Origin of the sequence: Streptomyces rimosus subsp. rimosus, from assembly GCF_000720725.1 — a bacterium.
In the GTDB taxonomy this organism is placed as follows: domain Bacteria; phylum Actinomycetota; class Actinomycetes; order Streptomycetales; family Streptomycetaceae; genus Streptomyces; species Streptomyces rimosus_A.
In genome coordinates, this window is record NZ_JOCQ01000058.1 from 1 (window position 1) to 53,063 (window position 53,063).

General features: G+C 72.6%; 52 protein-coding genes and 8 tRNA genes. 43 read left to right on the forward strand and 17 right to left on the reverse strand.

Annotation, left to right across the window (positions count from 1 at the left end):
* Positions 1 to 192: 192 nt before the first annotated feature.
* A complete protein-coding gene (locus tag IH45_RS0126590; RefSeq protein ID WP_030673538.1) occupies positions 193 to 798 on the forward strand; it encodes an HD domain-containing protein in 606 nt (201 codons plus the stop codon).
* A gap of 182 nt (positions 799 to 980) precedes the next feature.
* Here IH45_RS0126590 and IH45_RS0126595 read toward each other — a convergent pair whose 3' ends face one another.
* A complete protein-coding gene (locus tag IH45_RS0126595) occupies positions 981 to 1,484 on the reverse strand; it encodes a hypothetical protein (RefSeq protein ID WP_030673541.1) in 504 nt (167 codons plus the stop codon).
* 304 nt (positions 1,485 to 1,788) lie between these two features.
* Here IH45_RS0126595 and argC point away from each other — a divergent pair, with 304 nt between their 5' ends.
* The 6 genes from argC to IH45_RS0126625 all read left to right on the forward strand — a co-directional run bounded on the left by argC (position 1,789) and on the right by IH45_RS0126625 (position 7,982).
* On the forward strand, positions 1,789 to 2,817 hold the full coding sequence (gene argC, locus IH45_RS0126600; protein ID WP_030673543.1) for an N-acetyl-gamma-glutamyl-phosphate reductase: 1,029 nt from the start codon (positions 1,789 to 1,791) through the stop codon (positions 2,815 to 2,817).
* Positions 2,814 to 3,968 (forward strand): bifunctional glutamate N-acetyltransferase/amino-acid acetyltransferase ArgJ, encoded by a 1,155-nt coding sequence (gene argJ / locus IH45_RS0126605; RefSeq protein ID WP_030673545.1) that lies wholly within the window; start codon positions 2,814 to 2,816, stop codon positions 3,966 to 3,968. Before argC ends, argJ begins: the two co-directional genes overlap by 4 nt.
* Positions 3,965 to 4,918 (forward strand): acetylglutamate kinase, encoded by a 954-nt coding sequence (gene argB, locus IH45_RS0126610; protein ID WP_032918460.1) that lies wholly within the window; start codon positions 3,965 to 3,967, stop codon positions 4,916 to 4,918. The genes argJ and argB overlap by 4 nt, the downstream gene beginning before the upstream one ends.
* Positions 4,915 to 6,174: an acetylornithine transaminase gene (locus tag IH45_RS0126615; protein ID WP_030673549.1), complete on the forward strand. Its 1,260-nt coding sequence runs from the start codon at positions 4,915 to 4,917 to the stop codon at positions 6,172 to 6,174. The genes argB and IH45_RS0126615 overlap by 4 nt, the downstream gene beginning before the upstream one ends.
* 8 nt (positions 6,175 to 6,182) lie before the next feature.
* Entirely contained in the window at positions 6,183 to 6,725 is a 543-nt protein-coding gene (locus IH45_RS0126620; RefSeq protein WP_003982563.1) for an arginine repressor, read from the forward strand.
* A gap of 87 nt (positions 6,726 to 6,812) precedes the next feature.
* The gene (locus tag IH45_RS0126625; protein ID WP_030673552.1) at positions 6,813 to 7,982 is read left to right on the forward strand and encodes a metal-dependent hydrolase family protein; all 1,170 of its coding nucleotides are present in this window, start codon (positions 6,813 to 6,815) and stop codon (positions 7,980 to 7,982) included.
* Between the two features lie 51 nt (positions 7,983 to 8,033).
* Here the strand turns inward: IH45_RS0126625 and IH45_RS1000000150870 are convergent, their stop codons facing one another.
* A complete protein-coding gene (locus IH45_RS1000000150870; RefSeq protein ID WP_030673555.1) occupies positions 8,034 to 8,615 on the reverse strand; it encodes an ATP-binding protein in 582 nt (193 codons plus the stop codon).
* A 133-nt stretch (positions 8,616 to 8,748) separates the two neighbouring features.
* Here IH45_RS1000000150870 and IH45_RS0126635 point away from each other — a divergent pair, with 133 nt between their 5' ends.
* Positions 8,749 to 9,984 carry a helix-turn-helix domain-containing protein gene (locus IH45_RS0126635; protein WP_030673558.1) on the forward strand — a complete coding sequence of 412 codons (1,236 nt, stop codon included), beginning with the start codon at positions 8,749 to 8,751 and terminating at the stop codon, positions 9,982 to 9,984.
* A 42-nt stretch (positions 9,985 to 10,026) separates the two neighbouring features.
* The gene (locus IH45_RS1000000146885; protein WP_324607960.1) at positions 10,027 to 10,467 is read left to right on the forward strand and encodes a hypothetical protein; all 441 of its coding nucleotides are present in this window, start codon (positions 10,027 to 10,029) and stop codon (positions 10,465 to 10,467) included.
* Here the strand turns inward: IH45_RS1000000146885 and IH45_RS0126640 are convergent.
* A tRNA-Pro gene (locus IH45_RS0126640) sits at positions 10,433 to 10,506 on the reverse strand. The genes IH45_RS1000000146885 and IH45_RS0126640 overlap by 35 nt on opposite strands.
* A gap of 183 nt (positions 10,507 to 10,689) precedes the next feature.
* Between IH45_RS0126640 and IH45_RS0126645 the strand changes: the two genes are divergently transcribed.
* From IH45_RS0126645 to IH45_RS0126670, 6 genes are all read left to right on the forward strand, one after another.
* Positions 10,690 to 11,058: a DUF488 domain-containing protein gene (locus IH45_RS0126645; protein ID WP_030673561.1), complete on the forward strand. Its 369-nt coding sequence runs from the start codon at positions 10,690 to 10,692 to the stop codon at positions 11,056 to 11,058.
* Positions 11,059 to 11,160: 102 nt separating this feature from the next.
* Positions 11,161 to 12,354 carry an argininosuccinate synthase gene (locus IH45_RS0126650; RefSeq protein WP_030673563.1) on the forward strand — a complete coding sequence of 398 codons (1,194 nt, stop codon included), beginning with the start codon at positions 11,161 to 11,163 and terminating at the stop codon, positions 12,352 to 12,354.
* A gap of 118 nt (positions 12,355 to 12,472) precedes the next feature.
* The gene (argH, locus tag IH45_RS0126655) at positions 12,473 to 13,900 is read left to right on the forward strand and encodes an argininosuccinate lyase (protein ID WP_030673566.1); all 1,428 of its coding nucleotides are present in this window, start codon (positions 12,473 to 12,475) and stop codon (positions 13,898 to 13,900) included.
* Between the two features lie 202 nt (positions 13,901 to 14,102).
* On the forward strand, positions 14,103 to 14,654 hold the full coding sequence (locus IH45_RS0126660) for a TetR/AcrR family transcriptional regulator (protein ID WP_030673569.1): 552 nt from the start codon (positions 14,103 to 14,105) through the stop codon (positions 14,652 to 14,654).
* Positions 14,651 to 16,237, forward strand: a complete 1,587-nt coding sequence (locus IH45_RS0126665; protein ID WP_030673572.1) for an MFS transporter — start codon at positions 14,651 to 14,653, stop codon at positions 16,235 to 16,237. The genes IH45_RS0126660 and IH45_RS0126665 overlap by 4 nt, the downstream gene beginning before the upstream one ends.
* Before the next feature lie 175 nt (positions 16,238 to 16,412).
* Positions 16,413 to 18,344, forward strand: a complete 1,932-nt coding sequence (locus IH45_RS0126670; protein WP_234440686.1) for a bifunctional metallophosphatase/5'-nucleotidase — start codon at positions 16,413 to 16,415, stop codon at positions 18,342 to 18,344.
* A gap of 75 nt (positions 18,345 to 18,419) precedes the next feature.
* On the opposite strand, the gene IH45_RS0126675 is transcribed toward IH45_RS0126670, so the two are convergent.
* The gene (locus IH45_RS0126675; RefSeq protein WP_030673578.1) at positions 18,420 to 19,088 is read right to left on the reverse strand and encodes a lysophospholipid acyltransferase family protein; all 669 of its coding nucleotides are present in this window, start codon (positions 19,086 to 19,088) and stop codon (positions 18,420 to 18,422) included.
* 251 nt (positions 19,089 to 19,339) lie between these two features.
* Between IH45_RS0126675 and IH45_RS0126680 the strand changes: the two genes are divergently transcribed.
* Positions 19,340 to 20,488, forward strand: a complete 1,149-nt coding sequence (locus IH45_RS0126680; RefSeq protein WP_030673581.1) for a glycerophosphodiester phosphodiesterase — start codon at positions 19,340 to 19,342, stop codon at positions 20,486 to 20,488.
* Positions 20,489 to 20,813: 325 nt separating this feature from the next.
* The gene (locus IH45_RS0126685) at positions 20,814 to 21,338 is read left to right on the forward strand and encodes a GNAT family N-acetyltransferase (RefSeq protein WP_030673584.1); all 525 of its coding nucleotides are present in this window, start codon (positions 20,814 to 20,816) and stop codon (positions 21,336 to 21,338) included.
* A gap of 40 nt (positions 21,339 to 21,378) precedes the next feature.
* On the opposite strand, the gene IH45_RS0126690 is transcribed toward IH45_RS0126685, so the two are convergent.
* Both IH45_RS0126690 and IH45_RS0126695 read right to left on the reverse strand, forming a co-directional pair.
* Positions 21,379 to 21,822, reverse strand: a complete 444-nt coding sequence (locus IH45_RS0126690) for a hypothetical protein (protein ID WP_030673586.1) — start codon at positions 21,820 to 21,822, stop codon at positions 21,379 to 21,381.
* A complete protein-coding gene (locus tag IH45_RS0126695; protein WP_030673590.1) occupies positions 21,815 to 22,183 on the reverse strand; it encodes a hypothetical protein in 369 nt (122 codons plus the stop codon). Before IH45_RS0126695 ends, IH45_RS0126690 begins: the two co-directional genes overlap by 8 nt.
* Positions 22,184 to 22,354: 171 nt before the next feature.
* On the opposite strand from IH45_RS0126695, the gene IH45_RS0126700 reads away from it, so the two are divergent.
* The 9 genes from IH45_RS0126700 to IH45_RS0126740 all read left to right on the forward strand — a co-directional run bounded on the left by IH45_RS0126700 (position 22,355) and on the right by IH45_RS0126740 (position 34,903).
* Positions 22,355 to 23,002 carry an HAD family hydrolase gene (locus IH45_RS0126700; RefSeq protein ID WP_030673593.1) on the forward strand — a complete coding sequence of 216 codons (648 nt, stop codon included), beginning with the start codon at positions 22,355 to 22,357 and terminating at the stop codon, positions 23,000 to 23,002.
* Positions 23,003 to 23,388: 386 nt separating this feature from the next.
* Positions 23,389 to 24,450 (forward strand): methionine ABC transporter ATP-binding protein, encoded by a 1,062-nt coding sequence (locus IH45_RS0126705; protein ID WP_030673594.1) that lies wholly within the window; start codon positions 23,389 to 23,391, stop codon positions 24,448 to 24,450.
* Positions 24,447 to 25,223 carry a methionine ABC transporter permease gene (locus IH45_RS0126710; protein WP_030673596.1) on the forward strand — a complete coding sequence of 259 codons (777 nt, stop codon included), beginning with the start codon at positions 24,447 to 24,449 and terminating at the stop codon, positions 25,221 to 25,223. The genes IH45_RS0126705 and IH45_RS0126710 overlap by 4 nt, the downstream gene beginning before the upstream one ends.
* 106 nt (positions 25,224 to 25,329) lie before the next feature.
* The gene (locus IH45_RS0126715) at positions 25,330 to 26,193 is read left to right on the forward strand and encodes a MetQ/NlpA family ABC transporter substrate-binding protein (protein ID WP_030673599.1); all 864 of its coding nucleotides are present in this window, start codon (positions 25,330 to 25,332) and stop codon (positions 26,191 to 26,193) included.
* Between the two features lie 192 nt (positions 26,194 to 26,385).
* The gene (locus IH45_RS0126720) at positions 26,386 to 27,021 is read left to right on the forward strand and encodes a GNAT family N-acetyltransferase (protein ID WP_030673601.1); all 636 of its coding nucleotides are present in this window, start codon (positions 26,386 to 26,388) and stop codon (positions 27,019 to 27,021) included.
* Between the two features lie 240 nt (positions 27,022 to 27,261).
* The gene (gene cbiE, locus IH45_RS0126725) at positions 27,262 to 28,476 is read left to right on the forward strand and encodes a precorrin-6y C5,15-methyltransferase (decarboxylating) subunit CbiE (protein WP_030673603.1); all 1,215 of its coding nucleotides are present in this window, start codon (positions 27,262 to 27,264) and stop codon (positions 28,474 to 28,476) included.
* A 237-nt stretch (positions 28,477 to 28,713) separates the two neighbouring features.
* On the forward strand, positions 28,714 to 32,607 hold the full coding sequence (cobT, locus tag IH45_RS0126730) for a nicotinate-nucleotide--dimethylbenzimidazole phosphoribosyltransferase (RefSeq protein ID WP_030673606.1): 3,894 nt from the start codon (positions 28,714 to 28,716) through the stop codon (positions 32,605 to 32,607).
* A 222-nt stretch (positions 32,608 to 32,829) separates the two neighbouring features.
* Positions 32,830 to 34,053: a uroporphyrinogen-III C-methyltransferase gene (cobA, locus tag IH45_RS0126735; RefSeq protein ID WP_030673617.1), complete on the forward strand. Its 1,224-nt coding sequence runs from the start codon at positions 32,830 to 32,832 to the stop codon at positions 34,051 to 34,053.
* Positions 34,054 to 34,081: 28 nt separating this feature from the next.
* Positions 34,082 to 34,903, forward strand: a complete 822-nt coding sequence (locus tag IH45_RS0126740) for a TrmH family RNA methyltransferase (RefSeq protein ID WP_030673620.1) — start codon at positions 34,082 to 34,084, stop codon at positions 34,901 to 34,903.
* Here the strand turns inward: IH45_RS0126740 and IH45_RS0126745 are convergent.
* Together IH45_RS0126745 and IH45_RS0126750 are read right to left on the reverse strand one after the other, a co-directional pair.
* A complete protein-coding gene (locus tag IH45_RS0126745; RefSeq protein ID WP_030673622.1) occupies positions 34,881 to 35,294 on the reverse strand; it encodes a Cif family virulence factor in 414 nt (137 codons plus the stop codon). The genes IH45_RS0126740 and IH45_RS0126745 overlap by 23 nt on opposite strands.
* 104 nt (positions 35,295 to 35,398) lie before the next feature.
* The gene (locus IH45_RS0126750; RefSeq protein WP_063763058.1) at positions 35,399 to 36,919 is read right to left on the reverse strand and encodes a serine/threonine protein kinase; all 1,521 of its coding nucleotides are present in this window, start codon (positions 36,917 to 36,919) and stop codon (positions 35,399 to 35,401) included.
* A 203-nt stretch (positions 36,920 to 37,122) separates the two neighbouring features.
* Between IH45_RS0126750 and IH45_RS0126755 the strand changes: the two genes are divergently transcribed.
* The 4 genes from IH45_RS0126755 (at position 37,123) to IH45_RS0126770 (ending at position 39,369) form a co-directional block, all read left to right on the forward strand.
* A complete protein-coding gene (locus IH45_RS0126755) occupies positions 37,123 to 37,392 on the forward strand; it encodes a hypothetical protein (protein WP_030673627.1) in 270 nt (89 codons plus the stop codon).
* Positions 37,393 to 37,581: 189 nt separating this feature from the next.
* On the forward strand, positions 37,582 to 37,791 hold the full coding sequence (locus IH45_RS0126760) for a hypothetical protein (protein WP_030673630.1): 210 nt from the start codon (positions 37,582 to 37,584) through the stop codon (positions 37,789 to 37,791).
* Between the two features lie 189 nt (positions 37,792 to 37,980).
* Positions 37,981 to 39,015: a phosphotransferase family protein gene (locus IH45_RS0126765; protein WP_063763057.1), complete on the forward strand. Its 1,035-nt coding sequence runs from the start codon at positions 37,981 to 37,983 to the stop codon at positions 39,013 to 39,015.
* A gap of 63 nt (positions 39,016 to 39,078) precedes the next feature.
* On the forward strand, positions 39,079 to 39,369 hold the full coding sequence (locus IH45_RS0126770) for a TFIIB-type zinc ribbon-containing protein (RefSeq protein ID WP_030673636.1): 291 nt from the start codon (positions 39,079 to 39,081) through the stop codon (positions 39,367 to 39,369).
* A gap of 83 nt (positions 39,370 to 39,452) precedes the next feature.
* Here IH45_RS0126770 and IH45_RS0126775 read toward each other — a convergent pair.
* From IH45_RS0126775 to IH45_RS0126795, 5 genes are all read right to left on the reverse strand, one after another.
* A tRNA-Val gene (locus IH45_RS0126775) sits at positions 39,453 to 39,524 on the reverse strand.
* 36 nt (positions 39,525 to 39,560) lie between these two features.
* Positions 39,561 to 39,632, reverse strand: a tRNA-Val gene (locus tag IH45_RS0126780).
* A gap of 47 nt (positions 39,633 to 39,679) precedes the next feature.
* Positions 39,680 to 39,751, reverse strand: a tRNA-Val gene (locus IH45_RS0126785).
* Between the two features lies 1 nt (position 39,752).
* A tRNA-Cys gene (locus IH45_RS0126790) sits at positions 39,753 to 39,826 on the reverse strand.
* Positions 39,827 to 39,861: 35 nt separating this feature from the next.
* A tRNA-Gly gene (locus IH45_RS0126795) sits at positions 39,862 to 39,934 on the reverse strand.
* 178 nt (positions 39,935 to 40,112) lie between these two features.
* Here IH45_RS0126795 and IH45_RS0126800 point away from each other — a divergent pair.
* From IH45_RS0126800 to IH45_RS0126810, 3 genes are read left to right on the forward strand one after another with little or no spacing between them, the layout of a single operon-like run.
* Positions 40,113 to 41,183, forward strand: coding sequence for a chorismate-binding protein (locus IH45_RS0126800; RefSeq protein ID WP_030673638.1), 1,071 nt, complete (start codon positions 40,113 to 40,115; stop codon positions 41,181 to 41,183).
* The gene (locus IH45_RS0126805) at positions 41,180 to 42,004 is read left to right on the forward strand and encodes an aminotransferase class IV (protein WP_030673641.1); all 825 of its coding nucleotides are present in this window, start codon (positions 41,180 to 41,182) and stop codon (positions 42,002 to 42,004) included. The genes IH45_RS0126800 and IH45_RS0126805 overlap by 4 nt, the downstream gene beginning before the upstream one ends.
* Positions 42,005 to 42,039: 35 nt before the next feature.
* Positions 42,040 to 42,870 (forward strand): GNAT family N-acetyltransferase, encoded by an 831-nt coding sequence (locus tag IH45_RS0126810; protein WP_030673644.1) that lies wholly within the window; start codon positions 42,040 to 42,042, stop codon positions 42,868 to 42,870.
* Positions 42,871 to 42,903: 33 nt separating this feature from the next.
* Here IH45_RS0126810 and IH45_RS0126815 read toward each other — a convergent pair whose 3' ends face one another.
* Complete coding sequence (locus IH45_RS0126815; RefSeq protein WP_030673646.1) at positions 42,904 to 43,428, reverse strand: DsbA family protein; 525 nt, start codon at positions 43,426 to 43,428, stop codon at positions 42,904 to 42,906.
* Positions 43,429 to 43,621: 193 nt separating this feature from the next.
* Between IH45_RS0126815 and IH45_RS0126820 the strand changes: the two genes are divergently transcribed.
* Positions 43,622 to 44,083: a hypothetical protein gene (locus IH45_RS0126820; protein ID WP_030673649.1), complete on the forward strand. Its 462-nt coding sequence runs from the start codon at positions 43,622 to 43,624 to the stop codon at positions 44,081 to 44,083.
* A gap of 186 nt (positions 44,084 to 44,269) precedes the next feature.
* On the forward strand, positions 44,270 to 44,443 hold the full coding sequence (locus tag IH45_RS1000000149485; protein ID WP_199810729.1) for a hypothetical protein: 174 nt from the start codon (positions 44,270 to 44,272) through the stop codon (positions 44,441 to 44,443).
* Between the two features lie 39 nt (positions 44,444 to 44,482).
* On the opposite strand, the gene IH45_RS0126830 is transcribed toward IH45_RS1000000149485, so the two are convergent.
* Both IH45_RS0126830 and IH45_RS0126835 read right to left on the reverse strand, forming a co-directional pair.
* Positions 44,483 to 45,049, reverse strand: coding sequence for a CGNR zinc finger domain-containing protein (locus IH45_RS0126830; protein WP_030673651.1), 567 nt, complete (start codon positions 45,047 to 45,049; stop codon positions 44,483 to 44,485).
* 237 nt (positions 45,050 to 45,286) lie between these two features.
* Positions 45,287 to 45,700: an SsgA family sporulation/cell division regulator gene (locus tag IH45_RS0126835; RefSeq protein ID WP_003987206.1), complete on the reverse strand. Its 414-nt coding sequence runs from the start codon at positions 45,698 to 45,700 to the stop codon at positions 45,287 to 45,289.
* 190 nt (positions 45,701 to 45,890) lie between these two features.
* Between IH45_RS0126835 and IH45_RS0126840 the strand changes: the two genes are divergently transcribed.
* From IH45_RS0126840 to IH45_RS0126855, 4 genes are all read left to right on the forward strand, one after another.
* Positions 45,891 to 46,355, forward strand: coding sequence for a TIGR02611 family protein (locus IH45_RS0126840; protein WP_030673654.1), 465 nt, complete (start codon positions 45,891 to 45,893; stop codon positions 46,353 to 46,355).
* A gap of 74 nt (positions 46,356 to 46,429) precedes the next feature.
* Positions 46,430 to 46,501: transfer RNA gene (locus tag IH45_RS0126845), tRNA-Val, on the forward strand.
* Positions 46,502 to 46,601: 100 nt separating this feature from the next.
* Positions 46,602 to 47,063, forward strand: a complete 462-nt coding sequence (locus IH45_RS0126850) for an SRPBCC family protein (protein WP_030673657.1) — start codon at positions 46,602 to 46,604, stop codon at positions 47,061 to 47,063.
* 134 nt (positions 47,064 to 47,197) lie between these two features.
* Positions 47,198 to 47,269 (forward strand) — tRNA-Val (locus tag IH45_RS0126855).
* A 64-nt stretch (positions 47,270 to 47,333) separates the two neighbouring features.
* Here IH45_RS0126855 and IH45_RS0126860 read toward each other — a convergent pair.
* Positions 47,334 to 48,059: a 3'-5' exonuclease gene (locus IH45_RS0126860; RefSeq protein ID WP_030673674.1), complete on the reverse strand. Its 726-nt coding sequence runs from the start codon at positions 48,057 to 48,059 to the stop codon at positions 47,334 to 47,336.
* A gap of 185 nt (positions 48,060 to 48,244) precedes the next feature.
* Between IH45_RS0126860 and IH45_RS0126865 the strand changes: the two genes are divergently transcribed.
* From IH45_RS0126865 to IH45_RS0126880, 4 genes are all read left to right on the forward strand, one after another.
* Entirely contained in the window at positions 48,245 to 48,811 is a 567-nt protein-coding gene (locus tag IH45_RS0126865; protein WP_030673678.1) for a DUF4365 domain-containing protein, read from the forward strand.
* Complete coding sequence (locus IH45_RS0126870; RefSeq protein ID WP_030673681.1) at positions 48,811 to 50,001, forward strand: hypothetical protein; 1,191 nt, start codon at positions 48,811 to 48,813, stop codon at positions 49,999 to 50,001. The genes IH45_RS0126865 and IH45_RS0126870 overlap by 1 nt, the downstream gene beginning before the upstream one ends.
* 158 nt (positions 50,002 to 50,159) lie before the next feature.
* Positions 50,160 to 52,142 carry a threonine--tRNA ligase gene (thrS, locus tag IH45_RS0126875; RefSeq protein WP_030673683.1) on the forward strand — a complete coding sequence of 661 codons (1,983 nt, stop codon included), beginning with the start codon at positions 50,160 to 50,162 and terminating at the stop codon, positions 52,140 to 52,142.
* An 89-nt stretch (positions 52,143 to 52,231) separates the two neighbouring features.
* A complete protein-coding gene (locus IH45_RS0126880; RefSeq protein ID WP_030673686.1) occupies positions 52,232 to 52,789 on the forward strand; it encodes an HIT family protein in 558 nt (185 codons plus the stop codon).
* The last annotated feature ends 274 nt before the right edge of the window (positions 52,790 to 53,063 follow it).

The following is a 53,063-nucleotide window of genomic DNA, read 5'->3' on the forward strand; positions in this document are numbered from 1 at the left end:
GGGGTCGGGGGTCGGGGGTCGGGGGCCGGGGTCGGGGCCGGTCCCGGGTCGGGCTTCGCGTACGCAGGCGGAGTCGCGACGTGCTCGGCGACGGCGCGCTCGGCTGTGGCGGTGCCGCCCTCGTGGTGTCGTGCGCGCGTGATCGTAGGCTGGGGCGCCCAGAGTGCGATCTTCTCTTACGGGGGTACGACGATGCTGATCGATGTCGCAGGTGTGGAGGTCCGCTTGGGGCGGGCCATGGAGCTCGCGCAGTCGGTGTGCGAGGAGTACGCGGACGACGCGCTGTATCACCACTCGATGCGCTCGTACTTCTTCGGCGCGGCATGGGCGCAGGCGCGTGGCCTCGAATTCGACCAGGAGTTGTTGTTCGTCTCCGCGATGCTGCACGACTTGGCGCTCACCCCGCCCTTCGACAGCCACACCCTCCCCTTCGAGGAGGCCGGCGGCCATCTGGCGCGCGTCTTCACGGCCGGCCTCGGCTGGTCGCGCGAACGGCGTGACCGGGCAGCCGAACTCATCGTGCTGCACATGCGGGACGATGTGGCGCCGGAACGGGACCTGGAAAGCCGCCTGTTGCAGGTGGGAACGAGCGCGGATGTCTCCGGGGCGGGGCTCGACGCGTTCGACCCCTCCTTCGTCGAAGCACTCGTCGCGGCATACCACCGCCTGGGCTTCGCCGCGTCCTTCGTCGGTCTCTTCCGCGACCAGGCGGAGCGCAAGCCGGACTGTGCGGCAGCGAAGCTGGTGGCCGGCAAGTGGCCGGACAGCACCATGGCCAATCCGATGGAGCGTGTCTGACGGGGCGCGGGCCATGCTGCCTGTGCGGCGTCTCGCCCGCGCCGAGTAAGTCGAGCGCCCACGGCAGGCGTGCTCTCTCCGGCGGCTCGGGCTGCGCAGCCCGAGCCGCCGGCAAGGTGAACCGCGACCCCGACCTGGTGTGACTGAGCGCTTCAGGTGGCGGCTTTCGCCGACTCGCATGCTCACCATTGGCCGAGCCTGGTGCAGAGGAAACACCCCTCCCATCGCGGGAGGGCGCTAAGGACACGGTGCTGCGGGCATGAGGCCACCGCGCGTTCGTCCGGTCCGGGGAAGCCCCCGACGAGGTGAACGTCGTCGGATGGTACGAAGGACTCGACCATGGCTTTGAACCGGCGCAGGTAGTCCAGGGCGAAGGGCGGGTCGTAACTCAGCTCACTCCAGCGGTGACGGCTCGACGCGAGGGTGATGGCGCGCAGCACGAAGTCCTTGGCCCGGGCACGTTCCACTGCAATGCTGCCCCATGCAATGTCCTGCAGGTCGAATCCGACCGCACCGTGTCCCATCACGCTCTGGTCCTGCAGAGTCAAAAGAGCCGCGAAGCGGTAGTCCCACTCGTCGTCGGCAAGATCGGATACCGCCGGCATCAGCACGTCGATGAACGCCTCTGTGCCGCCGTTGGACAGGTACAGGCTCTCTTCTCCACCACCACCGAATGTGTTCCCCACAGGACCACGTTATGACGCTGCCGGTACTGCGGATCTGCGGCTTTGCGAGGGCAGATGCCCCTGGCCGGCTTCGCACCCACCAGTCCGCCGGCGGAGGCCGGCGCGCCCTGCCTGCGAGCGCCGGGTGCTACGCGTGGCCCGGCCTTGGCGCACGTCCCCGCCGAATCGGCTGCCTACGTCCGCCGAGTGAAGCGCTCACCCGCCACCTGAAGCGCTCAGTCACACCTGGGGCGGGCCCGCCCCCACCCTCCATTGCATAAACCTGCCTCTATCCGTATAGTCATGCCCCCAAGGAGGAGGGTCCATGTCAGTACGGGCAGCAGTGGCCGGAGCGAGTGGCTATGCCGGGGGAGAGGTCCTGCGGCTGCTTCTCGGGCATCCGGACGTCGAGATCGGTGCGGTGACCGCGCACGGCAACGCCGGGCAGCGGCTCGGTGCGGTGCAGCCGCATCTGCTGCCGCTGGCCGGGCGGGAGCTGGTGGCCACCACGGCCGAGGCGCTGGCCGGGCACGATGTGGTTTTCCTCGCGCTGCCGCACGGGCAGTCCGCCGCGGTGGCCGAGGCGCTGGGGCCCGAGGTGCTGGTGGTGGACTGCGGGGCGGACTTCCGGCTGGCGGATGCCGCGGACTGGGAGAAGTTCTACGGGTCGCCGCACGCCGGCACCTGGCCGTACGGGCTGCCCGAGCTGCCCGGCGCGCGGGAGGCGCTGCGCGGGGCGCGGCGTATCGCGGTGCCGGGGTGTTATCCGACGGCCGTCTCGCTGGCTCTCTTCCCGGCGTACGCGGCGGGGCTGGCCGAGCCGGAGGCCGTGGTGGTCGCCGCCTCGGGCACTTCCGGGGCGGGCAAGGCGCCCAAGCCGCACCTGCTGGGCAGCGAGGTGATGGGGTCGATGAGCCCGTACGGGGTGGGCGGGGTGCACCGGCATACGCCGGAGATGGCGCAGAACCTGAGCGCCGCGGCGGGCGAGCCGGTCACGGTGTCCTTCACGCCGACGCTCGCGCCCATGCCCCGGGGCATCCTCGCCACCTGCTCGGCCAAGGCCCGGCCCGGTGTGGATGCGGCCGATGTGCGGGCCGCGTACGAGAAGGCGCTGGGGGACGAGCCGTTCGTACGGCTGCTTCCGGAGGGGCAGTGGCCGTCGACCGCGGCCGTGTACGGGGCCAACACCGCGCTGGTGCAGGTCGCCCTCGATGCGGCGGCCGGCCGGATCGTGGTGGTCAGTGCCATCGACAACCTGACGAAGGGCACCGCCGGCGGCGCGGTGCAGAGCATGAACATCGCCCTGGGCCTCGACGAGGCCACCGGGCTTTCTACGATCGGAGTCGCACCGTGAGCGTCACGGCAGCCAAGGGTTTCTCGGCGGCGGGCATCGCCGCCGGGATCAAGGAGAACGGGAACCCGGACCTCGCCCTGGTGGTGAACAACGGGCCGCGACTGGCCGCCGCCGGCGTCTTCACCAGCAACCGCGTCAAGGCCGCTCCGGTCGTGTGGTCCGAGCAGGTCCTCAAGGGCGGCCAGGTTTCGGCCGTCGTGCTCAATTCCGGCGGAGCCAATGCCTGCACCGGTCCGGCCGGGTTCCAGGACACCCATGCCACCGCGGAGAAGGCCGCCGAGGTGCTCAAGGGGCACAGCGCGGGGGAGGTGGCCGTCGCCTCGACCGGGCTGATCGGGGTGCGGCTGCCGATGGACAAGCTGCTGCCGGGCCTGGAGAAGGCCGCGGTGGAGCTGAGCGTGCACGGCGGGGAGAAGGCCGCGATCGCGATCAAGACCACCGACAGTGTGCACAAGACCGCCGTGGTGAGTGGCGACGGGTGGACGGTCGGTGGCATGGCCAAGGGGGCGGGGATGCTCGCGCCGGGGCTGGCCACCATGCTCGTGGTGCTGACCACCGACGCCGATGTGGAGGCTCCGGTGCTGGACCGGGCGCTGCGCGATGCGACGCGGCAGACGTTCGACCGGGTCGACTCCGACGGCTGCATGTCCACGAACGACACGGTGCTGCTGCTGGCGTCCGGGGCGTCCGGGGAGGTGCCGGAGTACGACGCGTTCGCGGACGCGGTGCGCAGCGTCTGCGACGATTTGGCGCGGCAGCTCATCGGGGACGCGGAGGGCGCCACCAAGGACATCCGCATCGAGGTCGTGAACGCGGCGAGCGAGGACGACGCGGTCGAGGTGGGCCGGTCCATCGCCCGTAACAACCTGCTCAAGTGCGCCATTCATGGTGAGGACCCGAACTGGGGGCGGGTGCTGTCCGCCATCGGCACCACCTCCGCCGCCTTCGACCCGGACCGGCTCAACGTCGCCATCAACGACGTCTGGGTCTGCAAGAACGGTTCGGTCGGCGAGGACCGGGACCTGGTCGACATGCGCTACCGGGAGGTACGGATCACCGCCGACCTCAGCGCCGGCACCGAGTCCGCGGTCATCTGGGCGAACGACCTCACCGCCGACTACGTCCACGAGAACAGCGCGTATTCGTCATGAGCGCCCGCAAGCACACCGCGCTGCCCAAGGCCCGCACCCTCATCGAGGCGCTGCCCTGGCTGACCCGGCACCACGGCAAGACCGTGGTCATCAAGTTCGGCGGCAACGCCATGGTCGACGAGGAGCTGAAGGCCGCCTTCGCGCAGGACGTGGTCTTCCTGCGGCACGCCGGGCTGCGGCCGGTCGTCGTGCACGGCGGCGGCCCGCAGATCAGCGCCCAGCTGGACCGGCTGGGCCTGGCCTCGGAGTTCAAGGCGGGCCTGCGGGTCACCACGCCCGAGGCGATGGACGTCGTACGGATGGTGCTCGCCGGGCAGGTGCAGCGCGAACTGGTCGGCCTGCTCAACCAGCACGGCCCGCTCGCCGTCGGCATGACCGGCGAGGACGCCCACCTGATGACCGCCACCCGGCACTACGCCGAGGTGGACGGCGAGCGGGTGGACATCGGGCGGGTCGGCGAGGTCACCGCGATCGACACCGGCGCCGTACAGGCCCTGCTGGACGACGGCCGCATTCCGGTCATCTCCTCCGTCGCGCGCAGCGCCGACGAGGGTGACGGGACCGGCGTCTTCAACGTCAACGCGGACACCGCGGCGGCGGCCCTGGCCGCGGCCCTCGGCGCCGAGACGCTGATGGTCCTCACGGACGTGGAGGGCCTGTACGAGGACTGGCCGCACAGCGATGAGGTGATCTCCCGGCTCACCGCCACCGAGCTGGAGAAGCTGCTGCCCGACCTGGCCAGCGGCATGGTGCCGAAGATGCGGGGCTGCCTGCACGCCGTACGCAACGGGGTGCGCACCGCCCGGGTCATCGACGGCCGGGTCCAGCACTCGATCCTGCTGGAGATCTTCACGGACGAGGGGATCGGGACGATGGTCGTGCCGGACGCGGAGACGGACCGGGACGCGGGTACGGAAGCGAACGTGAGCGAGAAGGCGGGAGCGGCATGAGCGGCACGGCGAGCGGTACGGCCACGGCGCCCGGCACGGCGGCTGGCGCGGCGTCCAACACGGCGCTCACCGAGCGCTGGCAGGGCGCCATGATGGACAACTTCGGCACGCCCCGCGTCCCCCTCGTACGCGGCGAGGGCGCCCGGGTCTGGGACGCCGACGGCAACGCGTACCTCGACTTCCTCGGCGGCATCGCCGTCAACGCCCTCGGCCACGCGCACCCCGCCGTCGTCCGCGCGGTGTCCGAGCAGATCGCCACCCTCGGGCACGTCTCCAACTTCTTCGTCGCCGAGCCGACCGTCGCACTGGCCGAACGGCTGCTGCGGATCGCCGGCCGCCCCGGCCGCGTCTACTTCTCCAACTCCGGCGCGGAGGCCAACGAGGCCGCCTTCAAGATCGGCCGGCTGACCGGGCGCACCCACATGGTCTCCACGACCGGCGGCTTCCACGGCCGCACCATGGGCGCCCTCGCGCTCACCGGCCAGCCCGCCAAGCAGGACCCGTTCCGGCCGCTGCCCGGCGACGTCGACTTCGTACCGTACGGGGACACCGAAGCCCTGCGCGCCGCCGTCACCACCGAAACGGCCCTCGTCATCATCGAACCCGTGCAGGGCGAGAACGGCGTCGTCGTCCCGCCGCCCGGCTACCTCGCCGCGGCCCGCGAGATCACTGCCGCCACCGGCACCCTGCTGGTCCTGGACGAGATCCAGACCGGCATCGGCCGTACGGGCCACTGGCTCGCATCGCAGGCCCAGGGCGTCGAGGCGGACGTGATCACGCTGGCCAAGGGACTCGGCGGCGGCCTGCCCATCGGCGCCACCCTCGCCTTCGGCCCGGCCGCCGGCCTGCTCACCCCCGGCACGCACGGCTCGACCTTCAGCGGCAACCCGGTCGTGTGCGCGGGCGCCCTCGCCGTCCTGGACACCATCGAGGCCGGCGGACTGCTCGACCACGTCAAGCGGGTGGGCGAGCGGCTGCGTGGCGGGATCGAGGCGTCGGCGCACCCGCTCGTCGGCCAGGTCCGCGGCGCCGGCCTGCTCCTGGGTATCGTCTTGTGCGAGCCCGTCGCACCGCAGGTGCAGCGAGCGGCTCAGGACGCGGGCCTCCTGGTGAACGCGGTCGCGCCGGACGTCATCCGGCTCGCCCCGCCGCTGATCGTCTCGGACGACGAAGCGGATACGTTCCTCCAGAAGCTCCCCGCCGTCCTCGACGCGGCCCTCGCGGGGGCACACGGGGTACAACGATCCGGAGACTGACGACAACGATGACCGAGGCGCAGGACAACGAGACGCTGCACGGGGGACCTGCCGTACCGCAGACCCGCACCGCCCGCCACCGCCGGATCGTGGACATCCTCAACCGGCAGCCGGTCCGCTCCCAGAGCCAGCTCGCCAAGCTGCTCGCCGACGACGGCCTGTCCGTCACCCAGGCCACGCTCTCGCGCGACCTGGACGAACTGGGCGCGGTGAAGATCCGCAACACCGGCGGCGAGCTGATCTACGCGGTACCGAGCGAGGGCGGCGACCGCAAGCCGCGGGCGCCGTTGGGGGAGTCCGCCAAGGAGGAGCGGATGCGCCGGCTCTCCGGCGAACTGCTCATCTCCGCCGAGGCGTCCGCCAACCTCGTGGTCCTGCGCACCCCGCCGGGCGCCGCGCAGTTCCTGGCCTCCGCCATCGACCAGGCCGAACTGCACGACATCCTCGGCACCATCGCCGGCGACGACACGCTGATGCTCATCAGCCGCGACCCGGCGGGCGGACAGGCGCTCGCCGACCACCTGCTGAATCTGGCGCAGAAGGCGCGCTGACCCGGCCGGTCCCGCCCCGTCTCCCGCCCGGCCCCTGTGTACTGGGGACCCGCCCGGCCGCCGTGGCCGGGCGGCACGGGAGGCCCGATGCTGGCAGTACGCGCACGAGCGCTGTTCGACGGGGTGGGACCAGGGCTGATCGAGCGGCCCACCGTACTGATCGAAAATGGCCGGATCGCGGCGGTCAGCCCCGGCGGAGTACCAGTGGTGGGCGCCGAGGTCCTCGACCTGGGCACCGCGACCCTCCTCCCCGGCTTCATCGACACCCACACCCACCTGGCGTTCGACGCGAGCGACGACGTGATCGGCCGGCTCACCGCGGCCGACGACGCCACCCTCCTGGAACGCATCCGGGCCGCGGCGCGGGCCTCGCTGGCCGCCGGGGTGACGACCGTACGGGACCTCGGCGACCGCGGGTACCTGACCCTGCGCCTTCGCGCGGAAACCGCACGGGACCCGGCCGCGGGCCCGCACATCGTCGCCTCCGGCCCGCCGATCACCACCACCCGCGGCCACTGCTGGTTCCTCGGCGGGCAGGCGGAAGGCGTGGCGGGCGTCCGCGCGGCCGTACGGGAACGGGCCGAGCGCGGCACGGACGTCGTCAAGGTCATGGTGACCGGCGGCGACCTCACGCCCGGCTCGGACCCGTACAGCGTGCAGTACGGCCGCGACGAACTGCGCGCCGTCGTGGACGAGGCCCACCGCCGGGGCCTGCCCACCGCGGCCCACGCCCACGCCGTCACCGGCATCCGCGAAGCGGTCGCGGCCGGCTTCGACACCATCGAACACTGCTTCTTCCTCACGGAATCCGGCGTCGACTTCGACCGCCGGGTGATCGAGGAAATGGTCCGCCGAGGCACCACCGCCTCCCTCACCCTCGGCGCCCTCCCCGGCGGCCCACCGCCCCCTGCCCACATCGCCCGCCGCATCCCGTCCCTGATCGCGGGCCTGGGCACCCTGCGCGAGGCCGGCGTGACCATGGCCCTGGGCAGCGACTCGGGAATCTTCCCGGTCAAGGCCCACGGCAGCTACCCGTACGGCGTGACCGCCATGACCGACTTCGGCTTCACGCCCGTGCAGGCCTTGCGGGCGGCGACATCGACGGCGGCGGTGGTGTGCGGGGTGGGCGGACGGAAGGGACGGATCGCTGCCGGGTACGACGCGGACCTGATCGCGGTGGGCGGGGATCCGGTGGCGGATGCGGGGGTGGTGCGGGAGGTGGTGGCGGTGGTCCGGGGTGGGGTGCGGGTGGGGTGACGGACGTACGTGTGGGGCCCGCCCGGATCGCGCGTCTGCGGGATCGCGCGTCTACGCGCGGTCCCGTACGCACGCGCGTGGCGTCACCACGGTCAGGTGCTCGGGCCTTCGGGAGCTCCACTGCCCGGGCCCCGACTCCGGCCGGAGCACCCACTCGGCGCCGCCGAGTACGTCGGTGACGATGCCGTGCCGCCCGGTCTCCCCGTCCTGAACCAGATCGCCCACCCAAGGGTTCCGCTCGCCGCGCATCCCCTGCCCGCCCCCGTACAGCTCCGCCCACACCCGCTTCCCCCACGGCAACGGATCGGTGCCCCAGCCTTGGGCCACCCCGGCCACGAGCAGCAGACCGCGCCCGGTCTCGTCCGCCCCGCCCGGCTCCCGGAGCCACGGCACCTCCCTCGACTTGTCCACGACCCCGATGCGAACCCGGGCCGGCTCCAGGCGGGCGACCGTGACCCGGACGGAACGGCTGCGCGCGTGCTGGACGGCGTTGGAGACCAGTTCCGAAATGATCAGGGCGCCGTCCTCGGCCAGTTCCTCCAGACCCCAGGCGGAGAGCGCGTCGCGCACCAGACGTCTGGCCGCGGCTGCGCTCTCGGGTGTGCGGGACAGGGTTTCGGCAACTCGCACCATGCCGATTCGCCCTTTCAGGTCGGTCGCGTCCCCGGGGCGCCCGTACGGCTGCCAGGGGCTTACGGACCGATCATCGGGACGAGCGCCTACCGGCCCCATCCCACCTCCCTATGTACCGCCCTATATTCGCCGTATGACGGCACCCGACCTCGGCCTCTGGTCCCACCCGGAGCTGCTTTCGGCGCTCGTGACTGAGGACTGGGGTGCTGTTCTGCGCACCTACCGCAAGCTTTCGGGGCTCTCGCAGACCAAGGTCGGCGAACTCGTCGGTCTGGTGCAGCCGGACGTGTCGGACATCGAGCGCGGGCGCCGCCGGGTGACGTCACGTGAGGTACGGGAGCGCATCGTCGGCGGGCTGGGGGCGCCGTCCCACGTCGCGGGGCCGGAACGCCCGCCCGTCGCGGGGCTCGTGCTGCCCGGGCCGGGGCCGGACGACGATCTGCTCGCCCGTGTCACCGGCGCGGCCGACGCCACGCACAAGGTGGATGCCCCCACGCTGGACTGGCTGGACAGGCTGCTCGCCGAGCATCGTTCCGCGGAGGACCTGATCGGGTCCCGCCCGCTCGTGGGCTTGATGCGGCAGCAACTCCGCCTCGTTGTCGACCTGTTCACGGGCGCCCGTGGGCCGCTGGCGGGCCGGGTGATCCGGCTCGCCTCCGAGCACGCCCAGTTCCTCGCGTGGATGGCGCAGGACCAGGGACAGGCCGCCGCAGCTCTCACCTGGTACGACCGCAGTCACGACTGGGCGCTGGAGGCCGGCGACGCGGACATGGCCGCCACGACGCTGAGCATGAAGGCGCACCTGGCGTGGTCCGGTGGCCAGGGCGGCCGCGCCGTACGTCTCGCCGAGGCGGCGCGCTGGTCGGCCCCGGACGCGTCTCCCGGCGTACGGGGGATGGCGGCGCAGATGGCCGCGCGCGGTCACTCCCTCAACGGCGCGGGCGGCGAAGCCCACCGTCTGATCGACGAGGCTCAGGCGCTGATCGACCGGGCGTCCGGGCGCCCGGAGGACGAACCCGCGTGGATGTACTTCTACGGCGACACGTGGTTCACGCTCCAGCGCGGCATGATCGCCGTGCATCTGCGGGACTGGAGCGGTGCCGTCGGACACCTGCGAACCGGGCTGGCCGGGCTGGCGGACTCCTACCGGCGGGACCGTACCTGGTACGGATGCTGCCTGGCCCACGCGTACGCCGGTGCCGGAGAGGCCGCCGAGGCGCTGGCCGTATCCCTCCCGCTCGTCCCCGACGCCGCCACGATCGGCCGCCCGCACTCCTGGAACGAGCTGCACGCCACGGCCGCCGCCCTGATCCGCGCCGGAGCGAAGGAGGGGCGCCTGCTGGTGGAGGCGCTGCGGCAGTACGACTGATGACCGTAACCGTGCCAATCGCCCAGAAGGGATCCCGGCCCGATGACCCCTGCCCCGGAACTGCGCCACTTCTCCCACGCCGACCTGCCGGACATCCGGCAGACCTTGATCGACGTGCATGCCGATGTGCACGCCGCCCGCATGGCCGACGACAAGTTCCGGCGGAAATTTCCCTGGTTCGTGGATCACTGGGGCGGCAACCCCGGCTTCTCCTGCGTGGTCGCGTACGACGGCAGCCAGGCCGTGGGCTTCGCGTACGGCGCTCCCGGCGCGCCGGGGCGGGAGTGGTGGCGGGGCCAAGAAGATCGGCGAGGACCAGCCGTTCCCGGATTCTCCGGTGTACGCGGTCATGGTGGCCGAGCTGCCACCGGCGCAGCCGGAGCCGGAAACGATCGAGGGCCCCGTTCCACCGAAGTGGAACAAGGCCCTGACCTGCGACTCTTTCGAGTCGGGACGACAGGATTTGAACCTGCGACCCCTTGACCCCCAGTCAAGTGCGCTACCAAGCTGCGCCACGTCCCGGTGCTCGCTTCGGCCGGGTTTCCCCGGTCGCGGCGTGCAGAAGAAAAATACCCTGTCCGGGCCCCGGAATCCAAAAAGGGGTCGTTACGGCGGCTCTCGGGGGGTGGGGCGGGGGCCGCGCCGCGCCCCAGACCGGCCGGGAAGCGCCGGGCGGGGTGGGGTGGTGCGTGGTTGCATGGCGGTATGGGTGATCAGCGCGGAGAGATCCGGCAGCGCCGGGTGTACGAGGAGCCGGAGGCTGCGGACGGTACGCGGGTGCTCGTCGACCGGCTGTGGCCCCGGGGGGTGGCGAAGGATGCCGCTCACCTGGACGAGTGGTGCAAGGACGTGGCGCCCTCCGGTGAGCTGCGTACCTGGTACGGGCACCGGTCCGAGCGGTACGCCGAATTCGCCGAGCGGTACCGGCACGAGCTGGCCGGGTCGCCGGCCCGGGAGGCGCTGGGGCGGCTGCGGGAGTATGCGGCGGCCGGGCCGCTGACCCTGCTGACCGCGACCAAGAGCGTCGAGCAGAGCCATCTGACGGTGCTGGCGGAGGTGCTGGAGGGGGAGTAGGGGCGCCAGGCGCCCGGCATTCGGGTGAAGCGCATTGACGAATCATGCGGTCGAGTGCATAGTTATGCCTATCAGTGAATGCACCGCCGTAAGGAGAACCCCGTGACCGAGCGCGTCGTACTCGCCTATTCGGGCGGTCTGGACACCTCCGTCGCCATCGGCTGGATCGCCGAGGAGACGGGCGCCGAGGTCATCGCCGTGGCTGTGGATGTCGGCCAGGGCGGCGAGGACCTGGATGTCATCCGTAAGCGCGCGCTCGCCTGCGGTGCGGTCGAGGCCGAGGTCGCGGACGCCAAGGACGAGTTCGCCGAGGAGTACTGCCTGCCGGCGATCAAGGCGAACGCCCTGTACATGGACCGGTACCCGCTGGTCTCCGCGCTGTCGCGGCCCACGATCGTCAAGCACCTGGTCGCCGCCGCCGCGAAGCACGGCGCCACCACCGTCGCCCACGGCTGCACGGGCAAGGGGAACGACCAGGTGCGGTTCGAGGCGGGGATCTCCTCCCTGGCGCCCGGTCTGAAGTGCATCGCTCCTGTCCGGGACTATGCGATGACCCGGGACAAGGCGATCGCGTTCTGCGAGAGCAAGAACCTGCCGATCGCGACCTCCAAGAAGTCGCCGTATTCGATCGACCAGAACGTCTTCGGACGGGCCGTGGAGACCGGCTTCCTGGAGGACATCTGGAACGCGCCGATCGAGGACGTGTACGAGTACACGGCCGATCCGGCCGCGCCGCGTGCGGCCGATGAGGTGGTCATCACGTTCCAGGGGGGCGTGCCGGTCGCGATCGACGGTCAGTCCGTCTCCGTGCTCCAGGCCATCCAGCAGCTCAACGAGCGGGCCGGGGCGCAGGGCGTCGGGCGGATCGACATGGTCGAGGACCGGCTGGTCGGCATCAAGTCCCGGGAGGTCTACGAGGCCCCGGGCGCCATCGCGCTGATCACCGCCCACCAGGAGCTGGAGAACGTCACCGTCGAGCGCGAGCTGGCCCGCTACAAGCGGCAGGTCGAGCAGCGGTGGGGCGAGCTGGTCTACGACGGTCTGTGGTTCTCGCCGCTGAAGCGGGCGCTGGACGGGTTCATCCAGGAAGCGAACCAGGCCGTGTCCGGTGACATCCGGATGACGTTGCACGGGGGGCGCGCGGTGGTCACCGGGCGGCGGTCCGAGCAGTCGCTGTACGACTTCGACCTGGCGACCTACGACACGGGTGACACCTTCGACCAGTCGCTGTCGAAGGGCTTCATCGAGATCTTCGGGATGTCGTCGAAGATCGCCGCGAAGCGGGACCTGGCGTAAAGGGGCGGCTTCCGTCCCGCATCCCTCCCCGGGGGCCGGTCCGTCCGGCCGCCGGGGAGCGTGGGTGCATCCCACCATCAACGAGCCGTCCACCGGCCATTTCACGAGGAGCTAGCAAGTGAGCAGCAACAGCGGTGACGTCCGGCTCTGGGGCGGGCGGTTCGCCGACGGGCCCGCCGAGGCCCTGGCGAAGCTGTCCGCGTCGGTGCACTTCGACTGGCGGCTGGCGCCGTACGACATCGCCGGGTCCCGTGCGCACGCCCGCGTCCTGAAGAAGGCGGGGCTGCTCACCGAGGACGAGCTGACGCGGATGCTGGGCGGGCTGGACCGGCTGGAGGCCGATGTGGCCGACGGGAGTTTCGTCGGGACCGTCGCCGACGAGGACGTGCACACCGCGCTGGAGCGGGGCCTGCTGGAGCGGCTCGGCCCGGACCTCGGGGGCAAGCTGCGGGCCGGGCGGTCCCGCAACGACCAGGTCGCCACGCTCTTCCGGATGTATCTGCGCGACCACGCCAGGATCATCGGCGGGCTGATCGCGGACCTCCAGGAGGCGCTGGTCGGTCTCGCGGAGGCGCATCCGGACGTGGCGATGCCGGGCCGTACCCACCTCCAGCACGCGCAGCCGGTGCTGTTCGCGCACCACGTCCTCGCGCACGTCCAGGCGCTGTCGCGGAACGCGGAGCGGCTGCGACAGTGGGACACGCGGACAGCCGTCTCGCCGTACGGGTCGGGCGCGCTGGCGGGCTCCTCGCTCGGGCTGGACCCGGAGGCGGTCGCCGCCGACCTCGGGTTCGAGGGCGGCAGCGCGGCCAACTCCATCGACGGGACGGCGTCCCGGGACTTCGTCGCCGAGTTCGCCTTCATCACGGCGATGATCGGCGTGGACCTGTCCCGGATCGCCGAGGAGGTCATCATCTGGAACACGAAGGAGTTCTCCTTCGTGACCCTGCACGACGCCTTCTCCACCGGCTCCTCGATCATGCCGCAGAAGAAGAACCCGGACATCGCCGAGCTGGCGCGCGGCAAGTCCGGACGGCTGGTCGGCAATCTGACGGGGCTGATGACGACGCTCAAGGCGCTGCCGCTCGCGTACAACCGGGACCTCCAGGAGGACAAGGAGCCGGTCTTCGACTCCTGCGACCAGCTGGAGATCCTGCTGCCGGCGTTCACCGGGATGATGGCCACGCTGACCGTCAACCGGGAGCGGATGGCGGAGCTGGCCCCGGCCGGCTTCTCGCTCGCCACGGACATCGCCGAGTGGCTGGTGCGGCAGGGCGTGCCGTTCCGCGTCGCGCACGAGGTCGCGGGGGAGTGCGTCAAGGAGTGCGAGCGGCACGGCATCGAGCTGGACGAGCTGAGCGATGAGCAGTTCGCCGCGATCTCGCCGCACCTGACACCTGAGGTGCGGACGGTGCTGAACGTGGCGGGCGCGCTCGCCTCGCGCAGCGGCCGGGGCGGCACGGCACCGTCCGCCGTCGCCGTCCAGCTGGCCGAGGTCAAGACGGACCTGGCCACACAGCGGGCGTGGGCGGACGCCAAGAGCTGAGCAGAAGCCAAGAGCTGGGCAGACGCCGAGACTGAGCATTCGACACCATCGGGCCCCGGCCTCCTCGCGGGTATGTGAGGAGGCCGGGGCCGTTTTCGTATGCGGGTTTCGCGTTCGGGTGCGGGCTTCGCGTCCGGGCTGAGGGTGAGACGTGCACGCCCTGTATGAGACATGCATGTCTCATTCGGGTACCCTGTGTCTCATGGCCGTAGACCGAGAACACGTACTCAGAGAAGCCGCCGGCCTGCTCACCCGCAAGGCGACCGCCGGAATGGACGAGATCGCGCGGGCCGCGGGCATCAGCCGGGCGACGCTGCACCGGCACTTCGCGGGCCGGGACGCGCTGATAAAGGCGCTGGAGGAGCTGGGCATCCGGCAGTTCACCGAGGCGCTGGATGCGGCCCGGCTCGACGAGGACGACGCGGTCACGGCGCTGCGCCGGCTGATCACCGAGTCCGAGCCGGTCGCCGGGTTCCTGGCCTTCCTCTACACCGAGAACCAGCTCTTCGAGGGCGAGGAGGTCAACGAGGGCTGGGAGCGGCTCGACGCCCGTATCCACGCGCTGTTCCGGCGCGGCCAGGAGGAGGGCGCCTTCCGTATCGACCTCACGCCCGTCTGGCTCACCGAGGCGCTGTACGGGCTGATCGGCGCCGGCGCGTGGGCCGTGCACGAGGGGCGCGTGGCGTCCAAGGATCTCACCCATTCGATCGCCGAGCTGCTGCTCGGCGGCATCCGACGGAGCATGGAGAAATGAGCAAGCCCGCCAAGGAGACCGCGCAGCGCACCGGCGCCACCGCGGAGCACCAGCCACGCCCCGGACGCTGGCTCGCGCTCGCCGTCCTCGTCCTCGCCGTCCTGCTGGTCGGCGTGGACGCCACCGTGCTGGGTCTGGCCACCCCCTTCCTCAGCGAGGACCTGCGCCCCTCCGGCACGCAGCTGCTGTGGATCGGTGACGTCTACTCGTTCGTCATCGCCGGTCTGCTGGTCTCCATGGGCAGCCTCGGCGACCGCATCGGACGCAAGAAGCTGCTGCTCACCGGCTCGGTGGTGTTCGGCGCCATGTCGGTGCTCGCCGCGTACGCCGGCAGCCCGGCCATGATGATCGTGGCGCGCGCCCTGCTGGGTGTGGCGGGCGCGACGCTGATGCCCTCCACCCTCGCCCTGATCCGCAACCTCTTCCACGACCCCAGGGAGCGCAGTCTCGCCATCGGCATCTGGGGCGCCATGGCCTCGGCGGGCGCGGCCGTCGGTCCGGTGCTCGGCGGCTTCCTGCTCGGCCACTTCTGGTGGGGCTCGGTCTTCCTGATCAACCTGCCGGTGATGGCGCTGCTGGTGCTCGTCGGCGCCAAGGTGCTGCCGGAGTCCCGTAACCCGGACCCCGGCCCGTGGGACCTGATCAGCGTGGCGCTGTCGCTGGTGGGCACGGTCGCGATCGTGTACGCGATCAAGGAGGCGGCGGTGCACGGCATCCGCTGGGACATCGCGGCCGCCGCCGTCCTCGGGGCGTTCGCGCTCATCACCTTCGTCCGCCGTCAGCAGACCCTCGACTCGCCGCTGCTGGACATGCGGCTGTTCAAGAACCGCGGCTTCTCCGGCGCCGTACTGGCCGACCTGCTGACCATCCTGGGCCTGTCCGGACTGGTCTTCTTCCTCTCGCAGTTCCTCCAGATGGTGCAGCTGCGCTCGCCGCTCAACGCGGGCCTGGTCGAACTGCCCGCGGCGGTCGGCGCGGTGGGCGCGGGGCTCGCGGCCGGGTACGTCGCCCGGCGGCTGTCCGTACGGCTCGTCGTCGCCGGCGGCCTGGGCGTGGTCGGCCTGGCCCTGGCCGGCTGCATCGGGCTGGCCCAGGACACCAGCACCTTCACGCTCGGCACGATCCTGTTCGTCGTCGGCGTCGGCGCGGGCTTCGCGTTCACCGTCACCGCGGACGTGATCCTCTCCAGCGTGCCCAAGGAGCAGGCGGGCGCCGCGTCCGCGGTCTCGGAGACTGCGTACGAACTGGGCGCCGCCCTCGGCATTGCGCTGCTCGGCTCCATCGTCACCGGCATCTACCGGGACTTCACGACCCCGGCGGGGGTGCCGGAGGCGTCCGCGAACGCGGCGCGGGAATCGCTGGGCGGGGCCGTCGAGGCGTCCGGCACGCTCCCGGCCGACGCCGGGTCGAGCCTGCTCACGGCCGCCCAGCACTCGTTCGTCGACGGCCTGGACACGGCCGCCGGGGTGGGTGCCGCCGTACTGCTCGCCGCCGCCTGCGCCGCGTGGTTCCTGCTGCGCGGCCAGCGGCTGGCGGACAGCCCCGCCGAAGCGGAACCGGAGCAGGAGGCCGTGCGGAGCTGAGTGCGCGGATGAGGTCAAGAACCGGGCGGGGGGCGGACGTTGTCCCCCGCCCGTTCACGTGCCGGTCGCCTCGTGTGGGCCGTAAGGCTCCCATGGCTCGTTTGACTCTCCAGTCGTTCCCCCGCACTCGGGCACTCTCAGGAGGGTGACGACCTTGGCAGAGCTCGGCAGACGCATGTTCTTCACCGCGGCGGGGGCCCTCGCCACCGTCACCGCGGTCGGCACCCACGCCTTCGCTTCCGGCCACGCGCGCGACGCGCGGACCGCGGACGAGTACGTGGACGTGCAACTGCTCAACATCACCGACCTCCACGGTTACCTCCAGGCGGCTCCGGCCAGCAATGCGGTCATTACCGGCGCCGGTGGCAAGAAGTACACCGTGGGCGGCGTGGCCTATATGGCCGCGCACCTCGAACGGCTGCGGGCGGGCCGTGCCAACTCGCTGTTCTTCGCGCCCGGCGACCTCTTCTCCGGCTGGGAGTTCCCGGCCGAGTCGCTCGCCGACGAGCCGACCATCGAGGCCCTGAACCGGATGGGTATGGACTTCGCGTCGGCCGGCAACCACGAGTTCGACAAGTCGCCCGCCTTCCTCGCGCAGCACATGGTGGACGGCATCTCCTACCCGACGGTCGACTGGGACAACTCGTTCGTCGACTCCGCCGGACAGCGCTACCACGGCGCCGACTTCGCCTACTACAGCGCCAACATGGTGTGGGCCAAGGACGGACGGACGGTACTGCCCCCGTACAACATCGAGTGGGTGGACGCCGGGCGCGGCCGCCGCCTGCCGGTCGGCTTCATCCACCTGACCGTCCTCGGCACCGAGACCATGCCCGCCTCCTACCAGCCGGGGCTGCGCACCCTGGACCAGCTGGCCACCGCCAACCGCTGCGCCGCCGAACTCAAGGCCCGCGGCGTCAACGCGATCGTGCTGAGCATGCATGACGGCGCGGTGGCCGGCGGCGACTTCAACAGCGGCACCAACCCCTCGGGCCCCGCCTACGAACTGGCGCTGCGCTGCTCTCCGGACATCGACGCCATCGTCTGCGGCCACTGGCACACCGCCTTCAACATGATGGTCCCGGACCCCAACGGGGTGCGCCGCCCGCTCGTCGAGGCCGGCTGCCACGGCCAGATCATCAACGAGATCAACCTCCGGCTGGACCCGGCCACCGGCAAGGTCGTCCGCGAGCTGACCACCTCCACCAACCACCCCAACACCCGTGACGTGGCCCCGCACCCGGAGCTGGCCGAGGTCGTCAAGTACTGGGCGGGGTACGGCACCCGGCGCGCCGCGGTCCCCCTCGGCAGGCAGACCGCCTCCTTCACCCGCACCCGCAACGCGGCGGGCGAGTCGACCATGGGCGACCTGGTGGCCGACTGGGCGCTGTGGGCCGGCCGGCAGCCGCAGGGCCCGATGAACGACGCGAACCTCGACCCGCCGGTCCCCGCCGACCTGGCCGTCATCGCCATCGCACCGCGCCTCGGGCAGGCCATCATCGCCGGGGACCTGGTGTACGACGCGGCGACCGGCGGCACGGTGGCGTTCGGCAAGGCGTGGAACGCGGTCGGCTTCGGCGACCCGATCGTCACGGCGACCGTCACCGGGCAGCAGATCCACGACGCGCTGGAGCAGCAGTGGACCGTGCCGGCCGGCGGCGGTCTGAAGTACGCGCCGCTGGCGGTCTCCGCCAACGTCCGCTACAGCTTCGACGCGACCGGCCCGGCGGGCGACCGGGTGGACCCGGCCGACGTGCTCATCGACGGCAGGCCGCTGGACGTGTCCCGCTCGTACCGGATCGCGGCGCCCTCGTACACGCTGCTCAACCAGGACGGATATCCCGCCTTCACCGGCTTCACCCGGCCGTTCCGGCACAACCGGGACTTCGAGAGCTTCGTCGCGTACGTCAAGGAGAAGCAGCGGATCGCGCCCTCGCCGCTGAACCGGGTGACGGTGAAGAACGGCGCCGTCGCGGGCGCGCGCGTCGGCGAGATGCACACACCGGAGCGGCTGCGGAGCGCGGCCGGGGTGATGCTGCCCCGTGCCGAGGCCGCGGCGCTGGCCGCCAACCGGCCCACGGCGGAAGGGTTCCGCGTGCCCTGCTGAGCCGCCTCGGCACGACAACGCGCCGGGCCCCGACCGGAGTTCGGTCGGGGCCCGGCGCGTCGGCTGGTGCGCGGGTCAGGCCGCCCGGGCCTTGGTGGCGTACATGTCCACGTACTCCTGGCCGGACAGCTCCATGACGTCGCTCATCACCTCGTCGGTGACGGCGCGCAGCACATAGCGGTCCCGGTCCATGCCCTCGTAGCGCGAGAAGTCCAGCGGCTCACCGAAGCGGCAGGTCACCGGCGCCAGGTGCGGACGGCCCTTGCCGCCGGGCTGCACCTTGTCGGTGCCGATCATCGCGAACGGCACGACGGGCGCGCCGGTCATCAGCGCGAGGCGGGCGATGCCCGTACGGCCGCGGTACAGGCGGCCGTCGGGGGAGCGGGTGCCCTCCGGGTAGATGCCGAACGCGTGGCCCTCGTCCAGCACCCGGCGGCCGGTCATCAGCGCCGCGACGCCGCCGTGCCCGCCGTCCCGGTCCACCGGGATCATGCCGGCGGTGGTGAAGAACCAGGCCATCAGGCGGCCCTTGAGGCCCTTGCCCTTGACGTACTCGTCCTTGCCGATGAAGAACACCGGCCGCTTGACGATGAGGGTCAGGAACAGCGAGTCGATGAAGGTGACGTGGTTACCGGCCAGGATCACCGGTCCGCTGCCGGGAATGCGCTCCGCGCCCTCGACCTTCGGGCGGAACAGGACACGCATGACGAATCCGAGAAACGCCTTCAGCAGAATGCGGGACAACGGGCCCTCCGGTCGTGGGTGGTCTGCGGCGGTCGCCGCGGGCGTGCACGGGTGTGCAGCCCTGGACGATACTCGTCGGCCGCGCTCGATCGCACATCGGGTTCACGGGACCGATACGCAGAGTTGACGCGGGTTTTCCGGGCGTTTCGGACCACGTCTCCCGTTGGAAAGGTGTACGTGCCTAGGATCGCCCCGACCCATTGACAGGTGCCGGACACCCTCACCGGTGCCCTGGAGCAAGGAGCGCGAACATGCAGGAACGGCAGCTGCCGGGACGCCGGACGGTACTGGGCGCGGCGGCCCTCGGCGCGGGCGCGGCGGTCTGGGGCGGGTCCGGTACGGCGAGTGCCGCGAGTTCCAAGGGGCGCGGGCACGGCGCGCACGGCGAGCTGCCGGTACCGCTGATCGTGGGCCACCGCGGGGCCAGCGGCTACCGGCCCGAGCACACCCTCGGCTCCTACCAGCTCGCGCTGGACATGGGCGCGGACGTCATCGAGCAGGACGTGGTGCCCACCAAGGACGGCCACCTCGTCTGCCGCCACGAGAACGACATCACGGCCACCACAAACGTTTCGGCGCACCCGGAGTTCGCGGACCGGAAGACGACGAAGACGGTCGACGGGGTCAAGCTCACCGGCTGGTTCACCGAGGACTTCACCCTCGCCGAGCTCAAGACCCTCCGGGCGAAGGAGCGCATTCCGGGCACCCGGCAGCACAACACCCTTTATGACGGCGTGTGGGACGTACCCACCTTCGAGGAGGTCTTGAAGTGGGCCGACCGCGAGGGCCGCAAGCGGGGCCGTCGCATCTGGCTGCACATCGAGACCAAGCACCCCACCTACTTCCGGAAGATCGGGCTGGGGCTGGAGGAGCGCGTCGCCCGGCTGCTGCGCAAGTACGGCCGCCACAAGAAGAACTCCCCGAACTTCCTGCAGTCCTTCGAGCCCAGCAGCATCCAGCGGCTCGGCAAGCTCGTCGACTGCCCGAAGGTCGTCCTGCTGGGCACCCTCAAGGACCGCCCGTGGGACTTCGAGGTGGCCGGCGACCCGCGGACCACCGCCGACCTGGTCAAGCCCGCGGGCCTGAAGTGGATCGCCGGGTTCGCGGAGGGCATCGGCCCGGATCTGACCGTCATCCTCCCGCGTACCAAGGACGACAAGCTGGGCAAGCCCACCACCGTCGTCCGGGACGCGCACGCCGCCGGTCTGGTCCTCCACCCGTACACCGGCCGCAACGAGAACACCTTCCTGCCCGCCGACTTCCGTCGCGGCACCGACCCGAACGCGTACGGCGACGCGCTGGGCTACTTCAGGAAGTGCCTGGCCACCGGCATCGACGGCCTCTTCTCCGACAACTGCGACACGGCGCTGCTGGCCGCCGCGGAGTTCCGCAGGCACTGACGGCGCCCTGCCCGAAGGCATCCGCGCACCACGTGGGAGACCGGACCGGCCCCGAGCCCGCCCACCGTGACATCTCATCTGAGTTGGGAATGTCACAGAAGAGCTTGGGGCCGGTCCGTTCCCGTTGCCCGGAATGCCTGCGCAGAATGCTCACGGCGGAGATTGCCGCTGCGCGAAACCGGGGAGTCCGGGAGGAGCAGCGTCAGTCACGCCACGACGGCGGCGTGCACCACACGGCTCCGTCATCAGGGCAACCGGTCCGGGCGCACCCTCACACCCTCTTACGCCCGGCCGCACCGAACCGAATAAGGGGAGGCATACGCGCATGGGCATGAGCGTGACCATCTCGGCGGCGACCGACCAGGACGCCGAGCAGATCCTCAAACTCCAGTACCTCTGCTACCAGCCGGAGGCCGCGCTGTACGACGACTACTCGATCGAACCGCTCACCCAGACCCTGGATGACCTGCGTGCCGAACTGGGCGACGCCTGCGCGGTGGTGGCCCGGCTCGGCACGGAGGTCGTCGGGGCGGTGCGCGGCACGGTCGACGCGGACGGTACGGCCGCCATCGGCAAGCTCATCGTCCACCCGCGCATGCAGCGCCACGGCCTCGGCGGACGGCTGCTGACCGCCGTCGAGGAGCGGCTGACCGCCGAACGCTCCGCCAAGCGCTACCGGCTCTTCACCGGCCACCGCAGCGAGGGCAACCTGCGCCTGTACCGCAGCCACGGCTACGCGTCCGTCGGCACCGAGCAGGTCAGCTCCCGGCTCAGCGTGATCACCCTGGAGAAGGAGGCCGCCCCCGCGGAGGCGGACGGCGCGCCGCAGGCCTACGTGGCGAGCGCCTGACCGGCCGGAGCCGCGCAGCGGCGGCCCGCCGGGCACCACGTCACGCCCGGCGGGCCCGCCGCAGCCACAGCAGTCCGGTCACCGGCAGGAAGATCGGAATGAAGAGGTAGCCCATCCCGAAGTTCGACCAGACGGTGGCGTCCGGGAAGGCCGAGCGGTCCACCAGCGTCCACGTACCGACGCCGAGCACACCCACCAGCTCCAGCGCGCAGCACACGACCGCGGCCCTGCGGGCCCCCTCGCCGCCGCGCACCAGCGAGAACAGGATGAAGGCGTAGACCACCGCGGAGACCGCGGACAGGATGTACGCCAGCGGCGCCCGGTCGAACTGCGCGATCAGCTGGTAGGCCGCGCGCGACGCGGCGGCGACGGTGAAGACCCCGTACAGGGCCACCAGCAGCCGGCCGGGGCCGGTGCCCAGGGAACGCCGCGCGCCGTCCGCCGCGGCCTTCGGGGTCCGGGACCCCGCGGATGTCTCAGGCATGGCCGCCTCCCCAGATGTCGAACAGCCGCACTTCCAGTACGGCCAGGACCACCGCGCCCGCCGCCACGGTCGCCGAGCCCCAGCGGGTGCGCTCCGAGAGCGACAGGAACCCGGTGGCCGGTACGCATGCCGCCGCGCCGATCAGATAGGCGACGAAGATCGCCGTACCGTCCTTCGGTGTCCCGCCGCTGCCCAACTGCACCAGGCCCACGACGAGTTGAATGATGCCGAGCAGCGAGACCACGGCCATGCCGATGAAGTGCCAGTCCTTCGTCGGCTCGTCGCGGTACGCGGCGAAGCCGCACCAGGCGGCCAGGGCGAGGGCGGTCACGCCGATCGCGACCGTCAGCGCGTCGATCACCGGGACCTCCGTGCGGCGCGGGTGCGCGCCGAGGAGGAAACATGGGTGGAAATGGCCATGGGGCGACTTTAATCGGCGGGCCACCGCCTCTGGCGCGCGACCCCGCCGGTCACCCTCGGTCACCGGCGGTCGCCCCGGCCGGTCACCCCGTGTCACGTACGCTGGCGCAGCATGAAGATCTCCGCAGCCGCGCTGCTTTTCGACAACGACGGGACGCTGGTCTCCTCCCTGGACTCGGTGTACCGGTGCTGGACCCGGTGGGCCGGGGAGTACGGGATCACGGCCGAGGAGTTCGCGCGGGTCGAGCTGCACGGCCGCCCCGCCGCCGAGATCATCGGCGATCTGCTGCCGGCCGCCCGGATACCGGAGGCGCTGGCCCGGATCGAGCAGCTGGAGTACGAGGATGTCGCGGGCGGCGTGCGCGCGCTGCCCGGCACCCTCGCGCTGCTCTCCCAGCTGCCGCCGGAGCGCTGGGCGGTGGTCACCTCCGCGACGGCCCGCCTGGCCGAGGCCCGGCTCGCCGAGGCCGGCATCCACCCCAAGACCCTGATAGCCGCCGACGACATCACCCGCGGCAAGCCCGACCCGGAGCCCTTCCTGCTGGCCGCCCGGCGGCTGGGCGTGGACCCGGCCCGCTGCGTGGTCTTCGAGGACGCGCCCGCCGGGCTCGCGTCCGGCCGCGCCGCCGGCATGACCACCGTGGCGTTGACCACAACACACCGGGCCGACGAGCTGTCCGCCGACGTGGTCGTCGAGGACCTGTCGGCGGTGTCCGTGCAGGCCACGGCGGACGGCGTGGAGATCACCACGGCGGACTGACCCGCTGTCCAGGCTTCGGTCGGGCCTGTCCGCCATCCGGACAGGCTTGATCGGTCCGTACGCCTGTCTGGTTTACTGGCGAACATGACCACGACGAGCAACCGCACCCCTGCGACCGAGGCGCCCATGACGCCCGGTGCTCGTTGCATGTGTCGAATGTGTGACCGCTGAGGGCCCCCGCCGAGCCTCGCGCCCCGAAGCGAGACCCGCCGCCTTGCGCCGTGCGAGACGTACACCGCCGTACCCCACGGACCCGGCCGCCCCGCGTCACCGGAACCCGAAGCCGGGCCAGCACGCCCTCCGGGTCCCCCCTGCCGCACTTTTGCCATGAATGCCCCGTGCCCGGCGGACGAGCCGCCCGGCACACGACAGTGACGGAATTCCCTGTGATCACCACAACGGGCCTGACCAAGGTCTACCGCTCAGGAGACCGCGAAGTCACCGCCCTGGACGGCGTCGATCTGCACGTCCGCGAGGGCGAGGTGTACGGCGTCATCGGCCAGAGCGGCGCCGGCAAGTCCACCCTCATCCGCTGCGTCAACCTCCTGGAGCGCCCCACCTCCGGCACGGTCACCGTCGCCGGGCAGGAGCTGACCGCGCTGGCGGGCAAGGGGCAGCGTGCCAACGCCGCGCTGCGCGCGGCCCGCAGTCACATCGGGATGGTCTTCCAGCACTTCAACCTGCTGTCCTCGCGCACCGTCCAGGACAACATCGAGCTGCCGCTGGAGATCCTCAAGGTCGACCGCCGCGAGCGCTCCCGCAAGGCCCTGGAACTGCTCGACCTGGTCGGCCTCGCCGACAAGGCCAAGGCCTACCCCGCCCAGCTCTCCGGCGGCCAGAAGCAGCGCGTCGGCATCGCCCGCGCCCTGGCCGGCGACCCCAAGGTGCTGCTCTCCGACGAGGCCACCAGCGCCCTGGACCCGGAGACCACCCGCTCCATCCTCCAGCTGCTGCGCGACCTCAACCGCCAGCTCGGCCTGACCGTGCTGCTGATCACGCACGAGATGGACGTCGTCAAGACGATCTGCGACTCGGCCGCGCTGATGAAGAACGGCCGCGTCGTCGAGCAGGGCACCGTCGCCGAGCTGCTCGCCACCCCCGGCTCCGAGCTGGCCCGTGAGCTGTTCCCGGTCGGCGGCGAGCCCTCCGGCCCGGACCGCACCGTGGTGGACGTCACCTTCCACGGCGAGGCCGCCACCCGCCCGGTGATCTCCGAGCTGTCCCGTACGTACAACGTGGACATCTCCATCCTGGGTGCCGCCATGGACACCGTCGGCGGCAAGCAGATCGGCCGGATGCGCATCGAGCTGCCCGGCCGCTTCGAGGACAACGTCGTGCCCATCGGCTTCCTGCGCGAGCAGGGCCTCCAGGTGGACGTGGCCGGTGACCCGGCCGCCCCCGCGACGGCGGCGCCCGCCGGCGCGCTGGTGAAGGAAGGTGCCAAGTGACCTGGTCGCAGATGCAGCCGCTGCTGTACAACAACACGCTCGACACGCTCTTCATGGTGTGGTGGTCGACGTTCTACGCCGTCCTGTTCGGCATCCCGCTCGGCGTCCTTTTGATCCTGACCGACCGCGGCGGCGTCCTGCAGAACGTCGTGGTCAACAAGATCATCGGCGCGGTGGTGAACATCGGCCGGTCCTTCCCGTTCCTGATCCTGATGGTCGCGCTGATCCCCTTCACGCGCCTGGTCGTAGGCGTCTCCATCGGCCCCACCGGCGCGGTCGTGCCCCTGGTGATCGCCGCCATCCCGTTCTTCGCCCGGCTGGTCGAGGCCGCGCTGCGCGAGGTCGACCACGGCCTGGTCGAGGCTGTCCAGTCGATGGGCGGCGGCACCTGGACCATCGTCTTCAAGGTGCTGCTCCCGCAGGCCCTGCCCGCGCTGGTCGCGGCCGTCACCACCACCGTCATCACGCTGATCGGCTACTCCGCCATCGCCGGCGCGGTCGGCGGCGGCGGGCTGGGCAACCTGGCCTACACCTACGGCTACCTCCAGTACGAGACCAACCTGATGGTGATCACCATCGTGCTGCTGATCGTCCTGGTCATCGCCGTCCAGCTGCTCGGCGACCTGATCGTGCGCAGGCTGGCCGGCCGCGGCAGCCGCGGCTCCTCCTCCGTACGCGTCGGACTGCGCAAGGCGCCCACCCCGGCCACCGCCGCCGGGCAGCCCGCGGAGGCCGCACCCGCCGACGCTCCCAAGGAGCGCGTCGGCGCCTGAGACCGGGTCCGCACCGGACCCTCTTGAGCCCGGACCCTTTGCCGGGCGCACCCGCGCGGGACCGCCGGTCCCACGCGTCCGAGAAACCGAGATAGGGGCACTCTTCGTGCGTACCACCCGCAACATCACCGTGGCCGCCCTGGCCGCGGCAGCCGTCGCCCTCGGCGCGAGCGCCTGCAGCGCGCCCTCCGACGTCTCCTCCTCCGGCGGCGGCAAGAAGAAGGACAGCAGCGCACCGCTGACCGTCGCCGCCAGCCCGACCCCGCACGGCGCGATCCTGAACTTCGTCAAGGACAAGCTCGCGGCGAAGGAAGGCCTCACGCTGGAGGTCAAGGAGTTCAACGACTACAACCTGCCGAACAAGGTCACCGAGGACGGCCAGGTCGACGCGAACTTCTTCCAGCACAAGCCGTTCCTGGACACCTACAACCAGAAGAACGGCACCCACATCGTGCCGGTCGTCAACGTCGCGATCGAGCCGCTCGGCGTCTACTCGAAGAAGGTCAAGAAGCTCTCCGAGCTGACCGCAGGCAACACCGTCTCGGTCCCGAACGACCCGTCCAACGAGGGCCGCGCCCTCAAGCTGCTCGCCGACAACGGCGTCATCACCCTCAAGGACGGCGTCGGCTCCGACGCGAAGCTGACCGACGTCAAGGACAACAAGGGCATCAAGCTCACCGAGCTGGAGGCCGGCCAGATCGCGCCGCGCCTGGCCGACGTGGACGCCGCCGTGATCAACGGCAACTTCGCCATCGGCGCCCAGCTCAAGCCCTCCACCGACGCGCTGGCCCTGGAGAAGGCGGAGAACAACCCGTACGCCAACTTCCTGGCCGTCAAGAAGGGCAACGAGAACGACCCGCGGGTCGAGAAGCTGGCGAAGTTGCTGAACTCGCCCGAGGTCAAGAAGTTCATCGAGGACAAGTACAAGGACGGGTCGGTCATCCCGGCCTTCGGTGCCCCCAAGAGCTGAGCACCGTCCCGTACGTGACGTCCGCACCGGCTTTTGAGCCGTTCGACGACGGGCCCCGGCCGCGCACCGCGCCACCGGGGCCCGCGCGCGTGGCACATCGCCGGTCGGATGCTGCATGCTGGTGCACTCAAAGACGGTCAACCCGGCCCGAACTTCGGAGCAGCACGGTCAACGGCGATGGAGCAGCGGCATATGACATCCACCTTTCCGGACATCTCCATCAGCACGGATCGGTTGGTGCTTCGCCCGTTCGAAGAGGCCGACGTGCCCGCGCTCACGGAGATGATGAACGACGAGCTGACCACCGCCTGGACCGCGCTGCCGCACCCGTACACCCCCGGCCTCGCCCGTGACTGGACCACCCGCCGGGCCGCCGCGGTGCGCACCGAAGGCCGCGGCATCGCCTTCGCCGTCACCGAGTTCCTCACCCAGCGCCTGGTCGGCACCGTCCAGCTCGACCACACCGACTGGCGGGTGCTCAGCACCGAGATGGCCTACGTCACCGCGCCCTGGGCCCGGGGCGAGGGCTACGCCTGCGAGTCGGTCCTGGCGGTCGCCCAGTGGCTCTTCCGGGACCAGAAGTTCGAGCGGGTGGAGCTGCGCACCGCCGCCGACAACACCGCCGCCCAGCAGGTGGCCCAGAAGGTCGGCTGCATCAGCGAGGGCGTGCTGCGCAACGCCTGGATAGCCCGCTCGCGCACCGAGGACGGCGGCTGGACCGACATCCGTACGGACCTGATCGTGTGGAGCCTGCTGCCCGAGGACCTCGACGGGGTGCCGGGGCGGATGGCCGACGCCAACGGCTTCGCCTATCCCGAGTGGAACTGAACGTTCCCGCCCGGGCCCCGGCCGGACGGTTTCGGCCAGGTCCGGCGCGGCCCGCGCGCTGTGGTCCGGACCTCTGCCGGTAGTCTCGGCCTGCCGCCCGAACCCGGTGCCCGGCCGGCCGCCGCCGTGCGACCCGACCGGCGCGTGCGGGGCGCGTTCCGTGGGCGCGGCCGTTGCGTACCGCCCAGTCCTGTTCCCCGTCCTGTTCCGTAGCAAGCCAAGCCCAGGAGACTGACGACGATGGCCGACCGGGTCACGGTGATCGGGTGGGACGGTTCGCCGTTGACCGCCGCCGCCCGCTCCGCCCTCGGCGCGGCGACACTCGTGGCCGGCGCCGCCCACCACCTCACCCTGCCCGAAGTCCCGCCGCACGCCGAACAGATCCGGCTGGGCAGCGTGGACCTGGCCGCCCGCCGCATCGCCCAGCACCGCGGCACCGCCGTGGTGCTCGCCGACGGCGACCCCGGCTTCTTCGGCGTCGTACGGACCCTGCGCGCGCCGGAGCACGGCCTGGAGGTCGAGGTGGTGCCCGCCGTCTCGTCCGTCGCGGCGGCCTTCGCCCGTGCCGGCATGCCCTGGGACGACGCCCAGATCGTCGTCGCCCACAGCCGCGACCTGCGCCGGGCCGTGAACGTCTGCCGCGCGCACACCAAGGTCGCGGTCCTGACCGCACCCGGCGCCGGGCCCGCCGAACTCGCCCTCCTGCTGGACGGCGTGCACCGCACCTTCGTCATCTGCGAGGAACTGGGCACCGGGCGCGAACAGGTGACGGTCCTCACCTCGGACAAGGCCGCCGACCACGTCTGGCGCGACCCCAACGTCGTCATCGTCGTCGGCGGTGCCAGCGCCGCCGCCCAGGGCAGCGGCTGGATGGCGGGCCGCGATGTCGCCTACCCGTCGCCGCCGCGCGGCTGGGGGCTGCCCGCACAGGCGTACGGCGGCGTCCTGGGCGAAGGTGAATCCGTCCAGCTGCGCAGCGCCCAGCTGGCCTGCCTCGGGCCCCGGCCCGGCGACCTGGTCTGGGACATCGGCGCGGGCAGCGGCGCCGCCGCCGTCGAGGCCGCGCGCTTCGGGGCGGCCGTCATCGCGGTGGACGCCGACCCGGACGCCTGCGACCACACCGCCGCGGTGGCCCGCCGGTACGGCGTCCAGCTCCAGGTCGTACAGGGCCGCGCGCCCCAGGTGCTGGAGGACCTGCCGGAGCCGGACGTCGTACGGGTCGGCGGCGGGGGAGCGGCGGTGGTCACCGCCTGCGCCGCCCGCCGTCCGGAGCGCATCGTCGCGCACGCGGCCACCCGCGACGAGGCCGAGGCGATCGGACGGGCGCTGGCCGACGGCGGTTACGAGGCCGAGTGCGCGCTGCTGCAGTCCGTGGAACTGGACACCTCCGCCTGGGTCGAGCGCGAACGGGCCGTCGTCTTCCTGCTCAGCGGCTATCGGGTTCCTCACCCGTGACCGGGCGCGGACCCGGCGCGGGGTAGGCTGGCGGATCGTTGCGCCGCCGTCCCACGTTCGGTTTCGTACGCCAATATCCGGAACATGCCGTGGTTTTGGCCGTAAATGAAGCTCTCCAGGGCGGACGTGCCGCGAGGCGCGCTCGCTCGTTCTAGCTATCGGGGCGATCGGCGCGCCGCGGTGGAGAGCGTCGCACGAGCGGTTGGAAGGAGCACTACCAATGGGCGAGGGGTACGCATGACCGACACCGGCCAGGTCCCGGGCGAGGGGCAGCCGGAGAACGCAGGCGGACAGCCCGGACAGCCGCAGCCGGCGGCCGTTCCCTCCCCTGCCGATGCCGGCCCGACGCAGGCACCGGGCGTGCCCCAGGCTCCCGACGCCTATACCTTCCTCGACCCCGCCGACGCGGGAGCCGAGGACGACGACCTGCTGCTGATGCCGGGCGCGCAGGGCGCGTGGGGCAGCGAGCAGCAGCACCACCAGCCGGTCGCGCCGCCGCCGTTCCCGCAGCAGGCCCAGGCGTCGCAGGCGCCGCCCCAGCAGTCCGTGCCGGAGCAGGCGGGCCCGTACGACTCCGCCCCGCTCGGCGCCATGGCGTACGAGCCCCTGCCGCCCGAGGCCGGCGACCACGAGAGCGGCGGCCGCGACTCCGGCTCGGTCGACATGAGCGGCGTACGCGTCCCGCCGCCCGCCGCGCCGCAGCAGACCCCCGCGGCGCCGCGCCGCCCGCTCCACATGGGCCCGCCGGTCCCCGACGCGGGCGGCGGTGTGGTCCGCTCGCTCGCCGACCGCGGCCCGGCGGGCGCGCCGCCGCGCGCGAACGCCGCCCGGCCCGCGCCGGGCCCCGAATACCTGGACGTGGAGGAGGGCGCGCCGCAGGCGGAGACCTCCGTCGGCGTCCCCGTCGCGCAGCAGGCCGTCGCCGAGGAGTACGCGGCCCCCGGCGCGGCGCCGCTGCCCGGACCGCAGCTCGGCGGGATCCCCGCCGAGGTGCCGTCGTGGGACAGCGCCCCCGCGCAGGCGGCCCCCATGGCGCCGGTCGCCGCGGCAGCCGCCGGGCAGGCCGCTGCCGCCGCGCCGACGGCTCCGGGTGCAGAAACGGTCGATCGCGGTGCTGAGGAGGCTGCGGTGGCTGATGTGACGGCCGAGGCGGCTGAGGTTCCGGTGGAGGGCGCGCCGGCCGAGACGGCTACGGCCGAGGCCGCGCCGCAGATGGTGGCCGACGAGGCCCAGCAGGCCGGACAGGCCGTGGCGGTGGAGCCGGTCCAGGAGGCGGCCGCCGCCGGTACGGCCGAGGGCGCGCAGCCCGTGGAGGTGCCGCAGCCCATACAGGTCGCCGAGGAGGCACCGGCCGCCCCGGCCGAGACCCCCACGGCGGGCCAGGACACCGCCGTACCCGCCGAGCAGGAGCAGGCCGCGCCCCAGGAGGCACCGGCCGAGGCCGTGCCCGGGGCGGAGGAGGCTGTGGTGGAGGAGACTGCCTTGGCCGAGCAGGAGCAGGGCGCCGCGCCTGCGGCCGAGGAGCCTGCGCAGGACGTGGCGCAGGAAGCCGTGGCGCAGGCCGAGCAGGGCCCGACGGAGCAGGCGCAGGCCGAGCAGACCGTGGACCAGCAGGTCGAGGCGATCGCTGTAGAGGTGGCTCCGGAGGCTCCCGCCGAGGCGGCGCAGCCGGCCGAGGCCGTCGAGCCCGCTCCGGCCGCCGATGCGCAGGCCGCGGCCGCGGAGGCCGTTCCCGCCGACGTCGCTCCCGCTGATGCCGCCCCCGCCCCCGCCGACGCTGAGCAGGCCGTTGGTGAGCAGGCCGTCGCCCCGCAGGCCACCGCCCCGCAGCCGGGCCAGGCCACTGCCCCCGAAGGCCCCCAGCAGCCCGAGGAGGCCCAGAACATCACCGAGGCCGCCCAGAACGTCTCCGGGGAAGCCCGGAACACCCCTGGCGAGGCTCCGAACACCGAGCAGCCCGCCCAGGTTCCCGCCCAGGCCCCCGAGCAGGCCCCCGCAGTCGGGCAGCCCACCGCCGCACAGCCCACCGCCACCCCGGCGGACGCCTCCCGCCCCCCGGCCGAAGACGGCTCCGACGCCGGGCAGCCGGTCGTGGAGCAGGACGCCGCCGAACTGGTCCAGCTCGGCGACGCCCCGGACGCCCCGGTCGTCCTGAACGCGCAGGACGCTCCCGGCGCACCGGCCGGAGCCGTCCCCGAGCAGGCCGCCCCGGCCGCCGCCGAGGCCGTACCGTCCGCGGAGCCCGTACCGTCCGCCGAGGCCCCCGCGACCCCGGACGCCCCGGCCCCCGTCCCCCAGGACGGGACTGCCCCTCAGGCCGATCCCCAGGAGCCCGCCATCGAGGCCGAGTCCGTGGCCGCCGAGGCCGAGCCCGCCGTCCCGGCGCAGCCGGCCGGCCCCCCGGCCGCCGGTTACGACGATTCCGAGCGGGCCGCCGTACACCGGGTCATGCGCGAGCGCCGCGACATCCGTAACGGCTTCCGCCCCGACCCCATCCCCAACGAGGTGCTGCTGCGCGTCCTGGAGGCGGCCCACACCGCCCCCAGCGTCGGCCACTCCCAGCCCTGGGACTTCGTCGTCATCCGCTCGCAGGAGACCCGGGAGCGGATGCACCAGCTCGCCGCGGCGCAGCGCGAGGCGTACGCGAAGTCGCTGCCCAAGGCCCGTGCCAAGCAGTTCCGCGAGCTGAAGATCGAGGCCATCCTCGAAACGCCGGTCAACATCGTGGTGACCGCCGACTCGACCCGCGGCGGCCGGCACACCCTCGGCCGCCACACCCAGCCCCAGATGGCCCCCTACAGCTCCGCGCTGGCGGTGGAGAACCTGTGGCTGGCGGCCCGTGCCGAGGGCCTGGGCGTCGGCTGGGTCAGCTTCTTCGACGAGCGTGAGATGGTGCGCGAGCTGGGCCTGCCCGAGCACCTGGAGGTCGTCGCGTACCTCTGCGTCGGGTACGTGGACGAGTTCCCGGACGAGCCCGAGCTGATGCAGGCCGGCTGGGCCAAGCGCCGCCCGCTGTCCTGGGTGGTCCACGAGGAGACGTACGGCCGCCGCGCCCTGCCCGGCGAGGCGCCCGCCAACCTCCTCCAGGAGACACTCCAGGGCATCCGCCCGCTGGACGCCAAGGCGCTCGGCGAGGCGTGGGAGCGCCAGAAGCGGATGACCAAGCCGGCCGGCGCCCTCGGCATGCTGGAGATCATCTCCGCGCAGCTGTGCGGCCTGTCCCGCAAGTGCCCGCCGCCGATCCCGGAGCCGGCCGCCGTAGCCGTCTTCGCGGGCGACCACGGCGTGCACGCCCAGGGCGTCACCCCCTGGCCCCAGGAGGTGACCGCGCAGATGGTCGCCAACTTCCTGGGCGGCGGCGCGGTCTGCAACGCCTTCGCCAACCAGGTGGGCGCCGAGGTCTGCGTGGTGGACGTGGGCGTGGCCGCCGACCTGCCGGCCACCCCCGGTCTGCTGCCGCGCAAGATCCGGCCGGGCACCGCCGACTTCACCGTCGGCCCCGCGATGAGCCACGACGAGGTGCTGCGCGCCATCGAGGTGGGCATCGAGACCGCCCGCGACCTGGTGGCCGCCGGGAACAAGGCGCTGATCACCGGTGAGATGGGCATCGCCAACACCACCACCTCGGCCGCCCTGATCTCCATCTACACGGAGACCGACCCCGCCGAGGTCACCGGCCGCGGCACGGGCATCAACGACGAGACGCACGCCCGCAAGGTCGACGTGGTGCGCCGCGCCCTGGAGCTGCACCGCCCGGACCCGGGCGACCCGATCGGCGTCCTCGCCGCGGTCGGCGGCCTGGAGCACGCGGCCATGGCCGGTCTGATCCTCGGCGGCGCCTCACTGCGTACGCCGGTCATCCTGGACGGCGTCAGCGCCGGAGCCGCCGCCCTGGTGGCCCGCGCCATCGCCCCCGAGGCGCTGGCCGCCTGCATCGCGGGCCACCGCAGCGCCGAGCCCGGCCACGTCGCCGCCCTCAACAAGCTCGGACTGCGCCCCCTGGTCGACCTCGACCTGCGGCTCGGCGAGGGCACCGGCGCCCTGCTGGCGCTGCCCGTCGTGCAGAGCGCCGCCCGCGCCATGCACGAGGTCGCCACCTTCGATTCCGCCGGAGTCACCGAGAAGAGCTGACGCCCGCGCACGGCCCTGCGCATGACCCCCGGCCCGCAGCCTCATAGGCTGTGGGCCGGGGCCGTACCCTCTCACCAGGTCGCCGTACCCTCTCACCAGGCCCCCGGGGCGGTAGCCGCCCCGTACCACCGCCGCTCCAGCGCCGCAGCGGCGACGCGTCCCCACCTTCGCCAGCGCGCGCTGCCGCACCACCGCGCCACCCCCACAAGGAGCCGTACCGTCATGGCCGAGCACGCCGAACACGCCGCCTACCCCGTCGGACTGCGCCTGTCCGGCCGCCGCGTGGTCGTCCTCGGCGGCGGCCAGGTCGCCCAGCGCCGCCTGCCCTCCCTGGTCGCCGCGGGCGCCGATGTGCTGCTGATCTCCCCGTCCGCCAAGCCGTCCGTCGAGGCCATGGCCGACACCGGCGAGATCCGCTGGGAGCGCCGCCGGTACGCCCCGGGCGACCTCGCGGACGCCTGGTACGCCCTGATCTCCACCGATGACCCCGAGGCCAACGCCGCCGCGTCCCAGGAGGCCGAGGACCGCCGCGTGTGGTGCGTGCGCTCCGACGACGCGGAGGCCGCCACCGCCTGGACCCCGGCCACCGGCCGCAGCGAGGGCGTCACCGTCGCGGTCCTCACCGGCCGTGACCCGCGCCGCTCCGCCGCCGTACGGGACGCCATCGTCGAGGGCCTGCGCGACGGCACCCTCGCCGCCCCGCACCACCGCGCCCGCGCCACCGGCGTCGCGCTGGTCGGCGGCGGCCCCGGCGACCCCGACCTGATCACCGTGCGCGGCCGCCGCCTGCTCGCCGAGGCCGACGTGGTCATCGCCGACCGGCTCGGGCCCCGCGACCTGCTCGCCGAACTGCCGCCGCACGTCGAGGTCATCGACGCCGCGAAGATCCCGTACGGCCGGTTCATGGCCCAGGAGGCCATCAACAACGCCCTGATCGAACACGCCCGCGCCGGGAAGTCGGTGGTCCGCCTCAAGGGCGGCGACCCGTACGTCTTCGGCCGCGGCATGGAGGAGCTCCAGGCGCTCGCCGAGGCCGGTATCCCGTGCACCGTCGTGCCCGGCATCTCCAGCTCCATCAGCGTGCCCTCCGCCGCCGGCATCCCCGTCACCCACCGCGGGGTGGCCCAGGAGTTCACCGTCGTCAGCGGCCATGTCGCGCCCGACGACGAGCGTTCGACGGTCGACTGGTCGGCCCTCGCCCGCCTGCGCGGCACCCTCGTCGTCCTCATGGGTGTCGAGAACAGCGGCGCCATCGCCGCCACGCTCATCGCCCACGGACGCGGCGCCGACACCCCGGTGGCCGTCGTCCAGGAAGGCACCACCGCCGCCCAGCGCCGCGTGGACGCCACGCTCGGCACGCTCGGCGAGACGGTACGGGCCGAAGGCGTACGGCCGCCGGCGGTCATCGTCATCGGCGAGGTCGTGGCCGTGAACCCCTCGAACTGACCACCCCACCACTGTTGAGGCACACCCCGTGGCTGACATCATCACCGTCGACGACCCGGACGACCCGCGTCTGAGCGACTACACCGGCCTGACCGACGTCGAGCTGCGCCGCCGCCGCGAACCGGCCGAGGGCCTGTTCATCGCGGAGGGCGAGAAGGTCATCCGGCGCGCCGGGCAGGCCGGTTACGCGATGCGCTCGATGCTCCTGTCCGCCAAGTGGGTCGAGGTGATGGACGACGTCATCGCGGCGGCGACGGCTCCGGTGTACGTGGTCAGCCCGGCCCTCGCCGAACGCGTGACGGGCTATCACGTACACCGCGGCGCCCTGGCCTCCATGGCCCGCAAGCCGCTGCCGACGGCCGCCGAACTCCTCGCCCGGCCCGGCACCCGCCGTATCGCGGTGATGGAAGCGGTCAACGACCACACCAACATCGGCGCCATCTTCCGCAGCGCCGCCGCCCTCGGCATGGACGCCGTGCTGCTCTCCCCGGACAGCGCCGACCCGCTCTACCGCCGCTCGGTGAAGGTCTCCATGGGCGCGGTCTTCGCCGTGCCGTACGCCCGCCTGGAGAACTGGCCCCGCGACCTGGAAACCGTGCGCGAGGCGGGCTTCCCCCTCCTGGCCCTCACCCCCGACGCCCGGGCCGTCCCGCTGGACGAGGTGGCCCCGCACCGCATGGACCGCGCCGCCCTGATGCTCGGGGCCGAAGGCGACGGCCTGTCCCCGCGGGCCCTGAAGGCCGCCGACACGTGGGTCCGTATCCCCATGGCCCACGACGTGGACTCCCTCAACGTGGGGGCCGCGGCGGCGGTGGCGTTCTACGCGGTCACGGCTGGTCGTACCAGGTGAAGGAGACGATGCGCCAGCCCTCCGGGGTGCGGGCGAACTGGAAGGACTTGGTTCCCTCGCCCTCGTACGGCGCGCCGTCCAGGAAGCCGGACTTGCGGTACGTGCCGAACCGCGACGCGATATCGCCCGCGATCTCGGTCCGCTCGGAGGTCTCCCATTCGGAGAACTCGACCAGCCGGCCCTCGGTCAGCAGCCGCTGCCGCGGCTCGATGAACGCCTCGACGGTGTAGACCGTGAACTGCGGGCCGGTCACGACGATCAGGCCCTCCGGGAGGACCAGCCGGCGGATCCGGTCCACCTCGGGGGTCCGGCCTCCCCGGTTGTCGAAGGCACCGAAGAACTCGGTGGTCAGCGCGTCTATCTCGGACTTGTCGGCTTCGATCTTGGACATGGCGCGAAATTAGCACCTGCCCGCCCTCACATGGGACGGAATGTTCGAATCGGTGGCCGGTGGCCGGTGGCCGGTGGTCAGGGGTCGGGCTGTCAGTCGGGCCGTCAGCCCTGCCCCTGCGCGGTCCCCGGCGGCTGCGCGGAGGACGACGCGACGTACCCCGGCCGCTCGGTGCCCAGGCTCCTGGCCGGTCCCTGGCACCCCTGCGCCACCGCGATCCCCAGCGCGACCAGCAGCGTCACCGTGATGAACACGATGATCCGCTGCCGCAGCAGCCGCCGGTCGGGTCCGGGCCTGCGTCCGCCGGGTGACGTGCGCGCGCCCGTACGGGAGGCCCGTGCCGGGCGCGAACCGTTTCGGCCCGGGGTGCGTGCTCCCGGTACGGACGGGCGCGCCGACGGCCGCCGGCCGCCACGCGACTTCGGCGCGGCTTCACCCGAAGGCCCCGCGCCCGGGGCGCCCGCCGCCGGAGCGGCCGGAGTCCCCGGCGTGCCCTGGGGCCGGACCGGCGCTGCTCCCCGGCCCGCCCCGCTGCCGCGCGGCGCCTGAGGACGCGGCGTCGGCGTGTTGGCCGCCCGCCGCTCCGTGCGCTGCCGCGCGTACTCCTCCGCGCGCTTCCCGGTCGGGCGGTCCGCCTGCGGCCGTACGGACCTGGCCCGCGCCGGAGTGCTCCGCTCGGACGGCGCCCCTCGCTCGGACGGCACACCCGCGCCCCGCTCGGACGACGGGCCGCGCCCGGGCCGCAACCGCCCGGCCCCACCGGGCAGCGCATCGCCGCCGGTCCCGCCCGGCAAGGACAGCCCCTGCGCCTCGCGGGCGGCGATCTCCTTCAGCCGCAGCGACAGCGACAGCGTGCTGGGCCGGTCCGCCGGGTCCTTCGCCAGGCACGCCGCGAGCAGCGGGGCCAGCGCGTCCGGCACACCGGACAGCTGCGCCTCCTCGTGCACGACGCGGTAGAGCATGACTTCCGAACTGCCTTGCCCGAAAGGCGAGTCGGCGGTGCACGCGTACGCGAGCGTCGCGCCCAGCGCGAAGATGTCCGTCGCCGGGGTCACGGCCGCGCCCCGCACCTGCTCCGGCGCGAGGAAGCCGGGCGATCCGACCGCCGTACCGACGTGGGTGAGGGTGCTCGCCCCGGTGGCCCACGCGATGCCGAAGTCGATGATGCGCGGGCCCTTGGGGGAGAGCAGGATGTTGGACGGCTTCAGGTCCCGGTGGACCACGCCCGCGTCGTGGACCGCCAGCAGGCCCTCGGACAGCGCGGCGCCGATCGAGGCGACCTGCGCCGGGTGCAGCGGGCCCTCGTCGTTGACCTTGTCGTGCAGGGAGGGCCCGGGGACGTACTGCGTGGCGAACCACGGCCGGTCCGCGTCCAGGTCGGCGGCCACCAGCCGCGCCGTACAGCCGCCGCGGATCCGCCGCGCGGCCGACACCTCGCGGGCGAACCGCGAGCGGAACTCCTGGTCCTCGGCCAGGTCGGGCCGGATGACCTTCAGGGCCACCCGCTGCCCGCGCTTGTCCGAGCCGAGGTAGACCACGCCCATCCCGCCCGCGCCGAGCCTCCGGTGGAGCCGGTACGAACCGACGACACGCGGGTCCTCGCGCCGGAGCCGCATCATCGCCATGTCCATCCCCGCTGCCCGGTCCCGTCTGACGTGGCACAGCTTACGGATTGACGGCTCGCTGTGCTGATAGGCCGCGCATGCGTCGGCGACCTGATTGTCAGTGGCCGGTGGGATCCTGAAGAAGTGGGGGGAATCCGGGCGAGGCGCCGTCCGGCCTCCCGCGCGCGTGCCCAATGATCCGTCGCGAAAGGGGGATTGACGCGGTGAAGGGTGACCGGGTCGAGATCGTCGTGGATGCCGGGGACACCACCCGGGCGTATGAAGTCGTGGCGAGCAGGGCGGGCCGCAGGGTCGAGACGGCGGTGCGCAGGGGAGTGGTGGAAGTGAGCGAAGTCACCCGGAGCGGCTCGGTGGTCCGGACCGCCCGCTTCATGGCCACCCGGGTCCTGGCCCTGGTCGAACATCCCGTGCCGAGGGCCGAGGAGTCCGAGACCGCCGGGGAGCGTCCCCTCCGGGATGACCCCAGGTCCTGAGGGGGGCGTCTCCACCCAGAGGTGTAGGCGCGGCGGCCTGCCGTCATCCTGGCGTAGGCCGCCCAATCGGTACGACGGCATGACGCCGGCGGCTTGCCGGCTGCCTAATGTTGTCTGCAAGCGGCGGGCGAACGCACTCGTCCCCCGAGGTCAGACGCCCGCCGCCCCAAGACTGACGGGAGCGGGGAGATGTCGGACCTCTTCGGACGCACGGCTGTCCGCACGCAAGGGCGCGAGAGTGCCTCGGCGTTCGGCGGACGGACCTCCGGGACACGCCGCCATCCGCTCGTCGCGGTGGCCATGGTGCTGCCGCTGGCGGTCCTGCTCGCCGTCGTGTTCGGCGGCTGGGATGCCGTCATGACACAGGCGTCGTCCGTGGCCGGAATGCTGGGGCGCTGAGGCGCCCCGGTCCCGGGAGAGCGGCCCGGGACGGGGGACTTCCGGCCGACAACCCCGTGGGGACGGGGGTGCGGCGGACGGCAGAATGGCCGGGCATCTGGGGAGATGCCCGGCCATCGGCCTGTTCCGGGCCGGCCGGCGGGCTGTGTGGGTCCTGCCCCACCGCCTACGCTCCTCCGGGGAGGGACGATGCCCGCAGCGCACATCCGCCAACTGGCCGCCCTGGCCGCCCCGCCGACCGGCCCGGAAGCGATCCCCCGCCCCAGCGCCCGCTACTCCACCAGCGTCCCCGCCCTCCTCGCCGACCGTCCCGACGCCACCCTCGTCCGCTGCGGGAACGTCGTGGCCAAGGCACACGCGCCGGACTGTGACGCGGACCGGCTGGCCGTACGGCTTCGGGTCGCCGCCCACCCGTACCTGCACCGCATCCTGCTGCCGCCGCTCCCGGCCGCCGGCTCCGGAGGCCTTCTCACCCTGCTCGCCGACGGCCGTCCCGCGACCCGCTGGCCCTACGGCCGGCCCGTCTCCCCGGAGGACGATCCGGACGCGGCCCCGTGGGAGGAGACGGCACGGCTGCTCGCCCGCCTGCACACCGTTCCGGTGGCGCGGCTGCCCGGCCCGGTGCCGCCGATGCGCGGCCCGGCCAAGGCGGCCCGCGCCCTGTCCCGTATGCGCGCCGCGCTCACCGCACCCGGCCCGCCGCCGTACCCCTCCGCCGTCACCGCCGTCGAGCACGCCTGGTCCCTGCTGCCCCGATGGGCCCGCGACGAGGCCCCACCGCCGCGCGCCGACGCCCTGTGCCACGGCGACCTCCACCTCGGACAGCTCGTCAGGCACCCCGCACCGGACGGCCCCTGGCTGCTCATCGACATCGACGATCTGGGCCTCGGCGCCCCCGCGTGGGACCTGGCCCGCCCTGCCGCCTGGTTCGCCACCGGGCTGCTGGCCCCCGGCCCCTGGTCCCGGTTCCTCGGCGCCTATCGGGCGGCGGGCGGACCCGCCGTGCGCCCGTACGGCGATCCCTGGCCGGAACTCGACGTGCCCACCCGCGCCCTGACGGTCCAGACGGCAGCCCTCGCCATCGCCAAGGCCGCGCCCGCCGCCCGCCCGCTGGATGCCGATGAGACGGCTTTCGTCGACGCCTGCGACCGGATGGTCCGCGAAGCCCGTAAGGCCCGAACGGCTTGCGTACTAAGGGAGTTGGCGGGCCGCCCACGGCCGTAGGGTGAATCCGTCACCACCGGACGGCCGCTCCGGAGGCCGCCTCTCGACAAGGAGATGAGCGCCATGCAGTGTCCCAAGTGCCACGGCCCGATGCAGACGTACAACCGCAACGGCGTGCAGATCGAGCAGTGTGCCGGCTGCCGGGGGATCTTCCTGGACTACGGGGAGCTGGAGGCGCTGTCGCGTATGGAGGCGCAGTGGTCCCACCAGGCTCCGCCGCCCCCGGCCCCGCCGCAGGCGTACCCGCACGCCCCGCAGGCGTACCCGGCCACCCCGGTCTGGGGCGCCTCGCACCACGGCCATCACGGGCACCACGGCCACCGCGGCTTCGGGCGGATGCTGTTCTCCTCCTGAGCCGCCTCCCGAGCCGCGGCCCGGGTCCGCCCGTACAACGGCGAAGGGCCGGAGCGTGTGCTCCGGCCCTCGACCGTACGGTGTGGACGATACTGGGATTGAACCAGTGACCTCTTCCGTGTCAGGGAAGCGCTCTCCCGCTGAGCTAATCGTCCTCGGGACCGCGGCCGGAGCCGCGGAGTGGTGCTGCGTGCGCGATACTGGGATTGAACCAGTGACCTCTTCCGTGTCAGGGAAGCGCTCTCCCGCTGAGCTAATCGCGCGGGATCCGCCCTGCCCGAAGGCGGGGGGAGCGGTCCTTGCGGACCAGTGGACGATACTGGGATTGAACCAGTGACCTCTTCCGTGTCAGGGAAGCGCTCTCCCGCTGAGCTAATCGTCCTTGGAGGTGGAGACGGGATTTGAACCCGTGTAGACGGCTTTGCAGGCCGTTGCCTCGCCTCTCGGCCACTCCACCAGGAGTGCGGGGGTTCGGGAAGATCCCCCACTTCGAGCGGACGACGAGACTCGAACTCGCGACATCCACCTTGGCAAGGTGGTGCTCTACCAACTGAGCTACGTCCGCAGGTGCCTTTCCCGGACCAGGTCCGGGGAGGAACCCCGTCTCCGTTTCGCTTCCGCGTCCCGGCGACGTGTTGAACTCTAGCGGATTCCCGGGCCAGTACAAAAACGCGTTTGTGCAGCGTGCTGCGCTGCTCGCCCGATCGGGGCGGCCGGCGGGGCCCAGCCATAGACTCGATGGCGTGAACGACCTCCCTCCGCTGGCCCGATTCGGCGGCCGTACAGCCACTGACCTGCGCGATGTCACCCGTGATCCGGAGGCCCTGGATTCGGCCGGCTGGTGGGCCGTCGTCGCCGACTACGAGGGGGGCGTGCTCTGCGCGCGCTTCGGTGACGTGCGGGACACCGGGTCCGTACCCCCGCCCGACACCGCCCGCTGGCGGGGCCCGGCCCCCGCGGACTGGCGCAGCTCCCTGGACCGCGCCGCCTACACCGCGGGCGTACGGCGCATACGCGAGCACATAGCCGCCGGCGAGGTCTATCAGGTGAACCTCTGCCGCATTCTGAGCGCGCCCCTGCCGGATCCCGCGCGCGCGGACGTGGAAGCGCTGTCCGCCGTCCTGGCCCGCGGCAACCCGGCCCCGTACGCGGGCGTGGTCCGGCTCCCGGCGCACGGCGCCGAGGTCGCCACCGCCTCCCCGGAGCTGTTCCTGCGCCGCTACGGCCGTACGGTCGAGTCCGGCCCGATCAAGGGCACCGGCCGGGTCCCCGAGGACCTGCGGGACAAGGACCGGGCGGAGAACGTGATGATCGTGGACCTGGTCCGCAACGATCTCGGGCGGGTCTGCCGCACCGGCTCCGTCACCGTCCCGGCGCTGTGCGCGGTCGAGGCGCATCCGGGCCTGGTCCACCTCGTGTCCACCGTGCGCGGCGAGCTGGCCGAGGAGCACGGGAAGACGGGCTGGGCGGACCTCCTCGACGCCACCTTCCCGGCCGGTTCGATCACCGGGGCTCCCAAGCTCGCCTCCCAGCGGATCATCGAGGAGCTGGAGACCGCGCCGCGCGGCCCGTACTGCGGCGGCATCGGCTGGGTGGACGCCGACCGCGGCACCGGTGAGCTGGCCGTGGGCATCCGTACGTTCTGGATCGACCGGACAGCCCCCGAGGGCCCGGTGCTGCGCTTCGGCGCCGGTGCCGGGATCACCTGGGGCTCGGACCCCGAGGGGGAGTGGGACGAGACCGAGCTGAAGGCCCGCAGGCTGCTGGCGGTAGCGTCGGGCCTGCATGAGCCGAGCGGAAGGGGACGACCATGAAAATCTGGCTCGACGGGGAGCTGCGGGACGCGGACGGCGCCCGGGTCTCGGTCTTCGACCACGGCCTGACGGTCGGCGACGGCGTCTTCGAGACGCTGCGGAGCATCGACGGGCGCGCCTTCGCCCTCACCCGCCACCTGGACCGGCTCGCCGCCTCCGCCCGCGGCCTGGGCCTGCCCGACCCGGACCTCGACGAGGTACGGCGCGCCTGCGCGGCCGTCCTGGACGCCAACCCGGTGCCGCTCGGCCGGCTGCGCATCACCTACACCGGCGGTCTCTCACCGCTCGGCTCGGACCGCGGCGAGGCGGCTCCCACCCTGGTCGTCGCGCTCGGCGAGGCCCCCCGCCGTCCGGACACCACCGCGGTCGTCACCGTCCCCTGGACGCGTAACGAGCGCGGCGCGCTGGCGGGCCTGAAGAGCACGTCGTACGGGGAGAACGTCATCGCGCTGGCCCGCGCCCGCGCGGAGGGCGCCTCCGAGGCGCTGTTCGGCAACACCGTCGGCCAGCTCTGCGAGGGCACCGGCTCCAACGTCTTCGTCGCCCTGGACGGCGTGCTGCACACCCCGCCGCTGTCCTCCGGCTGCCTGGCAGGCATCACCCGCGCCCTGACCGTCGAGTGGACCGGCGCCAAGGAGACCGACCTGCCGCTGGACGTCCTGGAGTACGCCGACGAGGTCTTCCTGACCTCCACGCTGCGCGACGTACAGGCCGTCACCCGCGTGGACGGGCGGCAACTGGGTGACGCGCCGGGCCCGTTGACCGCCGAGGCGATGCGGGTCTTCGCGGAGCGGGCCGCCGCCGACTTCGACCCGCGCTGATGACGGACGCCCGGGAAACCGGGTAGAAAGCCAGCGTGACCACTACGCTGCGCCCCGCCGGGCCCGAAGAGCGACGCGACGACGGCGGCCGGGCCCGAACGTACGAAGTCTGCGTCAACAGCCGCCCCGTGGGCAGGATAAGCCTGGCCACGGACGCCCTGCTGGGCCCGTCCGCCGGGCGCGTCGCGGACCTGCACATCGACGAGGCGGACCGGCACCGCGGCCGCGGCACGGTCGCGGCCCTTGCCGCCGAAGAGGTGCTGCGCGGCTGGGGCTGCCGGCGGATCACGCTGGACGTGCCGGCCGACGCCGACGTGGCGCTGCGGCTGGCCGCCGCCCTCGGCTACACGGAACACAGCCGCCGGATGCGCAAGGAACTGACCACCCGGCCCGGGCTCCCCGCCGGCAGCGCCGACCGGCCGATGGACGCGGCGGAGTACCCGGCCTGGCTGGCCGCCGCGTGCACCGAGTACGTAGACGTGCAGGTGGCCCACGGTATGCCGCGCCGGCGGGCGGAGGAGGCGGCAGCGCGGGACCACGCGCGGCTGCTGCCGGACGGCCCGGCCAGCGCGCACCAGTCGCTGCGCGTGCTGACCCACGAGGGCACGGACGTCGGCACCGTCTGGACCACGACGGACGACCCGGCCCGGCCCGGCGGCTACGTCATGGACGTCCAGGTGGCGCCCGAGCACCGCGGACAGGGCCACGGCCGTACGCTCATGCTCGTCGCCGAGCGGGTGACCCTCGCCGCGGGCCGTGGCGTGCTGGGCCTCAACGTCTTCGCCGACAACCCGCGGGCGCGCGGCCTGTACGAATCGCTGGGCTACCGGCCGTCCGACTACTCCCTGCACAAGCTCCTGCTGTGAGCGGGCGCGGCCCGCCCGCCCCGGCGGACCGCGTCAGCCCCGCCCGGCCGTCAGCCGCTCGATGATCTCCTCGATGCGCTCGCGCAGGCCCTCCTGGCTCTTGCTGCCGTCCAGCAGCTCCCCGCCGATCAGGTACGTGGGCGTGCCGGTCACCCCGATCGCCTTGCCCTCGGCCTGGTCCGCGTCGACGGCGAGCAGATGCCGGCCGTCGATGAGCGCGGTGTCCATCTCCTCGGCGTCCAGGCCCAGTTCGCCGGCCACCTCGATCAGCAGCCGCTCGCCCTTGCCGCCGAGTTCTTCCGTACGGGCCAGGACGGCTTCCACGTACGGCCAGCCCTTGCCCTGCTCCATGGCCTCCTCGGCGGCCTGGGCCGCGGCGTACGCGTGCTGGTGCTTGGCCAGCGGGAAGTGGCGCAGCCGGATGTCCAGCCGGTCCCCGAGGCGCTCGCGCAGGGCCCGCAGGTCGTCCAGCGCGGCGGTGCAGTCCGGGCACTGCAGCTCGCACCACACGTCGAGGACGACGGGGAGGGCCGGGCCGGAGGTCGTGGCGTCGTTCATGGGGCCAGTCTCCCAGCAACCGCCGCCGGGCCCGAACCGGGACCTGCGGAGGAGCCCGACCCCGAGATGTCCCTGAGCCCGCCCCCGATCGTGGCCCCGGGCGCCCGCGACAGGGCAGGATGGAAGGCGGAGGAACGGGGGCGTCGCCGTGTGCGCCGCGCCGTACGACTGGATCGACCGGCAGGAGGACCGGATGCTGACCTCGACCGTCTGTGCCGCGGTGTCGGCGGCGGGCCTGGGCATCGCCGCGCTGACGGCCTACCGCAAGCGCCTCCTGGCCGCCACGCGCATCGCGGCGTTCTCGCTGGTGCCCGTGGGCCTGGTGATGACCGGCGTGATCGACTGGCTCACCGACGTGGTCTTCAAGCCCATGGTCTGGGCGGGCTTCGGGGTGCTGGCCCTCTCCGCCGTCCTGTTCATGGTCGCGAGGGTGGCCGAGCGGCACTCCCTCAAGGCCGGCGGCAGCCGCAAGGAGCGGCGGGCCGCGGCCCGGCAGGGCGGGCCGGCGGCGGTGGCCCCGGCGGCCTCCGCGCCGTCGCTCGGCGGGGGTGCCGCCCGGGCGAAGCAGCCGGCGGCCCGGAGCAAGGGCAAGGGCGGCGCGCCGCAGGAGGACTTCTCCGACATCGAGGCCATCCTGAAGAAGCACGGCATCTGAAGGAGCACGGCATCCGAGAGGCGCCGCTGTTTGTGCGGGCGCCTCCCGGGGCCGCCGTACGGCCCGCGCGGGTGACGCCTCGGACACCGTAGCGATCACGCAAATGCACGGGAAGGGATGAACTCCCGGTGCCGAGGGGTGATCCGGCCGGTCCGGCCTGATCATCTGCGCCATCATCGGCGCGAGATGAACGACGAGTGCGCCCTGCCCCGGGACCCCGCCGTCACACCGGCGGAACCCCCGTCCCCCGAACCGCGCGGCTGTCTTTACGCGCTGTCCCAGCCGCCGCTGATGCTCTTCCTCACCGTCATCGCCGTCCTCCTGCTCATCGGCGCCCTGCACGACCTCCTGCTGCTGTGAGGTTCCCGGCGGGCGCGCCGGGCGGGCGGCGGGCCGGCGTCAGCGTGCGGCCTCCCGACGGCGCGCCCGGTACGCGGCGACGTGCAGCCGGTTGCCGCACGTACGGCTGTCGCAGTAGCGGCGCGAGCGGTTGCGGGACAGGTCCACGAAGGCGAACCGGCAGTCCGGGGCCTCGCAGTGCCGCAGCCGTTCCCGCTCCCCGGCCACGACCAGGAACGCCAGCGCCATCCCGCCGTCCGCCGCCAGGTGCTCGGCGACCGAGGCGCCCGGCGCGAAGTAGTGGACGTGCCAGTCGTAGCCGTCGTGGTCGGTCAGCCGCGGTGTGGTGCCCGCCGCCGCGACCAGCTCGTTCAGCCGCTCGGCGGCCGTACGGTCGTCCGGAGCCGCGAAGACCTGCGCGAACCGCGTCCGCACCGACCGCACGGCCGCCAGGTCGCGCTCGTCGAGCGTGCCCACGTCGCTGATCGCGTTGCGCGCGACGAACGCCTGGAGCGCCGGCAGGCCGGTGAGGCTGTCCGGGGCGCCGGGGCCGTCGCCGTCCGGTGCGGTGTTCAACAGGTCGACGACCGCGTCGAGCGCGCACCGGGTGTCGTGGGTGATCATCACGGGTTCGCTCCCTGGCCGGGCGGGGTCGGACGGCGCCGCCCCGGTGTCCTTGCCGAATGGTCGCCGACTCTAGCGCGTCCAACAAGCCTCGGCGCCGTCTCCGCGGTGGGTCCGCGGCGACGGCGCCGGCTCGTGCCGTATGAACTTGTCGGTCCTGTGCCGTCGCCCCGAGTCGGACGGTGCAGGTGTGCGCGGTTCGGTGCGGTGAAGGGCCGCGAGGGGCCGCCGCGCCGTCGTTCAGTTCTCCGCGAGGATGTGGGAGAGCTCTGTGTCGAGATCGAAATGCCGGTGTTCCGTGCCTGGTGGCACCGCCGCGTCGGTCCGCTTCAGGAACGACTCCAGGGCCCGTGCCGGGGCCTCCAGAAGGGCCTCGCCCTCCGGGGAGCTCAGGGCGATGCAGACCACGCCCTGTCCATGGCTCCGGGACGGCCATACGCGGACGTCTCCGGTGCCCGTGGGCCGGTGCAGGCCCTCGGCGAGGAGGTCGCGGGCGAAGACCCACTCGACGGTTTCCTCGGCTCCGGTGTGGAAGGTCGCGTGCACGGCATACGGATCGGCCGTGTCATACCGCAGGCCCGCGGGTACAGGCAGTGACGACTCGCTCGACACAACGAGGCGCAGGTGCAGCTCGCAGCTGACCGTGGTGTTCATAAGCGCCAGGGCCTTTCGCTCAGTGTGCGCTCGGGGATTCGCACGTCGGCGAAATCGACATGCCACCTACGGTGCCGTTGTAAACCCCTCTGAGGGTTTTGGGTGACTTCCGGTACCTCTTACGGCGGAGTTGCCGATCCTCCTGGACGGCCATTCCGGTGACCGACTTCCGTCCGGTAGGTTGGGCCGTATGAATACGGAGAGTAACGGGGGGCCGGGGATCGCCGACGCGGTGGCTCCGGCTGCGGAACCGGCCGCCGCGGGGGAGACTGCGGGCGTGGAACAGCGTCTCGGCTCGCGGGCGCCGCACTTCATCAGACGCTCCCGCCCGCTGCACATGAGCTGGCAGGTCGGCATCTTCGTCGTCGGCCTGGCGGTGGTCGTCGGCGGCATCATCATGCTGCCGCTCCCCGGGCCGGGCTGGCTGGTCATCTTCGCCGGCATGGCGATCTGGGCGACCGAGTTCGTCTGGGCGCAGCTGGTGCTGCGCTGGACCAAGCGCAAGGTCACCGAGGCCGCGCAGAAGGCGCTGGATCCGAAGGTGCGGCGCCGCAACATCATCCTGACCAGCATCGGCGCGGTGATCATCGTGGCCGGGCTGGCCGTCTACCTGTGGAAGTTCGGCTTCGTGCTGCCGTGGCATGCGGGCGCCTGACCGCCGCCCGGCGGCCCGGTCCCGCGGGTGGTCACAAGACCCCTCCGACGTGCGGTAATGTTCTCTCTGCGCCCGGGCGATTAGCTCAGCGGGAGAGCGCTTCGTTCACACCGAAGAGGTCACTGGTTCGAACCCAGTATCGCCCACACCGGCAGACGGCCCGGAGGTCCCAGACCTCCGGGCCGTCTTCGGTTTCTTCTGCCGGTTCCCCTCTCGCGGGCGCCGCCGGCGCGGCAGACTCGGGCCATGTCCGAACGGCCGTACGCCCTGCACCGCTACCGCTTCCGCAGCGAGTGGCGCCTGTCCGCGCCGCCCACGGCGGTCTACGCCGTCCTGCAGGACGCCGAGCGGTACCCGCACTGGTGGCCCCAGGTGCGCCGGGTGACCCGCGTCGACGAGCGCAGCGGCACCGCGTCCTTCCGGTCCCTGCTCCCGTACGTCCTCACCGTCACCGCCACCGAGGCGCGGCGCGATCCGGAGGCCGGAATACTGGAGATCACGATGCGCGGGGACCTGGAGGGCTTCGCGCGCTGGACGGTGGACGCGGCCGGCGGCGGCACGCGCGCCGTCTTCGAGCAGGAGGTCGAGGTGCGCAAGCCGTCGATGCGCCGGCTGGCGCTGCCCGGGCGGCCGTTCTTCGTCGTCAACCACACGCTGATGATGCGCGCGGGGCGCCGGGGCCTGGCCTCCTGGCTGGCCCGTGAATGATCTCCGGGCCGGTGTTCGCGGTCCGGCCGGCGCCGGAACGGGAACGCCGCGGCGGGGAATTTGATGGAAAGGCGCGGCGGCCTGTATTGTTCAGGTCGTTCGCGGGGGAAACCCCGGGGACACGGAAAAGACCCGGGCGATTAGCTCAGTGGGAGAGCGCTTCGTTCACACCGAAGAGGTCACTGGTTCGAACCCAGTATCGCCCACCGGGACCGAGGGCCGGACTGCCAACAGGCAGCCCGGCCCTCGGCGTTGGCGTGCCGAGTGCGGTCAGGCCGCGGCCGGGAGGTCCGGGCGTACCGGCCAGTGCGGGTCCACCGCCTCCTCCGTGCCGTTGCGCGCGAACCACGCCTCCAGGCCGCGTGCCTGCGCCGCGTGCCACACCGCCTGCCGGGTGTGCAGCTGGGCCGGGCTCAGCGACTCCAGCCGCTCCGCGAACCGGTGCCCCAGCGCCCGTACGACCTGGAGCGCGGCCTCCGCGTCGGCCGCGGCGTCATGGGCGCCGGTCAGCTCGACGCCGTACTCCGCGCACAGGTCGGACAGCGTGCGGCGGCCCTTGCGGTAGCGGTCTAGGTGCTTGTCCAGCACCCGCGGGTCCAGTACGGACAGCGGGTGGGTGCCCAGGTAGTGCTGGAGCGAGGCGGCGCGGTGCCGCCGCAACTCGCGGTCCAGCAGCGTCAGGTCGAACGGCGCGTTCATCACGATCAGCGGCCGCCCGGCGAGCGACTGGTCGGTCAGCGCCCGGGCTATCTCCTCCATCACGGGCGACGGCCAGCGGCCGTTGAGCGCCAGGTGCTCGGCCGTCAGACCGTGCACGGCGATGGCCGCTTCGGGGATCGGGACGCCCGGGTTGACCAGCCACCGGGTGACGCGGGGCACGCTGCGCGGGGTTTCCTGGACGACCAGGGCGGCGGACACGATGCGATCTCGCTCCACGTCGATCCCGGTCGTCTCGGTGTCGAAGGAGGCCAGCGGACCGTCGTACCAGCACGGCATTCTCACAACTCCTCGCGCTCGTGCGGTGGGTGGCCGGCGCGGCCACCCGACCTGGTGATACCCGAGGGTTCCGGTTGTCGAACCGCCCTGGTTTGTTGACCACTTGCGGCGGACAAGAACACAGCAACGGGCCGTCGCCACGATGACGGCCCCTTCGAACGACCGGCCCGGAAGGCACTTGAGCGATGACGCTCGCGCAGCCAGAACCGGGAGGACCCATGCCCGCGCGCACGGCTTCGCTGCGCGGCGCGCTCGCCACCACGGCCTGCATGGAGACGCTCCAGGTGGGCTATCTTCACGCGGTGGCCGCCGCGTCGGGCTGCTCGCTGGCCCAGCCCTTCCCGGACAACGGCATCGACTGGCACGTCAGCCACGGCGCGCCCGGACATGCCGTCGACGACGAAGTGACCATCAAGGTGCAGTTGAAGTGCACGTACCAGGTAGCCCCCGGGCCGCCCGGTGCCGGCTTCTCCTTCACCCTGGACAACGACCATCTGGTGAAGCTGGCGCGCACGCCCGTGGCGGTGCACAAGATCCTGGTCGTGATGCTGGTGCCGCGCACCCAGGAGGACTGGCTGCGGGCCGGCCACGACCGTCTCGAACTGCGGCACTGCTGCTACTGGATCAACCTGGCCGGCCACCGGGTGACCGGCCGGCGCAGGACCAACGTGCGGATCCCGACCACGCGGATCTTCGACGACCGCGCGCTCTGCGAGATCATGACGCGGGTCGGGGCGGGAGGGAGACCCTGATGCACCGGCCGATCGACGAGTACGAACTGCGGCTCCCGGATCCGGCCCAGCTGGACCCGGCGGTGCTCGGCGCCCTGCTGGCGCGGCACGGCTGGCGGCGGCGGGGAGGCGCCGCCGGCCACTACGCCCGCTGGACACCGCCGGGCGGCGCCACCGGAGGCACCAGCCTGCTCGTACCCCAGACCCGGACGTTCCCGGACAGCACCGACCTGATCGCGGAGGCGCTGGCGGCCCTCGCGCACAGCGCCGCGCCGTCCGCGCGCGAGGTGCTGGCGGCGCTCGCGGTGCCCAGCGACGAGGTCCGCTGGGAGCGCGAGGTGCCGGACGACGGGATGGGCGGCACGCCGTGGGTGGCGCAGGAGCAGCTGCGGACCGCGGCGCGCTCGATGCTGATGGCCGGCGCGCTCGGCACGTACGGGCGGGCGGGCTATTACGGCGCGCGGCACAAGCGCAAGGCCGAGGCGTTCATGGCGGACGTGCTGGTCGGGCCCGCGCCGGCCGGGCGGCGGCTGACCGCGTACGTCCCGGTGGCGGCGGGCCGCGCGGCCGTCGCCGGACTCCAGCGCGCGCTGCACGCCACCCGCGACGCCACGGACTACCAGCGGGCGACCGGCGGCATGGAGGCGTTCGAGGCGGCCGTGGAGCTGGGAGTGTGCCACGAGCTGGCGGAGGCGCTGATCTCGCTGGTGCGGGAGGCGGAGGGGGTGCGGATCTCGGTGGAGTGGTCGCCGGGGGCCGGCCCGCCGCCCGGGTTCGCCGCCCGGCCCGAGCCGGTGGAGTTCTCGCCCGGCGACCTGCCCGCGCTCCAGGCGGCCGCCCAGCGCTACGTCCGCGACGAGCCGTCGCTGCCGGTGCGGGTGACCGGCGCGGTGGTGCGTATGCGGCGCGAGCGGCCCGGCGGGCCCGGCGCCGTACGGCTGCGGGTGCTGACCGGGGCCGACGTCATGCAGGTACGGGTCGCGCTGGACGAGGAGGACTACCGCATCGCCGGGCACGCCCACCTGGTGGGCCTGCCCATCCGGGTCAGCGGCCGGCTGGAGAGCCGGGGCGGCTTCCGGCGCATCACGGGCGCGTCGGACGTCACCCCCGTACAGGTCGACGAGGCCGAACGGGACCGGCTGCTGAAGTCGCTCCAGGAGAACCTGGACTTCTTCGAGGAGGCGTGCGGGGGACCGCTGCCGGGCGACTGAGCAGGGCCCGGGCGCACCGGCCGGACGGGAACGCCGGCCGGTGCGCCCGTCCGCCCGGGGGAGCGGACGGCACAACCGTTTCGCGAGGAAGACCGGTGGCTCGGTACGATTCGGCTGCGCAGCAAACGCTGTCGCGCCCGAGAAGTCAGGAGAGACCGGTGTCAGACGTCCGTGTGACCATCCAACGCGATTCCGAGCGGGAAGAACGCGTGGTGACCACGGGCACTACGGCCGCCGACCTCTTCCAGGGCGAGCGCTCCGTCGTCGCCGCGCGCGTCGCCGGGCAGCTGAAGGACCTGGCGTACCAGCTCGCCGAGGGCGACGAGGTCGAGCCCGTCGAGATCACCAGCCAGGACGGCCTGGACATCCTGCGGCACTCCACCGCGCACGTGATGGCGCAGGCCGTGCAGGAGCTGTTCCCCGAGGCGAAGCTGGGCATCGGCCCGCCCATCAAGGACGGCTTCTACTACGACTTCGACGTCGAGACCCCGTTCACCCCCGAGGACCTCAAGCGCATCGAGAAGAAGATGCAGGAGATCCAGAAGCGCGGGCAGAAGTTCGCCCGGCGCCCGGTGAGCGACGACGACGCCCGCGCCGAGCTGGCCGGCGAGCCGTACAAGCTGGAGCTGATCGGGCTCAAGGGCTCCGCCGCGGAGGCCGCCGAGGGCGCGTCCGCCGAGGTCGGCGCCGGTGAGCTGACCATCTACGACAACCTCGACGCCAAGAGCGGCGAGCTGTGCTGGAAGGACCTGTGCCGCGGCCCGCACCTGCCGAGCACCCGGGTCATCCCGGCCTTCAAGCTGATGCGCTCGGCCGCCGCCTACTGGCGCGGCAGCGAGAAGAACAAGCAGCTCCAGCGCATCTACGGCACCGCCTGGCCGACCAAGGACGAGCTGAAGGCGTACCTGGAGTTCCTCGCCGAGGCCGAGAAGCGCGACCACCGCAAGCTGGGCGCGGAGCTGGACCTGTTCTCCATTCCGGAGGAGCTGGGCTCGGGCCTGGCCGTCTTCCACCCGAAGGGCGGCATCATCCGCCGGGAGATGGAGAACTACTCCCGCCGCCGCCACGAGGACGCGGACTACGAGTTCGTCAACACCCCGCACATTTCGAAGGAAGGCCTCTTCGAGACCTCGGGGCACCTGCCGAACTACGCGGAGGCGATGTTCCCGCCGCTGGAGTTCGACGGGCAGAACTACCGCCTGAAGGCGATGAACTGCCCCATGCACAACCTGATCTTCAAGGCGCGCGGCCGCTCGTACCGTGAACTGCCGCTGCGGCTCTTCGAGTTCGGCACGGTCTACCGCTACGAGAAGTCCGGCGTGGTGCACGGCCTGACCCGGGCCCGCGGCTTCACCCAGGACGACTCGCACATCTACTGCACCAAGGAGCAGATGGCGGACGAGCTGGACTCGCTGCTGACCTTCGTGCTGGACCTGCTGCGCGACTACGGCCTGGACGACTTCGAGCTGGAGCTGTCCACCCGCGACCCGGAGTCCGACAAGTTCATCGGCGAGGACGCGGAGTGGGAGGAGGCCACCGAGGCGCTGCGCCAGGCGGCCGAGAAGCAGGGCCTGCCGCTGGTCCCGGACCCGGGCGGCGCCGCCTACTACGGGCCCAAGATCTCCGTGCAGGCGCGCGACGCGATCGGCCGGTCCTGGCAGATGTCGACCATCCAGGTCGACTTCCAGCAGCCCAAGCGCTTCGGCCTGGAGTACACCGCGGCCGACGGCTCCAAGCAGCAGCCGGTCATGATCCACCGGGCGCTCTTCGGCTCCATCGAGCGGTTCTTCGCGGTGCTGCTGGAGCACTACGCGGGTGCGTTCCCGGTGTGGCTGGCCCCGGTGCAGGCCACCGGCATCCCGATCGGCGACGACCACGTCCCGTACCTCCAGGAGTTCGCGGCCGAGGCCAAGAAGAAGGGTCTGCGCGTCGACGTGGACGCCTCTTCGGACCGGATGCAGAAGAAGATCAGGAACGCACAGCGCAGCAAGGTCCCGTTCATGGTCATCGCCGGTGACGAGGACGTGGCCAACGGCGCGGTGTCCTTCCGCTACCGCGACGGATCGCAGAAGAACGGCATCCCGAAGGCGCAGGCGATCGCCGAGATCCTGGACGCGGTGGAGCGCCGTATCCAGGTGTGAGCCGGGCCCCGCACGCGCGGCGGCGAACGAGGGGCGGTCCCGGGTGCCCGGGGCCGCCCCTCGCGGCATTCGCGCGCGGGCCGGGGAATATGCTGGCCCGCATGACGAGTGAGCCGGAGCAGCAGATCGGAGTCGGGACACAGGACGCCTTCCAGCGACTGTGGACGCCCCACCGGATGGCGTACATCCAGGGGGAGAACAAACCGTCCGGACCGGGCGCCGAGGACGGCTGCCCCTTCTGCACGATTCCGGCCAAGTCGGACGAGGACGGGCTGATCATCGCCCGCGGCGAGCACGTCTACGCGGTGCTCAACCTCTACCCGTACAACGGCGGCCACCTGATGTCGGTCCCGTACCGCCACGTGGCCGACTACACCGATCTGGACCGGGCCGAGACGCTGGAGCTGGCCGAGTTCACCAAGCGGGCGATGACCGCACTGCGGGCCGCCTCCGGCGCGCACGGCTTCAACATCGGCCTCAACCAGGGCGCGGTCGCCGGCGCCGGCATCGCCGCCCACCTGCACCAGCACGTGGTGCCGCGGTGGGGCGGGGACACCAACTTCATGCCCGTGGTGGGCCAGACGAAGGTGCTTCCGCAGCTGCTCGCGGACACCCGGAAGATGCTGGCCGACGCCTGGCCGCAGTAGCCCGGACGCGGGGGCGGCATAGCCCGGACGCCGCAGTGCGGCCGGGACATGTCCTCCGTTCAATCGGATAAATAGACAAAATACGGACAGGTTGCCCTGTAATGGTGGGGTGACTTCCCTGCATCGTCGCTCCGTGCTGCGGGCCGCCCCGGCCGCGGCCGCCGGTGCGCTCGCCACGGGGTGCGCGACGGCCCGTACGGACACCACCGCCGTACGGGCCTCCGGCTCCCCGTCGCCGGGCGGCACCGGCCCGCCCGTCGCGTACGGGTTCTGC

Bases quoted from the DNA above. Each gene is read 5' to 3' on its own strand.
- IH45_RS0126670 (WP_234440686.1), top strand. From the start codon at position 16,413: ATGTTCTTCACCGCGGCGGGGGCCCTCGCCACCGTCACCGCGGTCGGC.
- IH45_RS0126625 (WP_030673552.1), top strand. From the start codon at position 6,813: ATGCTGGCAGTACGCGCACGAGCGCTGTTCGACGGGGTGGGACCAGGG.
- IH45_RS0126840 (WP_030673654.1), top strand. From the start codon at position 45,891: ATGAATACGGAGAGTAACGGGGGGCCGGGGATCGCCGACGCGGTGGCT.
- IH45_RS0126665 (WP_030673572.1), top strand. From the start codon at position 14,651: ATGAGCAAGCCCGCCAAGGAGACCGCGCAGCGCACCGGCGCCACCGCG.
- IH45_RS0126590 (WP_030673538.1), top strand. From the start codon at position 193: ATGCTGATCGATGTCGCAGGTGTGGAGGTCCGCTTGGGGCGGGCCATG.
- IH45_RS0126645 (WP_030673561.1), top strand. From the start codon at position 10,690: ATGGGTGATCAGCGCGGAGAGATCCGGCAGCGCCGGGTGTACGAGGAG.
- IH45_RS0126860 (WP_030673674.1), bottom strand. From the start codon at position 48,059: ATGCCGTGCTGGTACGACGGTCCGCTGGCCTCCTTCGACACCGAGACG.
- cbiE (WP_030673603.1), top strand. From the start codon at position 27,262: ATGGCCGACCGGGTCACGGTGATCGGGTGGGACGGTTCGCCGTTGACC.
- IH45_RS1000000146885 (WP_324607960.1), top strand. From the start codon at position 10,027: ATGACCCCTGCCCCGGAACTGCGCCACTTCTCCCACGCCGACCTGCCG.
- IH45_RS0126700 (WP_030673593.1), top strand. From the start codon at position 22,355: ATGAAGATCTCCGCAGCCGCGCTGCTTTTCGACAACGACGGGACGCTG.
- IH45_RS0126620 (WP_003982563.1), top strand. From the start codon at position 6,183: ATGACCGAGGCGCAGGACAACGAGACGCTGCACGGGGGACCTGCCGTA.
- IH45_RS0126680 (WP_030673581.1), top strand. From the start codon at position 19,340: ATGCAGGAACGGCAGCTGCCGGGACGCCGGACGGTACTGGGCGCGGCG.
- IH45_RS0126880 (WP_030673686.1), top strand. From the start codon at position 52,232: ATGCTGGCCCGCATGACGAGTGAGCCGGAGCAGCAGATCGGAGTCGGG.
- IH45_RS0126865 (WP_030673678.1), top strand. From the start codon at position 48,245: ATGACGCTCGCGCAGCCAGAACCGGGAGGACCCATGCCCGCGCGCACG.
- IH45_RS0126765 (WP_063763057.1), top strand. From the start codon at position 37,981: ATGCCCGCAGCGCACATCCGCCAACTGGCCGCCCTGGCCGCCCCGCCG.
- IH45_RS0126835 (WP_003987206.1), bottom strand. From the start codon at position 45,700: ATGAACACCACGGTCAGCTGCGAGCTGCACCTGCGCCTCGTTGTGTCG.
- IH45_RS0126820 (WP_030673649.1), top strand. From the start codon at position 43,622: ATGCTGACCTCGACCGTCTGTGCCGCGGTGTCGGCGGCGGGCCTGGGC.
- IH45_RS0126685 (WP_030673584.1), top strand. From the start codon at position 20,814: ATGGGCATGAGCGTGACCATCTCGGCGGCGACCGACCAGGACGCCGAG.
- IH45_RS0126850 (WP_030673657.1), top strand. From the start codon at position 46,602: ATGTCCGAACGGCCGTACGCCCTGCACCGCTACCGCTTCCGCAGCGAG.
- IH45_RS0126720 (WP_030673601.1), top strand. From the start codon at position 26,386: ATGACATCCACCTTTCCGGACATCTCCATCAGCACGGATCGGTTGGTG.
- IH45_RS0126745 (WP_030673622.1), bottom strand. From the start codon at position 35,294: ATGTCCAAGATCGAAGCCGACAAGTCCGAGATAGACGCGCTGACCACC.
- IH45_RS0126760 (WP_030673630.1), top strand. From the start codon at position 37,582: ATGTCGGACCTCTTCGGACGCACGGCTGTCCGCACGCAAGGGCGCGAG.
- cobA (WP_030673617.1), top strand. From the start codon at position 32,830: ATGGCCGAGCACGCCGAACACGCCGCCTACCCCGTCGGACTGCGCCTG.
- IH45_RS0126770 (WP_030673636.1), top strand. From the start codon at position 39,079: ATGCAGTGTCCCAAGTGCCACGGCCCGATGCAGACGTACAACCGCAAC.
- IH45_RS0126635 (WP_030673558.1), top strand. From the start codon at position 8,749: ATGACGGCACCCGACCTCGGCCTCTGGTCCCACCCGGAGCTGCTTTCG.
- IH45_RS1000000149485 (WP_199810729.1), top strand. From the start codon at position 44,270: ATGAACGACGAGTGCGCCCTGCCCCGGGACCCCGCCGTCACACCGGCG.
- IH45_RS0126805 (WP_030673641.1), top strand. From the start codon at position 41,180: ATGAAAATCTGGCTCGACGGGGAGCTGCGGGACGCGGACGGCGCCCGG.
- IH45_RS0126690 (WP_030673586.1), bottom strand. From the start codon at position 21,822: ATGCCTGAGACATCCGCGGGGTCCCGGACCCCGAAGGCCGCGGCGGAC.
- IH45_RS0126870 (WP_030673681.1), top strand. From the start codon at position 48,811: ATGCACCGGCCGATCGACGAGTACGAACTGCGGCTCCCGGATCCGGCC.
- IH45_RS0126615 (WP_030673549.1), top strand. From the start codon at position 4,915: ATGAGCGGCACGGCGAGCGGTACGGCCACGGCGCCCGGCACGGCGGCT.
- IH45_RS0126815 (WP_030673646.1), bottom strand. From the start codon at position 43,428: ATGAACGACGCCACGACCTCCGGCCCGGCCCTCCCCGTCGTCCTCGAC.
- IH45_RS0126750 (WP_063763058.1), bottom strand. From the start codon at position 36,919: ATGGCGATGATGCGGCTCCGGCGCGAGGACCCGCGTGTCGTCGGTTCG.
- argB (WP_032918460.1), top strand. From the start codon at position 3,965: ATGAGCGCCCGCAAGCACACCGCGCTGCCCAAGGCCCGCACCCTCATC.
- IH45_RS1000000150870 (WP_030673555.1), bottom strand. From the start codon at position 8,615: ATGGTGCGAGTTGCCGAAACCCTGTCCCGCACACCCGAGAGCGCAGCC.
- cobT (WP_030673606.1), top strand. From the start codon at position 28,714: ATGACCGACACCGGCCAGGTCCCGGGCGAGGGGCAGCCGGAGAACGCA.
- argC (WP_030673543.1), top strand. From the start codon at position 1,789: ATGTCAGTACGGGCAGCAGTGGCCGGAGCGAGTGGCTATGCCGGGGGA.
- IH45_RS0126660 (WP_030673569.1), top strand. From the start codon at position 14,103: ATGGCCGTAGACCGAGAACACGTACTCAGAGAAGCCGCCGGCCTGCTC.